This is a genomic window from Peribacillus sp. SRI_006 (genome assembly GCF_057586375.1).
The window spans coordinates 173,015-230,685 of record NZ_JBYCZT010000005.1; the positions used below are offsets into that span (position 1 = coordinate 173,015).

57 protein-coding genes and 1 pseudogene (2 of these 58 running past the window's edge) are annotated in these 57,671 nt (G+C 40.6%); 38 read left to right on the forward strand and 20 right to left on the reverse strand.

What is annotated here, in order from left to right; genetic code table 11:
* Positions 1–360 carry the beginning of an acyltransferase family protein gene (locus AC2YHV_RS08770; RefSeq protein WP_063596374.1) on the reverse strand. 666 nt of this gene lie to the left of the window's left edge, so the window shows 360 of its 1,026 coding nt (coding positions 1–360); it begins with the start codon at positions 358–360; its stop codon lies beyond the left edge, outside the window.
* A 277-nt stretch (positions 361–637) separates the two neighbouring features.
* Between AC2YHV_RS08770 and AC2YHV_RS08775 the strand changes: the two genes are divergently transcribed.
* Positions 638–2,797 (forward strand): PAS domain-containing sensor histidine kinase, encoded by a 2,160-nt coding sequence (locus AC2YHV_RS08775; protein ID WP_186442091.1) that lies wholly within the window; start codon positions 638–640, stop codon positions 2,795–2,797.
* Between the two features lie 467 nt (positions 2,798–3,264).
* Complete coding sequence (locus AC2YHV_RS08780) at positions 3,265–3,507, forward strand: aspartyl-phosphate phosphatase Spo0E family protein (RefSeq protein ID WP_034314155.1); 243 nt, start codon at positions 3,265–3,267, stop codon at positions 3,505–3,507.
* Between the two features lie 294 nt (positions 3,508–3,801).
* Here AC2YHV_RS08780 and AC2YHV_RS08785 read toward each other — a convergent pair whose 3' ends face one another.
* The 3 genes from AC2YHV_RS08785 to AC2YHV_RS08795 all read right to left on the reverse strand — a co-directional run bounded on the left by AC2YHV_RS08785 (position 3,802) and on the right by AC2YHV_RS08795 (position 7,511).
* On the reverse strand, positions 3,802–4,533 hold the full coding sequence (locus tag AC2YHV_RS08785) for a ZIP family metal transporter (RefSeq protein WP_057278998.1): 732 nt from the start codon (positions 4,531–4,533) through the stop codon (positions 3,802–3,804).
* Positions 4,534–4,646: 113 nt separating this feature from the next.
* On the reverse strand, positions 4,647–5,870 hold the full coding sequence (locus tag AC2YHV_RS08790) for an MFS transporter (protein WP_487373095.1): 1,224 nt from the start codon (positions 5,868–5,870) through the stop codon (positions 4,647–4,649).
* Positions 5,871–6,014: 144 nt separating this feature from the next.
* Positions 6,015–7,511 carry an ATP-binding protein gene (locus tag AC2YHV_RS08795; protein ID WP_487373053.1) on the reverse strand — a complete coding sequence of 499 codons (1,497 nt, stop codon included), beginning with the start codon at positions 7,509–7,511 and terminating at the stop codon, positions 6,015–6,017.
* 156 nt (positions 7,512–7,667) lie between these two features.
* Here AC2YHV_RS08795 and AC2YHV_RS08800 point away from each other — a divergent pair, with 156 nt between their 5' ends.
* The 3 genes from AC2YHV_RS08800 to AC2YHV_RS08810 all read left to right on the forward strand — a co-directional run bounded on the left by AC2YHV_RS08800 (position 7,668) and on the right by AC2YHV_RS08810 (position 11,447).
* Positions 7,668–8,105: a MarR family winged helix-turn-helix transcriptional regulator gene (locus AC2YHV_RS08800; RefSeq protein ID WP_034314147.1), complete on the forward strand. Its 438-nt coding sequence runs from the start codon at positions 7,668–7,670 to the stop codon at positions 8,103–8,105.
* Between the two features lie 225 nt (positions 8,106–8,330).
* On the forward strand, positions 8,331–10,025 hold the full coding sequence (locus AC2YHV_RS08805; RefSeq protein ID WP_487373054.1) for a M3 family oligoendopeptidase: 1,695 nt from the start codon (positions 8,331–8,333) through the stop codon (positions 10,023–10,025).
* A gap of 381 nt (positions 10,026–10,406) precedes the next feature.
* Positions 10,407–11,447, forward strand: coding sequence for a YkvI family membrane protein (locus AC2YHV_RS08810; protein ID WP_487373055.1), 1,041 nt, complete (start codon positions 10,407–10,409; stop codon positions 11,445–11,447).
* A 52-nt stretch (positions 11,448–11,499) separates the two neighbouring features.
* Here AC2YHV_RS08810 and AC2YHV_RS08815 read toward each other — a convergent pair whose 3' ends face one another.
* Positions 11,500–12,111, reverse strand: a complete 612-nt coding sequence (locus tag AC2YHV_RS08815; protein ID WP_278088832.1) for a hypothetical protein — start codon at positions 12,109–12,111, stop codon at positions 11,500–11,502.
* Positions 12,112–12,304: 193 nt separating this feature from the next.
* A complete protein-coding gene (locus AC2YHV_RS08820; RefSeq protein WP_064505160.1) occupies positions 12,305–12,481 on the reverse strand; it encodes a YkvS family protein in 177 nt (58 codons plus the stop codon).
* A gap of 452 nt (positions 12,482–12,933) precedes the next feature.
* Between AC2YHV_RS08820 and AC2YHV_RS08825 the strand changes: the two genes are divergently transcribed.
* Positions 12,934–13,128, forward strand: coding sequence for a hypothetical protein (locus AC2YHV_RS08825; RefSeq protein ID WP_095389998.1), 195 nt, complete (start codon positions 12,934–12,936; stop codon positions 13,126–13,128).
* A 47-nt stretch (positions 13,129–13,175) separates the two neighbouring features.
* On the opposite strand, the gene AC2YHV_RS08830 is transcribed toward AC2YHV_RS08825, so the two are convergent.
* Positions 13,176–13,670: a sigma-70 family RNA polymerase sigma factor gene (locus tag AC2YHV_RS08830; protein WP_063576960.1), complete on the reverse strand. Its 495-nt coding sequence runs from the start codon at positions 13,668–13,670 to the stop codon at positions 13,176–13,178.
* 1,401 nt (positions 13,671–15,071) lie between these two features.
* Positions 15,072–15,890 carry a thermonuclease family protein gene (locus AC2YHV_RS08835; RefSeq protein WP_487373056.1) on the reverse strand — a complete coding sequence of 273 codons (819 nt, stop codon included), beginning with the start codon at positions 15,888–15,890 and terminating at the stop codon, positions 15,072–15,074.
* A gap of 179 nt (positions 15,891–16,069) precedes the next feature.
* On the opposite strand from AC2YHV_RS08835, the gene AC2YHV_RS08840 reads away from it, so the two are divergent.
* From AC2YHV_RS08840 to AC2YHV_RS08870, 7 genes and pseudogenes are all read left to right on the forward strand, one after another.
* Complete coding sequence (locus AC2YHV_RS08840; RefSeq protein WP_487373096.1) at positions 16,070–16,699, forward strand: ABC transporter ATP-binding protein; 630 nt, start codon at positions 16,070–16,072, stop codon at positions 16,697–16,699.
* Positions 16,699–17,484: an ABC transporter permease gene (locus AC2YHV_RS08845; RefSeq protein WP_057279005.1), complete on the forward strand. Its 786-nt coding sequence runs from the start codon at positions 16,699–16,701 to the stop codon at positions 17,482–17,484. Before AC2YHV_RS08840 ends, AC2YHV_RS08845 begins: the two co-directional genes overlap by 1 nt.
* A 202-nt stretch (positions 17,485–17,686) precedes the next feature.
* A complete protein-coding gene (locus AC2YHV_RS08850; protein ID WP_034314127.1) occupies positions 17,687–17,953 on the forward strand; it encodes a phosphocarrier protein HPr in 267 nt (88 codons plus the stop codon).
* The gene (gene ptsP, locus AC2YHV_RS08855; protein ID WP_487373057.1) at positions 17,953–19,671 is read left to right on the forward strand and encodes a phosphoenolpyruvate--protein phosphotransferase; all 1,719 of its coding nucleotides are present in this window, start codon (positions 17,953–17,955) and stop codon (positions 19,669–19,671) included. Before AC2YHV_RS08850 ends, ptsP begins: the two co-directional genes overlap by 1 nt.
* A 309-nt stretch (positions 19,672–19,980) precedes the next feature.
* Positions 19,981–20,766, forward strand: a complete 786-nt coding sequence (locus AC2YHV_RS08860; protein WP_487373058.1) for an SDR family oxidoreductase — start codon at positions 19,981–19,983, stop codon at positions 20,764–20,766.
* A gap of 22 nt (positions 20,767–20,788) precedes the next feature.
* Positions 20,789–21,676, forward strand: a pseudogene (locus AC2YHV_RS08865) (NAD(P)-dependent oxidoreductase); the annotation flags it as partial.
* Positions 21,677–21,741: 65 nt separating this feature from the next.
* Entirely contained in the window at positions 21,742–22,107 is a 366-nt protein-coding gene (locus AC2YHV_RS08870; protein WP_034314117.1) for a hypothetical protein, read from the forward strand.
* An 87-nt stretch (positions 22,108–22,194) separates the two neighbouring features.
* On the opposite strand, the gene AC2YHV_RS08875 is transcribed toward AC2YHV_RS08870, so the two are convergent.
* A complete protein-coding gene (locus AC2YHV_RS08875; RefSeq protein WP_487373059.1) occupies positions 22,195–23,343 on the reverse strand; it encodes an aminotransferase A in 1,149 nt (382 codons plus the stop codon).
* A 148-nt stretch (positions 23,344–23,491) separates the two neighbouring features.
* Here AC2YHV_RS08875 and corA point away from each other — a divergent pair, with 148 nt between their 5' ends.
* A complete protein-coding gene (corA, locus tag AC2YHV_RS08880; RefSeq protein WP_170946957.1) occupies positions 23,492–24,475 on the forward strand; it encodes a magnesium/cobalt transporter CorA in 984 nt (327 codons plus the stop codon).
* A gap of 548 nt (positions 24,476–25,023) precedes the next feature.
* Positions 25,024–25,929, forward strand: a complete 906-nt coding sequence (locus AC2YHV_RS08885) for a chemotaxis protein (RefSeq protein ID WP_487373060.1) — start codon at positions 25,024–25,026, stop codon at positions 25,927–25,929.
* Positions 25,930–25,984: 55 nt separating this feature from the next.
* Here AC2YHV_RS08885 and AC2YHV_RS08890 read toward each other — a convergent pair whose 3' ends face one another.
* Complete coding sequence (locus AC2YHV_RS08890) at positions 25,985–26,491, reverse strand: YkyB family protein (RefSeq protein WP_052137475.1); 507 nt, start codon at positions 26,489–26,491, stop codon at positions 25,985–25,987.
* 291 nt (positions 26,492–26,782) lie between these two features.
* Positions 26,783–27,094 (reverse strand): hypothetical protein, encoded by a 312-nt coding sequence (locus tag AC2YHV_RS08895; protein ID WP_413000601.1) that lies wholly within the window; start codon positions 27,092–27,094, stop codon positions 26,783–26,785.
* A gap of 162 nt (positions 27,095–27,256) precedes the next feature.
* On the opposite strand from AC2YHV_RS08895, the gene AC2YHV_RS08900 reads away from it, so the two are divergent.
* Positions 27,257–27,637 carry a fluoride efflux transporter FluC gene (locus tag AC2YHV_RS08900; protein ID WP_487373061.1) on the forward strand — a complete coding sequence of 127 codons (381 nt, stop codon included), beginning with the start codon at positions 27,257–27,259 and terminating at the stop codon, positions 27,635–27,637.
* Complete coding sequence (gene crcB, locus AC2YHV_RS08905; protein WP_222620154.1) at positions 27,634–27,996, forward strand: fluoride efflux transporter CrcB; 363 nt, start codon at positions 27,634–27,636, stop codon at positions 27,994–27,996. The genes AC2YHV_RS08900 and crcB overlap by 4 nt, the downstream gene beginning before the upstream one ends.
* A gap of 171 nt (positions 27,997–28,167) precedes the next feature.
* Here crcB and AC2YHV_RS08910 read toward each other — a convergent pair whose 3' ends face one another.
* The gene (locus AC2YHV_RS08910; protein ID WP_057279013.1) at positions 28,168–29,031 is read right to left on the reverse strand and encodes a metallophosphoesterase; all 864 of its coding nucleotides are present in this window, start codon (positions 29,029–29,031) and stop codon (positions 28,168–28,170) included.
* Positions 29,032–29,194: 163 nt separating this feature from the next.
* Here AC2YHV_RS08910 and AC2YHV_RS08915 point away from each other — a divergent pair, with 163 nt between their 5' ends.
* From AC2YHV_RS08915 to AC2YHV_RS08930, 4 genes are all read left to right on the forward strand, one after another.
* Positions 29,195–31,051, forward strand: coding sequence for an SLC13 family permease (locus AC2YHV_RS08915; protein ID WP_063576951.1), 1,857 nt, complete (start codon positions 29,195–29,197; stop codon positions 31,049–31,051).
* A 194-nt stretch (positions 31,052–31,245) separates the two neighbouring features.
* Complete coding sequence (locus AC2YHV_RS08920; protein WP_487373062.1) at positions 31,246–32,451, forward strand: EAL domain-containing protein; 1,206 nt, start codon at positions 31,246–31,248, stop codon at positions 32,449–32,451.
* A 74-nt stretch (positions 32,452–32,525) separates the two neighbouring features.
* Entirely contained in the window at positions 32,526–32,753 is a 228-nt protein-coding gene (locus AC2YHV_RS08925; protein WP_057279016.1) for a hypothetical protein, read from the forward strand.
* Between the two features lie 182 nt (positions 32,754–32,935).
* A complete protein-coding gene (locus AC2YHV_RS08930) occupies positions 32,936–33,415 on the forward strand; it encodes a DUF3993 domain-containing protein (RefSeq protein WP_187050706.1) in 480 nt (159 codons plus the stop codon).
* Positions 33,416–33,482: 67 nt separating this feature from the next.
* Here the strand turns inward: AC2YHV_RS08930 and AC2YHV_RS08935 are convergent, their stop codons facing one another.
* Both AC2YHV_RS08935 and AC2YHV_RS08940 read right to left on the reverse strand, forming a co-directional pair.
* Positions 33,483–33,716: a glutaredoxin family protein gene (locus AC2YHV_RS08935; RefSeq protein WP_034314090.1), complete on the reverse strand. Its 234-nt coding sequence runs from the start codon at positions 33,714–33,716 to the stop codon at positions 33,483–33,485.
* Between the two features lie 89 nt (positions 33,717–33,805).
* Positions 33,806–34,765: an MBL fold metallo-hydrolase gene (locus AC2YHV_RS08940; protein ID WP_098865212.1), complete on the reverse strand. Its 960-nt coding sequence runs from the start codon at positions 34,763–34,765 to the stop codon at positions 33,806–33,808.
* 183 nt (positions 34,766–34,948) lie between these two features.
* On the opposite strand from AC2YHV_RS08940, the gene AC2YHV_RS08945 reads away from it, so the two are divergent.
* From AC2YHV_RS08945 to AC2YHV_RS08980, 8 genes are all read left to right on the forward strand, one after another.
* On the forward strand, positions 34,949–35,188 hold the full coding sequence (locus AC2YHV_RS08945; RefSeq protein WP_034314086.1) for a YkuJ family protein: 240 nt from the start codon (positions 34,949–34,951) through the stop codon (positions 35,186–35,188).
* A 116-nt stretch (positions 35,189–35,304) separates the two neighbouring features.
* Entirely contained in the window at positions 35,305–35,451 is a 147-nt protein-coding gene (locus tag AC2YHV_RS08950) for a hypothetical protein (protein WP_094246583.1), read from the forward strand.
* Positions 35,452–35,571: 120 nt separating this feature from the next.
* The gene (gene cbpB, locus AC2YHV_RS08955) at positions 35,572–36,012 is read left to right on the forward strand and encodes a cyclic-di-AMP-binding protein CbpB (RefSeq protein WP_034314084.1); all 441 of its coding nucleotides are present in this window, start codon (positions 35,572–35,574) and stop codon (positions 36,010–36,012) included.
* A gap of 141 nt (positions 36,013–36,153) precedes the next feature.
* Positions 36,154–37,647 (forward strand): MDR family MFS transporter, encoded by a 1,494-nt coding sequence (locus AC2YHV_RS08960; RefSeq protein WP_487373097.1) that lies wholly within the window; start codon positions 36,154–36,156, stop codon positions 37,645–37,647.
* 844 nt (positions 37,648–38,491) lie between these two features.
* The gene (gene ccpC / locus AC2YHV_RS08965; protein ID WP_034314080.1) at positions 38,492–39,376 is read left to right on the forward strand and encodes a transcriptional regulator CcpC; all 885 of its coding nucleotides are present in this window, start codon (positions 38,492–38,494) and stop codon (positions 39,374–39,376) included.
* Positions 39,377–39,500: 124 nt separating this feature from the next.
* On the forward strand, positions 39,501–40,211 hold the full coding sequence (dapD, locus tag AC2YHV_RS08970; RefSeq protein ID WP_034314078.1) for a 2,3,4,5-tetrahydropyridine-2,6-dicarboxylate N-acetyltransferase: 711 nt from the start codon (positions 39,501–39,503) through the stop codon (positions 40,209–40,211).
* 75 nt (positions 40,212–40,286) lie between these two features.
* A complete protein-coding gene (locus tag AC2YHV_RS08975; protein WP_487373098.1) occupies positions 40,287–41,411 on the forward strand; it encodes an N-acetyldiaminopimelate deacetylase in 1,125 nt (374 codons plus the stop codon).
* 61 nt (positions 41,412–41,472) lie between these two features.
* Positions 41,473–42,132: a potassium channel family protein gene (locus AC2YHV_RS08980; protein ID WP_057279020.1), complete on the forward strand. Its 660-nt coding sequence runs from the start codon at positions 41,473–41,475 to the stop codon at positions 42,130–42,132.
* A 470-nt stretch (positions 42,133–42,602) separates the two neighbouring features.
* On the opposite strand, the gene rnjA is transcribed toward AC2YHV_RS08980, so the two are convergent.
* Together rnjA and AC2YHV_RS08990 are read right to left on the reverse strand one after the other, a co-directional pair.
* Positions 42,603–44,273 carry a ribonuclease J1 gene (gene rnjA / locus AC2YHV_RS08985; protein WP_034314071.1) on the reverse strand — a complete coding sequence of 557 codons (1,671 nt, stop codon included), beginning with the start codon at positions 44,271–44,273 and terminating at the stop codon, positions 42,603–42,605.
* A gap of 3 nt (positions 44,274–44,276) precedes the next feature.
* Positions 44,277–44,486, reverse strand: a complete 210-nt coding sequence (locus AC2YHV_RS08990; RefSeq protein WP_034314070.1) for a DNA-dependent RNA polymerase subunit epsilon — start codon at positions 44,484–44,486, stop codon at positions 44,277–44,279.
* A gap of 882 nt (positions 44,487–45,368) precedes the next feature.
* Here AC2YHV_RS08990 and AC2YHV_RS08995 point away from each other — a divergent pair.
* The gene (locus tag AC2YHV_RS08995) at positions 45,369–46,136 is read left to right on the forward strand and encodes a Cof-type HAD-IIB family hydrolase (protein WP_369315584.1); all 768 of its coding nucleotides are present in this window, start codon (positions 45,369–45,371) and stop codon (positions 46,134–46,136) included.
* A 47-nt stretch (positions 46,137–46,183) separates the two neighbouring features.
* On the opposite strand, the gene def is transcribed toward AC2YHV_RS08995, so the two are convergent.
* Entirely contained in the window at positions 46,184–46,738 is a 555-nt protein-coding gene (gene def / locus AC2YHV_RS09000) for a peptide deformylase (protein WP_053534293.1), read from the reverse strand.
* Positions 46,739–46,976: 238 nt separating this feature from the next.
* Positions 46,977–47,132 carry a YjcZ family sporulation protein gene (locus AC2YHV_RS09005; RefSeq protein WP_063576945.1) on the reverse strand — a complete coding sequence of 52 codons (156 nt, stop codon included), beginning with the start codon at positions 47,130–47,132 and terminating at the stop codon, positions 46,977–46,979.
* 210 nt (positions 47,133–47,342) lie between these two features.
* Between AC2YHV_RS09005 and AC2YHV_RS09010 the strand changes: the two genes are divergently transcribed.
* From AC2YHV_RS09010 to AC2YHV_RS09040, 7 genes are all read left to right on the forward strand, one after another.
* A complete protein-coding gene (locus AC2YHV_RS09010) occupies positions 47,343–48,005 on the forward strand; it encodes a YkyA family protein (protein WP_278088839.1) in 663 nt (220 codons plus the stop codon).
* Positions 48,006–48,649: 644 nt separating this feature from the next.
* Complete coding sequence (gene pdhA / locus AC2YHV_RS09015; protein ID WP_487373063.1) at positions 48,650–49,765, forward strand: pyruvate dehydrogenase (acetyl-transferring) E1 component subunit alpha; 1,116 nt, start codon at positions 48,650–48,652, stop codon at positions 49,763–49,765.
* A gap of 3 nt (positions 49,766–49,768) precedes the next feature.
* Positions 49,769–50,746: an alpha-ketoacid dehydrogenase subunit beta gene (locus tag AC2YHV_RS09020; RefSeq protein WP_034314063.1), complete on the forward strand. Its 978-nt coding sequence runs from the start codon at positions 49,769–49,771 to the stop codon at positions 50,744–50,746.
* Between the two features lie 120 nt (positions 50,747–50,866).
* Positions 50,867–52,225, forward strand: coding sequence for a dihydrolipoamide acetyltransferase family protein (locus AC2YHV_RS09025; protein ID WP_034314061.1), 1,359 nt, complete (start codon positions 50,867–50,869; stop codon positions 52,223–52,225).
* Positions 52,226–52,228: 3 nt separating this feature from the next.
* The gene (gene lpdA / locus AC2YHV_RS09030; RefSeq protein ID WP_057279024.1) at positions 52,229–53,641 is read left to right on the forward strand and encodes a dihydrolipoyl dehydrogenase; all 1,413 of its coding nucleotides are present in this window, start codon (positions 52,229–52,231) and stop codon (positions 53,639–53,641) included.
* A gap of 272 nt (positions 53,642–53,913) precedes the next feature.
* Entirely contained in the window at positions 53,914–54,171 is a 258-nt protein-coding gene (locus tag AC2YHV_RS09035) for a hypothetical protein (protein ID WP_427526033.1), read from the forward strand.
* 44 nt (positions 54,172–54,215) lie between these two features.
* Positions 54,216–55,043 (forward strand): polysaccharide deacetylase family protein, encoded by an 828-nt coding sequence (locus AC2YHV_RS09040; protein ID WP_487373064.1) that lies wholly within the window; start codon positions 54,216–54,218, stop codon positions 55,041–55,043.
* A gap of 26 nt (positions 55,044–55,069) precedes the next feature.
* Here the strand turns inward: AC2YHV_RS09040 and AC2YHV_RS09045 are convergent, their stop codons facing one another.
* Positions 55,070–55,504 carry a DUF1885 family protein gene (locus tag AC2YHV_RS09045; RefSeq protein WP_487373065.1) on the reverse strand — a complete coding sequence of 145 codons (435 nt, stop codon included), beginning with the start codon at positions 55,502–55,504 and terminating at the stop codon, positions 55,070–55,072.
* A 586-nt stretch (positions 55,505–56,090) separates the two neighbouring features.
* On the opposite strand from AC2YHV_RS09045, the gene AC2YHV_RS09050 reads away from it, so the two are divergent.
* Complete coding sequence (locus tag AC2YHV_RS09050; RefSeq protein WP_081108747.1) at positions 56,091–56,216, forward strand: GapA-binding peptide SR1P; 126 nt, start codon at positions 56,091–56,093, stop codon at positions 56,214–56,216.
* Between the two features lie 142 nt (positions 56,217–56,358).
* Here AC2YHV_RS09050 and AC2YHV_RS09055 read toward each other — a convergent pair whose 3' ends face one another.
* A protein-coding gene (locus AC2YHV_RS09055; protein ID WP_487373066.1) for an aminotransferase class I/II-fold pyridoxal phosphate-dependent enzyme crosses the window boundary here: on the reverse strand, positions 56,359–57,671 show its 3' portion. 145 nt of this gene lie beyond the right edge of the window; the window shows 1,313 of its 1,458 coding nt (coding positions 146–1,458); the start codon falls outside the window, past its right edge; the stop codon is at positions 56,359–56,361.

Consider the following 57,671-nt stretch of genomic DNA (forward strand, 5'->3'; position numbering starts at 1 on the left):
GATGTTCCAACAGAATAAACTGATCAAGAACCATAGCGACCATTGGGGGTCAAGCAGGTCTACAGTGATGGCAGAACGTTCATATAAGAAATAATAGTAAACGGTATATATCAATTGGAAAATGATGTAGGGTAAAATCAGCTTTTTAGTAATTTTACCTAAATACCCTTTTTGATAAAAACCTTTCGCAAAGAATCCTGAAACAAGGATAAAGGCAGGCATGTGAAAGGAATAAATGGTTTTATATAAAGCATATATTGTTTCACTGTCATGTATATACGTATTCAGCAAATGACCAAAGACGACAAATGCCATGAGAATGAACTTGGCGTTATCGAAGAAAAAATCACGTTGTTTCATTTATTGCCTCCATTTAATAAATTTTAAGGTAGCTAGAAAGCATTGTTATTTCTTATTCCCTAAATACCTTGTACTAAATCATTATTTATTAAATTTATTATAAAAACCTTAAATTAAGCTTAACGCTAAGTTTTACAGCATTCAATATACTATCATTTGATATATAGGTTAATTTTGGATAAAGGTGTTTGTCCTGATTTTCGAAAAATACCGAGGAAAATCAAGATGGATGTCGAATATGGTTGGGTAGGTATGGGTTTTGATGAGGGGGGTTAATATGAATATCGGTTATGAGAATGAAACGGAATATAAACAGGAAATTTTAAAATTGAATAAACAGATCGAAGGGTTTCTGAATATGTTCGATTCAATGTCAGAGCCTTATATCAGGGTTGATGAGGAACTGCGTCTCACTTATGCCAATGATGCCGCTTGTGCCCTGCTGGAAACACCTAAAGATCAACTGGAGTCCATGAGGATAACTGATTTTCTCGATGTCATCCCTTTAAATAACCAGGAAGTGTCAAGCACCCTAAAAACCTCGAATGAAAGTGAAAGGCAAATTATCCAGCTACATACCGGAGCCCTTAAGCAAATAGAGTTTATACGAATGGGATCACTTTCCGAAGGACAGCAGTTCTATCGTTTGGGGGATGTGACATTGGATGTTTCTTCGTCAAGGGAATCAGGGATGTCAAGACAGATGTTTTTGGACATTTTCGATACAGCCATAGAAAGCATCGTTCTATTCGACAGTTCAGGAATAATAATGGAAGTGAACCATGCCTTTATCCATGCCTTGGGCATTCCGAAAAAAGAGATTGTCGGTAAGAATATGAGGGACCTCATCTCCCCAGATTATCGGGGATATTGGGATGAGAGCATACAAAGAGCCTTTGATGAGTCGAACTATAAAGGGGAGGTAGAGATAAAGGTCGGGGATGAACTGCATCATTTTACTTTTTCGATAAGTTCAACGGTAGGAAATGAACTATATATGTCTGTGCTTGGAAGAATTACAGAATCAAATATAATAGAAAAAAAGTTAGAGACGAGTGAACGGATTTTTGCGGAATTATTCGACCAGTCCATGGATGCAATCATATTCTGGAATGATGACGGGATCATTTTTCGGGTCAATCATTCAGCATGTAAAATATTCGAATCCAGCAGGGAGGATTTGATTGGCAGTTATATCTGGAAATACGTTTACAGCAACAATCACCATTTTAGTCAGATGATGGAAACGTTTGAAAGAGACACCCAGGTGCGGGGTGAGCTGATTTATAAAATGCCTAATAACCAAATTAAATTGCTGGAATTGACTGCAAAAAAACATGAAGGTGACGGATATAACGTAACGATCTTTCGAAATGTCAGTGAGCGCTGGCTGATTGAGAAGGAATTAAGGGATAGTGAGAAGAAGTTCAGGAAGATTTTTGAGGGAACATTAGACGGCCTGATTTTATGGAATCATGAAGGGTTCACGGATATTAATGAAGCGGGTCAGAAAATATTGGAGATTTCGAAGCGCAAACTGCTTTCTTTATCTGTTAAGGGGTTCATCGAAAAAATTCCTGAAAATGCTCCAGAATTGAACTCTCACATTGAAAATGTTTATAAGCATGAGGTATACTCCTCCATCATTCCGATAACATTCGAAGATGGAAGAGTTAAGCATATTGAATTTTTGACGAGGAAAAATTTATATTCGAATCTGAATTTAAGCATTTTCCGTGATGTGAGTAAAAATCTCGAAATGCAGGAACAAATCCGTAAATCGGATACTTTGAATGTCGTTGGTGAATTGGCGGCAGGTATTGCTCACGAAATCAGGAATCCAATGACAGCTTTAAAAGGTTTTATCCAGTTGCTTGAGGATGGTGTTAAAGGGGAGTTTTCCACATATTTTCATGTGATTACATCCGAAATTAAGCGAATCGAAACCATTATCACGGAATTTTTGGTTCTGGCAAAGCCGCAGGCGCTAAAAGTTTTCAAACAGGACGTTCATACCATATTGAGAGAGACACTGGAATTACTGGCCGCTCAGGCACTGTTGGAAAATATTCAATTCGAGACAAACTTTGAAGAAGATGAATGTAAGGTTTTATGTGAAGCGAACCAGTTAAAGCAAGTGTTCATTAATATCATCAAAAATGCATTGGAAGTCATGCCGGATGGCGGATCTGTTCACATTAAAACAAGCCGATTTTCAGAGAAATACGTTTGCATTTCAATTACTGATAAAGGCATGGGGATTTCAACGGAAATGCTAAAAAAATTGGGTGAACCTTTTTATACGACGAAGGATAGGGGAACAGGACTGGGGCTCATGGTCAGCTATAAAATCATTGAAGAACACAATGGCTATATAGAAGTGGAAAGCGAAGTGGGAAAAGGGACGAGCTTTCATATTTATTTGCCATTCGAGTAATGGAGAAGGGGATGCTCTATACCTTTCTTAAGTTAACGGAAAGCATGGATACTTCATTAGGGATCCTTTATCGGATTCCTTTTTTGTTTCATCATCATTATCCTGGGATTTCAAATGAGGGTTGTAATAATGATAAACATTTTTGCTTCACTTAAGGGGCTGTCCTGCTTTTAAATCATTGAGAAATTATTTGCTCGAATTGAATAAGCGAAAACTAATAATAGCATCCAAATAGGGGAATCTTTCAAAGCGATTTTCGGAGCTGTCTTCATATGAAATCTTCCTGATCAATATATGATGCTTATGCTTAGGAATTTCCGTCATATCCTGTCTGCTGATGGACCAAGCCATATCGCAATTTAAGAAGTTTTGTCTTTTTTTGCGAATCTATTTACATATAAGGCATATTTTGTAATACTTCTTTATTATAATGTAACTTTAAAAGGGCAGGAGTAGTGAATGTAGTTATGAATTCTAGGTGTGCAACGGAAATTTGTTCTGAGATTCGAATGAAGCGTTGGGAAATGATGGAGTTGGCGAAAATGTATGGACTTGGCCATGAGTATACCCTTCGCCAAAGCGAGCAGCTTGACAAACTTATAAATGAGTATCTGATCCTTCAACATCATTCATCAGTGGAAGTGAGAAATAAGCGAGATGAAATGGTTGTTATTGTACAGCAGCCCTTTAATGAAGACATTTCCTTTTAGAAGGAACTGAATGCCCATGACTTTTTATATTAGCAGGCAAGAGACAATCAACTTTGTGTGATTTCTGGTGAAATGAAACATATCTGAAAACAAATAAAGAAAGACTTATATAAACAAGAATATATCTTTTGAATTTCCTTTGGATTTGGGGTATATATCGAGGGGAGGTCACCAGAAGGTGTCCTTCGTGCATCGGATTGGTTTAGAAGTCTTAATTTTTCTGAATGGATTACACTGATAAATAAAAAGTAAGAGCTGACTCACTTGATGGAGCCAGCCATGGAAGTACCGCAATTATAAAATTTCCAATAATATGACCATGAACAAAAGGCCGATAATGAAGGAATAGGTGGATGTGCGTTCATTACCATCCCCATGGCTTTCGGGAATCAGTTCCTTATAAACGATGAAAAGCATTGCCCCGGCGGCGAAAGCTAGGCCGTATGGAACCAGGAACCCAATGTAAGAGGTTAAATAATAACCCAGTAAGCCTGTAATTATTTCGATGGTGCCGGTTAAGGTTGCAATCAGGAATGCTGTGAGTTTACCGATTTTTTGATTAATTAAAAACAAGGCGACCAGTAAGCCTTCCGGAGCATTTTGCAGGCCGATGGCAAAAGCGATCAAGTTACCTGTATCAGCTGTATCAGAGGCGTAACTGACCCCGACAGAAAGCCCCTCAGGAATATTATGGAGTGTAATGGCAGTGATGATGAGCAAGGCCTTTTCATCGAACTGAATACCACTTTTCGTATGGCTGAGATCGATATGAGGAATGTTTTGTTCCATGACCGTTAATGTCATTACCCCGAGAAAAACCCCAATTACCAGCTGAATATACCCTCCGGTGGCCAGAGACTCCGGGATCAGGCTCAATAACGAAGCAGCCATCATGATTCCAGCGGTAAATGCCAGTAGCGTGTCTCTGAATCGATGTGTGATTGAACCTTGAATGAACAAGATCGGTAACGCACCAAACCCTGTAGACATAGCAGATAGGATGCTTCCTAATAAAACTCCACTCATAAATTTCTCCTTTGTAAGGTACTTATCGTTACTTCTTTGCGGATTTTTGGGTGAAACAATAATTCATTGTATTTAGACATAAAGAATATGTTCCTGGAAAAAACCATTTTGCATCAATCTTCTGCATACCATTTTTCCAATGTTAGATCAGACGGTAGCAATATGCTGATGATTCCCAGTAATGGCAGGAATCCCACTAGTTTAATCATGGATTCAATTCCAATTATATCTGCAATGGCTCCCAATGAAACGGATCCAATGGCACCCATTCCGAAGGCTAAACCTACGGTCAAGCCTGCCATCGTACCGACTTTTCCCGGGACCAATTCCTGTGCGTATATTACCGTGACGGAAAAACTGCTCATTATAATGAATCCCGCTATCAATAATAAGATAAAAGCGGCTGTAGGAGGTACGAATGGTAAAAGTGCGGTTATTGGCATACTGGCAGCGAAAGAAAAGAAAATGATGTTTTTACGTCCGAATCTATCAGCAAGCGGGCCTCCGAAAAAAGTACCAACAGCACCAGCTGCCAAAAAGGCAAATAGGAAAAATTGAGCGGCTTTTATCGTGAATGAATACTGTTCGATCAAATAAAAACTATAAAAGTTCGTCATGCACGATACATACCAGGAACGGGCAAAGATTATGAATAAAATCAATACCAGGGCTTTGGCCACTTTATGGGACCGCTCTTTATTGATTATTTTTGCAGCAAGCTTTTTAGGCTGGAAGTGAACTAATTTTTGGGAATACCAATTGGCAATATACAGCAATAGGATAACGGCCATCAAGGCAACCAGGGCAAACCAGAGTGCGCCCTTTTGACCAAATGGAACAAGTACGATGGCTGTGATGAGTGGGGCAAGTGCCTGCCCGCTATTCCCGCCGACCTGATAAATGGATTGTGCCAGGCCTCTCTTTGGTCCGCCTGCCATGTAGGCAACCCTGGAGCCTTCCGGATGGAATATGGCCGACCCTAAGCCCATCAGGATGACTGCACCAAGGATAATGGTATAGTTTGGGGCAATTGCGAGAATGATGACCCCGATTAAAGTACTGGTCAACCCAATGGGCAATGCATATGGAAACGGTTTTTTATCCGTATAAAACCCAACTGCCGGTTGCAGGAGCGATGAGACGATATTCAGGCAGAATGCAATCATTCCTAGCTGTGTATATGAAAGCGACATTGATTTTTCGAGGATTGGGAACATGGCCGGTACGACGGCCTGAAGAGAATCATTCATTAAATGGCATATGCCTATGATGATCATGATTTTCAGAGTCATATCTTGTTTTTGCGTTTTTGTTTTAATGGCAGCGATACTTCCCATCTGTATATATCCTTCTTCCTTATTAAGATTTTTACCTATTCCATAAATAGATTCAATAAGCATGCACCGTATGCATGACACCTTTAAATAAATCGGGATCGTTACTAGCCTTCATGAAAAAATCGATAACTCTTCAAAGTATTGCTAAGTGTGGTCTTTTATAAGCGGCAAGCTGATTGTAACGGTTGTACCGACCAGAGGTTTACTTGAAAACTCGATGGTGCCGTTAAAAGATTCAATGATTCGTTTACACACAAATAGCCCTAATCCCGTTCCTTCTTTTTTCGATGTATAGAAGGGATCGAACACTTTCCCTATATCTTTTTCAGTCAGTCCTTGCCCGTTATCGATGATCATGATTTTAGCCGATTCATTTTCATGGTGAATTCGAATCCTTAACTTTTTCCCGACTGCCATGGCCTCGAAACCGTTTTTGGCAATGTTGAGAATGACTTGTTTGAGTTGATCCTTTGTACAATGAACCAGGATTGGCTCCTTTATGATATTCCATTCCACTTCAATATTGAAGTGACGTGCTTCTGATTCTATTATTGGTCTCAATTCAGCAATGATACTGCGAATATCATATAAGGATAAAGTTTGTACCATTGGCTTTCCTAAAATCAAAAATTCGCTGACGATGCTATTGATCCGTTCAATTTCCTTCATGATGACAGAGTAATAGAACTGATCTTGCTCCTCAGGGTGTTTTTCTACCAGTAACTGAACTAGCCCCTTTATGCCGGTAAGTGGGTTTTTTATTTCATGTGCAGTACTTGCAGCCAATGTACCGACAAAATCTATTTTTTGGCTTTCGTTTAGTAATTTTTGGTTTTTGGCATGCCTGCGAACGATCAGTTCCTCCATGATGATATAAATCATGTGAGTAATAAAGAAGGTGAAAAAGACAAGCATTAAAAAAATATTCATGTTATTTGTGTTAATCTTGTCGGGCACTTTGACGGACAGTTTCCAATCGACTTCGGTCAAAGGAACATCCACCCATGTTGAATGTCCATTGAATCCCTCGGCATTTATATCTAAAATTCGGGTTTTGTCCTTTGTTTCCAATATAAAGGTATGACCAGGGCTGAGCATTTTCAATATTTTTTCCATATGATCCAGCCTGATATGTGCCAATAAAAACCCTTGCACTTTTTTATCTTGATCCAGTATGGGAGCAAAAATGGAAAAATAATTAAAATGAGTGTTATAAAGCTCCTTTGTTCCTGCTACAACTGCTTTTTGAGTTTTTACTGCACGTTCTATATCATTTTGTTCGATTAAATGGTAATGATGGAAATTCTTATTCGTACCCGAAATGGAAACACCGTCGCGATTTAGCCAATATACTCCGGCATACCTGGAATCTGTATCTTTGATCCAGTTCATAAGAAGTTCGGTTTTTTTATCATCCATATAAAGCACGGAACTGCTAAGGCTAAGCAGTTCAAGGTTTTCCTTCGTTTCCCTTATAACTTGATCTATGTATTCTTGATAAACCGTTCCCGCCCATTCAGCTTGTTCCTGTCTTTCTTTTTGAAGGGAACGTTCTAAATGCATCCAATAAATGATAGAGAGAAAAATTAATGGTAAAATAACAATAAGTAGGTATGTGGTGAATTTATGCCTCGTTTTCATGTTTGTCACTACTTTAGCTTTTTTTTCAAGTATATCAAAATGATTGATTAAACAATAGTGCATACTAACAGGGCAGATTGACAAAAAATCCTTAATGTCATATAATAACTTTTAATTCAAGATATTTTAATTAAAAATTTTTAAGGTTGTGAAGTTATGGAGAATAATAACATCCAACAGTCTTTGAAACTGTTCATTGTGATGTCTAGAGCTCATCGATCCATTAATGATGTGGTTAATAAACATATAGCTGAAGAGGGTTTGAATCCAACTGAGTTTGCAGTACTGGAATTGCTTTATCATAAAGGGGATCAGCCTCTTCAGCAAATAGGCGGAAAAATCCTGCTAGCCAGCGGCAGCATTACCTATGTCGTGGATAAACTTGAACAGAAGGAATATCTGCAGCGAATAGCATGTAAAGAGGATCGCCGTGTAACCTTTGCAAAGATAACCGATAAAGGAAAGGCCTTTATTGAAGGAGTATTTCCTGAGCATGAAAAAAGAATCGATGATATCATGAGTGTACTTACGCAAGATGAAAAGGCGACCGTGATAGAATTGCTTAAAAAGATTGGGTATTCCGCTCAAAATTAGCTAAAGAACCAGCACCTGGATTTGACTACAGGTGCTGGTTTTTTATGTCTGATAAAACATGAATTTGTTTTAGCGACATAAAAAGGTTTTTAATAAGCTATGGCGAATTAAATTACATTACGACAACCGTGATAATGGTGAATGTTACTTGGAAACGAATTCGATTGGATAACGTCACACTGGTTATACAGAAAAAATGTTTTATATTCGAAAGGGAGTTTACATATGAAATTTAATGAGTATAAATATAAGCGGCCTGAAATGGATGAAATTAAAACCCGGTTCATGAAAGCTTTGGAAAAGTTTACGGATGCTGCAAATGCCGATGCACAAATAAAAGCCATGGAAGAAATAAACGGAATACGAAATTATGTAGGTACGATGTTTAATTTAGTCTATATCCGGCATTCCATAGATACCAATGATGTTTTTTATAAAGCGGAGAATGATTACTTAGATGACTTCTCCCCTGAAATGGAAGAATTGACCTCGAAATTTTACAATGATCTCGTTCGCTCGAAATTCCGTAAGGAGCTTGAGGAGAAATGGGGAACTCAACTATTTGACCTGGCAGAGGCCCAACTCAAAACCTTTTCGCCCGAAATCATACCACAGCTGCAAAAAGAAAATAAATTATCAAGTGAGTATTCACAATTAATTGCCTCTGCAAAAATTCGCTTTGATGGAAAAGAATTAACGCTTGCGCAGCTTCAGCCTTTTATGGAGTCCTCGGACCGTGAGTTAAGGAAAAATGCAAGTGAGGCATATTACGGTTTCTTTGAAGAAAAGCAGGAGGAATTGGATCGTATATTCGATGAACTTGTCAAGGTGAGGAATGGGATTTCGACAGCGCTGGGTTATGGGAATTTCGTGGAACTTGGGTATTATCGAATGACAAGGACTGATTATGATGTTGATATGGTTGCTGCATTCCGCAAGCAGGTGAAAGAGGAAGTGGTACCGCTTGTCACCCGACTGAAGGAACGGCAGCGGGAACGTCTTGGATTGGAGAAGCTGAACTATTATGATGAGAATTTTCATTTCAGAACGGGTAATGCCATTCCAAAAGGCGATGCTGAGTGGATCATCGGAAATGGGAAAAGGATGTACCAGGAACTATCGCCTGAAACGAATCAGTTTTTCAACTATATGATTGATAATGACCTGATGGACCTTGTGGCGAAAAAAGGAAAAGAAAGCGGTGGCTACTGTACTTTTATAGAAGACTATAAAGCTCCATTCATCTTTTCTAATTTCAATGGCACTTCCGGGGATATTGATGTTTTGACACATGAGGCAGGTCATGCATTCCAAGTGTATCGCAGCCGTGATCTTGATATTCCTGAATATTATTGGCCTACATATGAAGCATGTGAAATCCATTCGATGAGCATGGAATTTCTAACTTGGCCATGGATGGAGCTATTTTTCAAGGAAGATACGGAAAAATATAAGTTTTCCCATCTAAGCGGTGCCCTCATATTCCTCCCGTATGGGGTAGCTGTTGATGAATTTCAGCATTTTGTCTATGAAAATCCTAATGCCTCCCCCGTTGAAAGAAAGCAGGCTTGGCGTAAGATCGAGATGGAATATTTGCCGCATCGCGATTATGAAGGAAATGAATTCTTGGAGCATGGCGGGTATTGGCAGCGGCAAAGCCACATTTATCAATCACCCTTTTATTATATCGACTATACATTGGCCCAGATTTGTGCTTTCCAATTCTGGAAAAGGTCGACTGAAAAAGATGAAACGGCTTGGGAGGATTATTTGAATCTGTGCCAACTTGGAGGCAGCAAGTCCTTCCTTGATCTCGTTGAATCTGCGAATCTGAAATCACCGTTTGTTGACGGTACTGTACAGTCCGTTGTGAAGGTGATAGACGAATGGCTCTCCACTGTTGATGATAAGGCATTATGAAATGGTCTAACTCTGAACCATGATTATAAAAGAAGACTTGGTTATCCTTCATGAACACTTTTTTATATAGAAAGAAATTTGCCACACTCCTGCCGAGGTGCTTGCAATGATGCGGCATGAAAGACAGTCGGCGGAAAGGGAGTGAATTTCTGGAATCAACTGGTACGTTTATTAATTAGTATTCAGTCTGAACGCTTGGAGATTATTCCAAGCGTTTTTTTTAATATTCATGCATTCGGAATGATGCTTCAAACATAGGGGGGTTCAGACTGCACTGTGAGAGAATGAAACCGAGGAAAAAAACAGCCGACGAAAGGAATATCGCCCGGCTTGTCTTAAATATCTCTTCCTAACATATAAATGTAGGGAGGAGGGGAGAGTATGCTGTCAAGATGGTCAGGGAGTTTTCAGATTGCAGCGGTTTATGTAGGCACAGTCGTCGGTGCAGGATTTGCAACTGGAAAAGAGATTGTCGAGTTTTTTACCCGTTATGGTTTTTATGGCTTTATCGGGATTTTAATAGCAGGTTATATTTTCATATTCACCGGGACGAAAATCATGCTCATTTCCGCAAGGATCAGAGCATCTTCGTATGAGGAGTTCAATCAATTTCTTTTTGGGAGGAAAATAGCGGGAATCATCAACTTCTTTTTCCTGATCATGCTGTTAGGGGTGACGGCTGTCATGATATCGGGTTCTGGAGCCGTTTTTGAAGAACAACTTGGCGTGCCTAAAAGTATAGGAAGTTGGTCTACGATCATCCTGGCATCCTTGGTCCTGATGATGGGCATGCGCGGTGTTTTCACTGTGAACTCGTTTGTTGTACCAATCATGATCTGCTTTAGCGTGATTCTTTTTTGCTCGACTTTAGGTAATGGGGATTTCTTTAAGACCCTTACAAAAGTTCCGGATGAAGTGATCACCGTGAAAATGATTTTGTCCCCCTTTGCCTACACAGCCTTTAATCTTGCTTTGGCACAGGCTGTGCTGGTTCCGGTTGCGTATGAAGTTCGAGATGAGAAGGTCATTAAGCATGGAGCAATTCTTGGAGGGATATTCCTGACCATCATTTTATTGACGGGGCATTTTTCACTTATGACACTTCCTGACGTGAATCGTTATGAAATCCCTTCAGCAGTTATTATGAGAACTGCGGCCGGTCAGTTGTATTGGATGTTCATTTTGGTGATATACGGAGAGATATTCACATCGGTCATCGGAAACATATATGGCTTACAGAGGCAAATCAGCAGTTATATTAAATTGCCAAGCATGCTGATCATAGCGGTGATCTTTTTAATAGCTTTAGTCATTAGTGAATTCGGATATGGAAGGTTACTAGGATATATTTATCCGGTTTTTGGATACATAAGCCTCCTTTTTTTAGTGCTGGTCTGGAAGAGCAAGGCAGGCAAGGAGTAATGGAGAACGGGGGGCCTGCCCCTAGCCCTCCGTACCATGGGGAAATCAATGGTCACCCTTTCATCAGCGTTTTAGCCATCTCTAGAAAAGCATCCCGGTAATCTTTATCTTTTTTCGTGAACATCGTTAAGCGGACGGGGGCTTTTTCATCCTTGAGCAAAATGGAAGTGATGACATCATCCCCACTTTCCACTTCAAATCCTGTGCCGCTCTCGATATCGAGTGAAGGATCCCTAATCGTTTCTGAAATGCTTTTCAGCTGGTCTTGAACATTTTCTTCCACCTCATCCCAACTGACATCGGCCTTCAACAATTCGATTCTCATATAAATGGATTCATCTTCAATCAGGAACACAATATCTTTTCCAGGTTCTTCGGCACTTAACCTGAATTGTTGCAAAACATAGAGGCTGAACGGTTGATTATCGCTTTTTTTTAGGAATGCTGTTTTTTCTTTTGCTTCCCCGTTCATTGTATACTGCAGGTTTTGCTCCATCAGTCTTATTTTATTACGATTGCCTCTTTGAGAAGTGTTGCCTCCGTTCTCCTCTTTTATTGAATCTTCCTGTGGCTCATCTGCATTTTCGTCTGTGGCCGTACCGCAGCCAGTCAGCAGAAAAGCGGCGAATGTGACACAGCCAATATAACGTGTCCAACAAGTCATGTGTTTCCCTCCTCTTTCTGATAGAAATTTCAAACTGGATATTCCTGCATCACATACAGGTGCTTTTCCCTTTAATGAATTAGACGGCATGAAATGGAAATGGTTACAAAAAGCGGGGGAATCGAATGGGGCGATTGCTAAAAAGTGAAAAACGGAATGGTCATCTAGTAACCATCCCGTTTGATAAATTGAATTATCCTATGATTTTATAATTTTTATGGTTTACGACTGTTTTTTGTTCAAGCTCCAAATCACGATAATTTTCCATATACGTGACGTCCACGATTACTGAGTTCTCGTTCACTTTCTCGACGATTCCTTTTAAGCCTTCTCTAAATTCAATGATATTTCCAACTTCCGCTTTCTTCATGGTAATCATCCTTTCCCATTTTGTTTCCAATGATCAAAAAGTAACAATGGAGTAATTGGATTATTCGAACATCTTGCCGTTTAGATTTTGACGTGGGAAGTGCTAGTAAGAGAATTAGTTATCTCTTATGTCGGTACAGTAAGCTAAACTTTTAAAAGGAGGTACGATTCTTGTAATGGAGCGTTGTAAAGATGTGGCATAATTTGGTATATCTTGCAAACGCAGTTATGCGTACCAGTATGTAATTATATGTACAAAAAATGCCAATCATTTTACATTATGATATTTTAATATACAGTTTGCACTATTTTAAAGCATTCGTAAAGAATAATGTAGTAAGTGGGCAACAAAAAATTCCGATTTATATGAAGTGGCAAGTTTATGTTAAAATGAAAGCGGAATTTCTCCTGTCTGAAAATGATGGAACATTCGATAATTAAGGAGGATAATATATGAATGCAGAGGAAGCAAAAGAAGTACTCGATAAATTGGCAAATCGGGAAATGGAAGAGTTCCGGATAACAAAAGAAGAATTTTTAGCTTTTCGTGAGGTTCTTGTTAAAAGGGATGACTTTAAACATTTTCGGGGGAATGCTCAACATAACGGTGTGATAATTTATACGTATTTAGAAGAAGCGAGAAGTTGATGGATGTATAGTTTGGGGTGGCTCATGATTGAGCCGCCCCAAATTATTTATAATGGAAAAATCAATTGTTTCCTTAATTTATTTAAGGCGGACTTTCTCCATGATTTGACGGCTGCAGCAGTAACTTGATATATCTCAGCTATTTCAGTCACGGTTTTATTTTCAAGGTATGTCTGTAAAAGCCAGCGTTGCTGATTCAGTGTCAATCCTTCCGTATAGGTTAATATATTTTCGATCGCAAATGCCTCTTCATGCATTGAAAAAGGATCTTTAATCATCTCTAATAGGAAGGAATCAAAGGGTTCGGTACGGATTTCATATTTATGATGATGCTTTAATTCGTTCAGAATTTTGCCTTTGATTACTGTATAGGCATAGTTGGAGAATTGTCCGTATTCCTCATTGAAATTCCCTAATGACTCCCATAAAGCGATCAAGCCTACTTGAAAATATTCTTCCTTATTTTTATAGATGGAAAGTGAGCGGATAATATGATGGATCATCGGGGTGAATTCTTCCGTTAGCGCTGAGAAATCTTTCATTAAGCAAGTCACCTTTAGAAAGTGCACTTTCCTGTATTCCCGGGTGCTTCTACCATAAATAAATCGATCGGATAAAGCCAAATGGCATAACCGAAAAATGGCGGTAATAACAAGTGGGTTTTAAAGGAGCTAAGAGAACCTTTTTGATGAGAAAAGGATAATTAAGGAAATATTGAGTGTGTGGGACCAAATGAAAAAACACATCCTAAGATTGGATGTGCCGAAACATCATGTTCCGTTTGTCGACAAGGGTAGTTTGGAATGGCCTCATTTAAAACAAGGATATATTTTATAGTTCAACTGTGATTTCCACTTCATCATCTGGGAGCCTCCTCGGCACGCCTGCGGGGGTCCCCCTCAGACCGCTTTTCCTGCAGGAGTCTCGTACACCCGCTCCAATCAACTTTGTTTTAAAACATAGAAATCCTTTTGTCCGCAGGTTTTTTGAGGCGGTGTAAAATTTAGATTTCCACTTCAGGCACTCGCTTTCCGCGGGCGGTCAGGGAGCCTCCTCGGCGCGCCTGCGGGGGTCCCCCTCAGACCGCTTTTCCCGCAGGAGTCTCGAACACCCGCTCCAATCAACTTTGTTTTAAAACATAGAAATCCTTTTGTCCACAGTTTTTTTTGAGGTGGTATAAAATTTAGATTTCCACTTCAGGCACTCGCTTTCCGCGGGCGGTCAGGGAGCCTCCTCGGCGCGCCTGCGGGGTCTCCCTTGCCACGCTTTTCCCGCAGGAGTCTCGAACACCCGCTCCAATCAACTTTGTTTTAAAAGATAGAAATCCTTTTGTCCACAGTTTTTTGAGGCGGTGTAAAATTTAGATTTCCACTTCAGGCACTCGCTTTCCGCGGGTGTTCCGGGAGCCCCTCGGCGCTCTTTAAGCCTGTGGGGTCTCCCTTAGACGCGCTTTTCCGTACCTTCCATTCCAATCAACTTTGTGATATTTAAAAAAACTGCTGGCTCGTCTTATTCCGAACCATGTTTAATTGACTAGTTTATCCTTCATGTTTTTTCTTGTACTCCTTAATGGATGGAAGAAATTTGCGACACTCGTGCCGAATAACTGGCTAGCCGAGACCCCACAGACGCTTGCGTCGAGGAGGCTTGGCAGACAGTCGGCGGAAAGGGAGCGGATTTCTGAAATCAACTGGAATTTTTAAAAGAAAAAACAGCTGGCTCGTCGTCTTATTCCGAAAACCCTATATAAGACTAGTATATCCATCATGTTTTTTTCCTGTACTAATTAATGCATGGAGAAATTTGCTACACTCCAGCCGAATAACTGGCTGGCCGAGACCCCGCAGGCGCTTATACCGAGGAGGCTTGGCAGACAGTCGGCGGAAGGGGAGCGGATTTTTGAAATCAACTCGATCTTTTTTTAAATAAAACCAATGTATTTGTTAACTTTGCGATTTTCTGAATCCAGCATCCTGTGCGTCTTTTTCAGTGCAAAACATTTCTTCTGGTTTAGTTATTTCGTAATATTGGCCCGAAGGAATGTGATAAATTTTATTGCCTTTGGAATTTATATTCCCTTTAATTTGCGGGTTATTGCAAGACCCAGTGGGCTTTTCCGCGGATGCTTCTTTTGACTTCGAATCATCGAACCCTTTTGAAGTTGCATAGTTTTCAATTGACCAAATACCGATTTCGTCTTGTTGGGCTTGTTTTTGAATATTTTCCAATTCATCAAGGTATTTCGTGTTCGGTGCATAAACATAAGCTACCCTCGCCAGTCCTTTTTCCAGCAGGAGTTTATTCACCATTTTACCATCTACATAAAAATAGGCCAGCAGCCGGCCGTATTTATCTCTTTCACCTATGCCGGTTTCTACTTCCACTTTAGAGCCCGAAGGCATGAGTTCCTTGGCGAACTTGCTTGCTTCAGGCCCAAAAGGCTGAACGGGCTTGGATGGGTGCACGGTTTCTGGAGTATCTATCAACAGGAGCCTGACCGTTTCTTGATTTCCATTAGTCATTTTGATTTTTACTGTATCTCCGTCAATAACTTTGATGATCTCGGCTGTGAATGTCTTGCCTTTCTCTTCATTTGAAGAATCCGCACTGGAACGGGTGTCTTCGTTGGAAAGTGAATCTTCCTGTTTGGATTGATTGATCACGTTATTTGAAGCTGCCTGGCAGCCAGACAACGTGATCAGGCAAAGTGCAGTAAGGAGAAAAACATTCAGGTAAGAATGTAAAAAGGAATTTCCGTTCATGATAAGTCCCTCCATTTATTAAGGTGTTTTCCACGTCCGTCATGGATATATTCGGCAGGAATAATACTAACCTATAAAAATGCGAAAGAAAATGAAAATCTTTACATGCATCGCTACCCCATATTAGGATAGTTTCTTATAATGATATCGTGGAGTAAGGGAGGCAGGCGGGTAAAATGATATTCAGGCTAGAAAATATTAAATATAAAGGGATTTTGAATATTGATGATTTGGAAATACCGGCGTGTATGGTTACTTGTTTGACTGGGGAAAGCGGTTCAGGAAAAACCTCACTGCTACGATTATTGAACAGGATGGATGACCCGGATAGCGGTTCGATTTATTATCAGGATCAGTTGCTGGATGAATTCAACCCGATAGAGCTCCGGCGTAAAGTCACAATGCTTTCTCAGGCACCATTCACTTTACCGGGTACGATTGAAGAAAATCTTCAGATTGGCCTGGAATTGACGGAACGGGAAAAAAAGGATAAAGAAGAATTGGTTAAAGCACTTGAAACGGTCCAGTTACAGAAGTCCTTGGACGAGGATGCGGAATATCTTTCTGGCGGGGAGAAACAGAGACTGGCACTGGCGAGGTTACTTTTATTGAACCCCGACGTGTATTTATTGGATGAACCGACTTCAGCTCTTGATGAGGAAGCCGAGCTGACGGTCATGGGGCGTTTTTTAGAAGGAGTGAAGCGGGAAAAAGGAACGGTCATCATGATAACCCATTCAAAACAGCTGGCGGACATGTGTGCTGAACATAGGATCGTTCTGAAAAAGGCGAAGGAGAGTGACTATTAATGGAGTCGAATGGGATAATAGATATTGAGTTCTGGCGTCTTTGTGCGGCCTACGTGTTTGTAGTGATTCTGCTCATAATCGTGAAGTGGCGCGGGATTACACGGGAAAAGCAAATCATGCTGGCCACAGTGCGGATGACTGTCCAACTCATTCTCGCAGGATATGTTTTGACATATATCTTTGAAAATCCCCACCCATTACTTTCTTTAGGATTTTTATGTGCGATGGCCCTATTTTCCATCCATAATATTTTTAAGCAAGTGTCCCATACTCTTAATAAGAAAATCAAAAGGATCGTTATCTTAAGTATGTTGTCAGGTCCCATGGCTGCTTTGTTTTATTTTAATGTGGTCGTGATTCATTTCACGCCATGGTATGAGCCGAGGTACTTCATTCCAATTGCAGGGATGATCGTGGGGAATGCCATGACCGGAGTGACATTGGCGCTTAAGAACCTCCATGAAGGGATAAGCGGTAATCGTGAAAGGGTAGAAGCGATGTTGATGCTTGGAGCGACTCCAGCGAGGGCTGTGAAGAAATATGTGGATGCTGCATTCGACTCGGCTGTGCTCCCGACTTTGAACAATATGCTCGGGATGGGGATTATCTTCCTTCCAGGAATGATGACAGGGCAAATCATTTCGGGGATAAGCCCGCTAATTGCTATTGAGTACCAGATTGCGATTCTGATTGGAATTCTCGGAAGTGTTTCATTAACGGTGGTCCTTTTCATTATGCTGAGTTTCAGGGCTTTTTTTACCAAAAATGCACAGCTGTCCATTTAATCATTGAAGAATCTGAAAAGTAATAGTTGCAGTTCCATCTATATTTTTGTACTATTTTGTAGGTACCAATAGTTTTGGTTTGTTTGTTGGGAATGATAATGCTATCCTGATAAGGAAAAGGGCATTTCTTTTTTCATTTGGATAGAGAACACCCCTTACATAACCTATTTTTGTTAATTTATCTTAAAGGAGATTGATCTATATGGTAGAAAAAACATTTACAGTAACTGCAGAAACAGGAATTCACGCGCGTCCGGCAACATTGCTAGTACAAGCTGCTGGAAAATTTGATTCAGAAATAAACCTTGCATATAAAGAGAAAAAAGTGAACCTTAAGTCCATTATGGGTGTAATGTCCCTAGGTATCGGCAAAGGTGCGGAAATTACGATTTCTGCTGAAGGAAGCGATGAAAATGATGCATTGAACACACTTGCTGAAACGTTGAACAGAGAAGGATTAGCAGAATAATGTCCACTTTGATTAGTGGAATAGCAGCTTCAAACGGAATAGCCATCGCTAAAGCCTATCGACTGACTGAGCCAGATTTATCGATTGTAAAAAGAAGCATAGATGATGTTGGGGCTGAAATATCCCGTTTTAAGGAAGCTATTCAAAAGTCAATAAATGAATTGGAAATAATCAGGGATAAAGCCGAAAAGGATCTAGGGGCCGATAAAGCCGCAATCTTTGACGCTCACCTGCTTGTTTTGGCTGATCCGGAACTTATCACTCCAATTCAGGATAAAATACAATCAGAAAACGTCAACGCAGAGTTTTCCTTAAATGAAACCGCAAGCATGTTCATTACGATGTTTGAACAAATGGATAATGAATACATGAAGGAACGAGCAGCGGATATCCGTGACGTCACGAAACGGGTGCTGTCACATCTTTTAGGTGTTCATATTCCTAACCCTAGCATGATTGCTGAAGAAGTGATCATCATTGCGGAGGATTTGACTCCATCCGATACAGCACAGTTGAATCCGGCATATGTTAAAGGATTCACGACCGATATCGGTGGACGTACATCCCATTCAGCCATAATGGCCCGTTCATTGGAAATTCCAGCAGTCGTTGGAGCGAAGTCAGTGACCTCTTCCATTGAAAATGGTGACTTGGTCATAATTGACGGGTTAAAGGGTGAAGTCCACATCAATCCCACTCCTGAACTCGTGAAGCGCTACGAAGAGGAGCAGGAAGCCTATGCCAGGCAAAAAGCTGAGTGGGCGAAACTTGTTCATGAAAAAACCGTTACGAATGATGGCCACCATGTGGAATTGGCAGCCAATATTGGCACGCCGAAAGATCTGGAGGGCGTACATCAAAATGGCGGTGAAGGCATCGGGTTATATCGTACGGAATTTCTTTATATGGGCAGAAATGACTTTCCAAGTGAAGAAGAACAGTTTGAGGCATACAAAGCTGTGCTGGAAGGGATGTCAGGGAAGCCTGTAGTCGTCAGAACGCTTGATATAGGCGGAGACAAGGAGTTGCCTTATTTAGAGCTTCCTAAGGAAATGAACCCTTTCCTTGGCTACCGTGCGATTCGCCTTTGCTTAAATGAGCAGGAGATTTTCCGGACCCAGCTGCGTGCCCTGCTTCGTGCAAGCATTTACGGGGATTTGAAGATCATGTTCCCGATGATTGCAACACTGGCTGAATTCCGCGAAGCTAAAGCCGTCTTGGCTGAAGTCAGGCAGGAATTGCTTGATAATGGTATTCAAGTTGCCGAAAAGATTGAAGTCGGAATCATGGTTGAAATTCCTTCAACTGCAGTGATGGCGGATATATTTGCTAAGGAAGTCGATTTCTTCAGCATAGGCACTAATGACTTGATTCAGTATACGATGGCCGCTGACCGAATGAATGAGAGAGTATCTTATTTGTATCAACCATACAATCCAGCGATTTTACGCTTGGTTAAAATGGTCATAGATGCAGCTCATAAAGAAGGGAAATGGGCCGGAATGTGCGGGGAAATGGCTGGAGATGAAGTGGCCATCCCGATTTTAATCGGATTGGGCCTTGATGAATTCTCAATGAGTGCCACTTCGATTTTAAAAGCACGTTCTTTAATTAGCCAACTTTCGCTTGAAGAGATGAAAAAATTATCTCAGGAAGTTCTGGGGCTGGACACGAATGATAATGTGAAAGAAGCGGTTGTTAACGCTTTGAAGAAATAATTAAAATCAGGAAAACAGCACCCCATCCATTAGAACCTTCGGATGGGGTGCTGTCCTGTAATTCTTGTTTACTTTAAAGAAAAAATGTTTATTGCACCAAAATAGGGGTAAATAAAAAGCAAGCACAGTTGTTTAGCTCTTTTAGGGCAGCTGACATTCTCATTTCCCCCTTTGAAGCCGGTTGGTTATCCAGCCGGCTATTTTTTTTGCAAATAAAAAATCACAAGAATGATTATTGAGATTTTTCACTTTACGGTTATAACGATATAATGGAATTATATTTTTAAGAAGATGGAGGTTAGATATAATATGGAATTACATTTGGAAAAGAAAAACGCCTTGATTTTAGCTTCAAGTCAAGGTTTGGGGATGGCTATGGCAGCCGAATTGGTTAAAGAAGGAGCAAATGTCATGCTAGCCAGCCGTGATGGGGAAAAGCTAGCCGCCGTACAAAGGGAATTATCACAGCTTGGGACGGGTAAAGTTTCTTATAAGGTAACGGATATAACAAAAGCTGAAGATATTAATAGCCTGGTTGCGCAAACCGCTGAAGAATTCGGCGGTATCGATATTCTTATTAATAATGCCGGAGGTCCTCCAGGAGGTTCTTTTTCAGATTTCAATGATGAAGAATGGCAACAATCTTTTGAACTTAATTTACTAAGCTTCATAAGGACGATTCGTGAGAGCTTGCCACATTTAAAAAAACAAGGCGGGAAAATCGTTAATATTGCTTCTTCATCCATTAAGGAACCGATTCCAGGACTGATATTATCGAATACATTCCGGACGGCAATCGTTGGTTTGTCGAAGACGTTAGCTTCAGAATTAGCACCAGACAGGATTTTGATCAATACAGTCGGTCCAGGAAGAATCGCAACGGATCGTGTTCAGCACCTTGATAAGATGAATGCAGAGAAACAAGGCGTCACTCCTGAGGAGATGACTGAACTGTCCATTAATAAAATCCCTCTTGGGCGTTATGGGGAACCCGAGGAATTTGCAAAGTTCGTTACTTTCCTTGTTTCAGGTGCTAATACATATATAACGGGGCAGTCCTATTTAGTTGACGGAGGTATGATAAAGTCCATTTAAGTTCTGTTTTAAACAAAATGATTGGGAGGAATCTGCATTGATGCAATCGAACAAAGTGATCGGCTTCATTGGTTTAGGAGTTATGGGAAAAAGCATGGCCGCACATCTGCTTAAGGCGGGGTTTGAGGTATTTGTTTATACAAGGACGAAAGATAAGTCAAGTGAACTGCTCTCACAGGGAGCAAAGTGGGCAGCTGCTCCAAAGGAAATTGCGCAAAAAGCTAATGTGATCATTTCCATGGTGGGATACCCTAGTGATGTGGAGGAAATCTATCTTGGGGAAAATGGGCTTATCGAGAACGGGAAACAAGGAACCTATTTAATCGATATGACGACCTCGACTCCAACTTTGGCAGTGAAGATAGCAGAGGAAGCGAAGAAAAGGGGCATGGAATCCTTGGATGCACCGGTTTCCGGAGGAGATATCGGTGCTCGTGATGCAAAGCTCACGATCATGGTCGGCGGGTCTAGTGAGGCATTTGAAGCGGTCCGGCCCATTTTTGAAATCCTTGGCAGCAATGTTGTCCATCAAGGCCCCGCTGGTTCAGGACAGCATACGAAAATGTGCAATCAAATCGCCATTGCATCCAATATGATCGGAGTGACTGAAGCGATTTCCTATGCCAAAAAGGCGGGGTTGGATCCGGACCGGGTATTAAGAAGCATATCATCGGGGTCTGCAGGGAGCTGGTCATTGTCCAATCTCGTACCGCGGATGGTTGAAGGGGATTTTGAACCTGGTTTTTATATCAAGCATTTTATCAAGGATATGAAGATTGCACTCGATGAAGCGGAAAGAATGGGAATGGACGCTCCTGGATTAAGCCTGAGCAAATCCCTGTATGAGGGGCTGGCAGAAGCTGGCGAAGAAAATAGCGGTACACAGGCATTATATAAACATTATAATTAAGTGCTAGCATTTCTTTATCATGAATAAGCTGATAGCGACAGCCTTTACAAAAAGGAGTGAAAGCTATGGGCGAATTCGATGATATCAATATGAAATTCCAGGAATTAGAAGATGGTCGATATATTGTAAGGATTGAAGGTTTTAAACGAGAAAAAACCATTCATCAAACAAAGCCCATTCGTTGGGATCTGAAATTAATGAATGAAAGTCCGCTAATCTTGCCGGTGAAATTCAGTCATATCGAAACGAATGCCGGTTTTCAGATACTGATGCGCGAATTGAAGAGCTTAGGCTTTTCAAAGCCGCGCTCCGCAAAGGAATTTGAAGAAGTGATGGCTGATTTACTTGGGTCCATCGTTGAAGTGAGCCTTACCACGACAAATAAGGAAGAAGGATATCGGGAAATTCGTTTTTTACGAAGATTGTATTAGTTGGCGGCAAGGTGAAAAGCCTTAGGTAGCCTGACATCCTTGAAAATTGGAAAGTGGCCTTCAATTGAAGGCCACTATTTTTTGCGATTACTTTTTAGCTAAAAAAGCTTCAATACGGTCCAAGGCCTTTTCCAGGGTCTCCATGGAATAGGCATAAGATATCCTGAAGTACCCTTCGCCAAGGGGAGAGAAGGCATCTCCAGGGACCACTGCCACTTTTTCCTGTTGAACAAGCTTAAGGCAAAAGTCAAGGGAAGAGTCATAGCCTTCAGGCAGCTTTATAAAGAAGTAAAAGGCACCATTTGGTTTGACTATTTCCAGTTTCATCGCTTGTAAGCGACTGTACACGTATTCCCGTCTCCGTGCATACTCAGTCTTCATGGGGATTGCATCATTTCTGCCTGCCGTCAATGCTTCCAAGGCAGCTCTCTGCGATATGGATGCGGCACATGTCACATTGTATTGGTGAACCTTCAGGAGATGCTGAGAGATGGCTGCAGGCGCAAACAGAAGGCCAATCCTCCACCCGGTCATGGAATGGGACTTGGACAATCCGTTCAAGACGATGGTTTGTTCTTTTAAGAAAGTGGCAATCGAAACATGCTCCTGATCGAATACCAGCTCACTGTATATCTCATCAGCCAATATGAAGATGTCCTTGCCCCTAACAAGTTCGGCAATGTCCAATAATTCTTCGGCAGTTAATGTAACCCCGGTCGGATTCGATGGATAGGGCAGAACGATGCACCGAGTGTTTTCAGTTATGTACTTTTCAAGTATATCTGCCGTCAAACGAAATCCATTTTTTGTTGTATCGGCATAAACAGGTGTTGCGCCGCACATCTTAATGATGGGTTCGTATCCCGGATATACCGGACCCGGTAATATTACTTCGTTCCCTGGGACGAGGATCGTCCGAAAGGCAATGTCTATGCCTTCGCTGGCACCAGAGGTCACGATCACTTCATTCGCGGGATCATAGTCAAGATTGTATTTATCTTTTACATAATTTGAAGCGGCTTCCCTTAATTCCAGATAGCCGGCATTGTGAGTATAAACGGTATAGTCATTATTGATGGCTTGTTTTGCCGCTTCTTTAATATGCGTTGGAGTTGGAAAGTCAGGCTGTCCTATCGTTAAGGAAATGGTGCCTTCGATATCAGCGACCATATTGTAGAATTTGCGGATTCCTGATATTTGTACGTCTTTTACTAGAGGGTTTATTAAATGTTCCATCTATGAATATCCTCCCTTATCTACCTACATGAATTTATGTACTATGTTTGACTCATTCATCCTATTTTATCATTTAGTTTGGAGGGGGAGAAAACTTTTTGAGATTAATGAAATAAAGGTATAATGTATGATAAGAAAATTTTGAGGGTTGATACATTTGATAAGGACTTGCGCAATTACTTCTAATCAAGAAATCAGTTTTGATTTACCGCTAACGGAAATGAATAATCCGGATATCGAGTGGTACTGGGTGGATTTTTCCAATCCCACAAACAAGGAAATCGAACTTTTAACCAATCATTTTCACTTTCATCCGCTGGCAATTGAAGATTGCCTGGATGATTTTAATCAACGTCCCAAAATGGACTTTTATGAAGGCTACCAATTTCTTGTGATTCATGCTTTAAGGGAGAAGGTATTTAAAGCAGTGGAATTGGATATGTTTGTTGGTGAAAAATGGATAGTCAGTTTTCATAAGGAAGATATGCTTGAACTGGAAAAGGTATGGGAAGAAATTGCCGGTAATAAAATGTTGAAGCAAAGTCCCTTTTTCTTGATGCATAGGATAATTGACAGGATCGTCGATGAATTCTTCCCGCCGGTTTATAAAATTGAAAGCGAATTGGCTAGCATTGAGGAAAATACTGAAAATGACACGATTAACGAATTGATGGATCAGCTTTTCGATTTACGTACAGATATGTCCAGGCTCCGTCGGACCATATTGCCGATGCGTGATTTATTGTACAGAATGATTTCATCGGAGCGTCTGAATTACTTGAAAGATCAGCATCTATATTTTAATGATGTGTACGATCATCTTCTTAAATTGACTGAAATGCTTGAATCGTATCGAGATTTTTCGTCCGATATCCGTGATAGCTATTTGTCTGTGAACTCTAATAATATGAATTCAACGATGATGACATTGACTGTCATCACTACCATTTTCATGCCGCTGACCTTCATAGTGGGCGTATATGGGATGAACTTTGAATATATGCCGGAATTAAATTGGCATTATGGCTATTTCCTCATTCTTGGAACGATGGGCGGTATTGCCTTGATGATGTTTTTATTCTTTGTAAAAAAAGGTTGGCTAAATCCAAAGAAAAGGTCGCGAAAGAGATAAGAAACATTTCAGAAATTGGTGAGTATGCATTATTTAGTTTGCGCGTCGGGGGTTTATATCGAAGGGATAGGCTTACGAACGATATGGTGGCGGAATGACAGTGGTGAAAATGAGCTTGGAATAAGGGGGACTCAGATGGGTCCCTTTTTTGTTTGGGCTTTAATAAAGGCTCTTTTCGTAAAGATTGTTGTTTTTAAAACGAAACTATTTAAGGTTGATTGGAGCGGAAGTGCGAGACTCCTGCGGGAGCAGCGGGACTGGTGAGACCCCACAGGCGTTTACGCCGAGGAGGCTCACCGGCCCCGCGGAAAGCGAGCCTCTGGAGGGGAAATCAACCACAACTCACTACCTGGTAAATAGCAACAAAGTCTGTGAAAACAGCCTTAATAAATGATCACTTCTGGATTTTTTTATCCATGCTCTAAACAAAAGAAATATTTAACCGAATTATTAGGTATGAGTTCATTGATGAAACCATGATATTTTTCCTAGCGGTTTAATGATTTATGGAATTTTGAAATGAAAAAGCAGAAGGGCGGGATGAAACAGTGGAAGCAAATAAAGGTATATTACTGGAAAGTGGAACGAATGAGCTTGAGATAGTGGAATTCGGTCTCGGAAAGAATAAATTCGGCATTAACGTAATTAAGGTGAAGGAAATCATCAATCCTGTCCCCATCACGCTTGTCCCTCATTCCCATCCAAATGTGGAGGGGATCATCGAGCTTCGCGGAGAAGTACTGCCAGTTGTGAATGTCGCGGATGCTTTAGGGTTTCCTCCATCTGAAACTCCTGAGCAGGATAAATTCATAGTGGCTGAATTCAATCAGCAAAAAGTGGTTTTCCATGTCCATACCGTAACACAGATCCACCGTATTTCCTGGTCCCAAATCGAAAAGCCTTCGGATATGTATCAGGGCCTTGAAAGTCAGATTATCGGAGTAATAAAATTAAAAAGTGAAATGTTACTGTTACTCGATTTTGAAAAAATAGTGGTCGAAATCAATCCAGAATCAGGAATAAACATCCAACAGGTAAAAAAGCTTGGTATCCGGCAAAATTCTGACAAGAGGATCCTGATTGCTGAAGATTCACCATTACTGAGAAAGCTGCTGTTCGATACATTGTCAGAAGCAGGATTCAAGTACTTGGAGTTTTATGAGAATGGACTTGATGCATTTAATTATCTTGAGAATTTGATTGAATCAGGAAAAGTGGTTGAAGATGAAGTGCAACTGGTGATTACCGATATTGAGATGCCTCAGATGGATGGACATCATTTGACAAGAAGAATAAAGGAAAACAGGGAACTCGCTGGGCTGCCGGTGATTATTTTCTCTTCTTTGATTACTGATCGCCTGCGTCATAAAGGTCAGGTCGTAGGGGCTGACGCGCAAATCAGCAAGCCTGAAATTGCAGAGATTATACAGTTGATAGACAGATTGGTATTATGAATGTGAAAAAGGGCCGATGAGGCGTTACCTCACGGCCCTTTTGATTTATCAATGATCAATACTTGGAACCTTTTCCTAAAAAGGAGGATGGGAATGGATTGTGAAAAGGTTGCTTGACCGACTTGCGCCCGTGAGCCCTTTTCTCGGTATTGGTTGTGTTCGGTTGTTTTTCACCTGCTTGTCCAACGTAAGATTGCAGGATCTGTTTGGCTTTTGATAATGACAACGCGGCTTTAGGGTTCCGTATGGAGGCTGCCCGGCTGCCGAGGTGGGGTAGTTTTTTCAAATCTTCCTTAGTGGGAGGTAAATGAAAAACATATGATCCGCATTCGACAATGACATCGGATTGTTGTGCTGCAAAGCGAGGGTTATCAGAGAAATGAAGTCCAATCTTCTTCGCTTTTCCTTCTTGCATAAGCTTGCTTAATGCGAGCCGTTTTAAATTATATAAATTCTTTGGCTCCAATGCAGTCTTTGCATGTTTATTGACAATAAACACGGCTTGGGCAAGGGAGTTTATCGAAAACTCATCCCTTTCAGAATGTCCTTTCGTTTGGTTCATTAGTGGAAACTCCTTTTCTTAATAAGGTTAGAAGGACGTTACATACAGACTTCCTTCAGGAAAAACCTGTTTTATATATTGGTTGAAATAGGGACGTATGTGCAACTAGGCAGAAAATAGTGAAAAAATTAAGCATGTACATCTCTAGGGTATGACCATCATTTCCCAACACTTTACCATCTATTCATTTTCATATTATACCACTTCAAAATATATAGGGAAGTAAAATTCAATCCGACTCCCTTTTGGTCCAAGAAAAAGAAGGCGTTTATGTCGCCTTCTGTCCAACTCTTATTGAGTGTAGATATTGATATTTTCAGATACCCCAGCCTGTGCGCCGAATTGTTGTTGCTGGTAACCCTGAAAGCCTTGATAGGGAGGGTACGCTGGATAAGCAGGGTAAGGAGGGTAGGCGGGCGGGTATGGAGGAGGATATGGAGGATAGACAGGTGGACGGTTATTGAATAGCAACGGTCCAATTGCCAATCCTGCAACAAAAGCTACAGGAGCCAATAGCGGAAAGAAAGGAAAGAAGCGCTCGTCATTCCAATATCCAGGTCCATATTCATTCCCATATGCATTTCTGTAATCGTTCTGCAGCATTATGGTCTGTGGATAGTGGTAGTAAGTTAAATACTGTGTTTGCATAATTAGCCTCCTTTTCTCAAATTCTTTACATAGTATGGATTTTTTAAAGAAAAGAGCCTGTTTCATCTTAATCTGTTATAATGAAGCTACTTATGATAAAAATTTGGGGTGTCCTGGATGGAAAGGTTTAAAAACATTTTTGCAGTCGGTTTTGGAGGAGCGGCTGGAGCGATATTGCGTTATTGCGTAATCTTGTCTGCCAGCCATTCCTTCTTCCCACTTGGAACCCTCTTAATAAATATAGTAGGCAGCTTTTTACTTGGAATGATAAATGGGTATTTCGCCTCAAAAAAGAAATCGTTTGTTTTTTTTGCCCTGGGCAGCGGGTTTTGCGGCGGTTTTACCACAATGTCCACATTTTCTCAGGAAGTGGTGAATCTCCTGCAGACTTCTCTGCCATTGGCAGGAATGTATCTTGGAGCCACGCTTTTATTTGGTTTGGCCGCTGGTTTCCTTGGACTGGGCCTGTTTGAAAAAAGGAGAGGTGAGACTCTTTGATTGAGGTCCTTTCAGTTTTTATAGGAGGCTTTTTTGGGGCAGCTTCTAGATATGTCTTGCAGATTATTTTTAATAGGCTATTGCCAGCCGTCTCGATACCCGTTAGCATTTTACTGATTAATCTTATAGGATCCTTTGGGCTGGGAATGGTGTTGCCAGAGAAAGAAAGCTGGGCTTTATCTTTGCAGGTTTTTCTGACTATAGGTTTCCTTGGCGCTTTTACGACCTTTTCAACATTCAGTATGGAAACACTTGAACTTATAAGAAAACACCGTTATATAGATTGCCTTATCTATATAACGGTGTCTGTTTTAGGTTGTATCGGCACTTTCCTATGTGGCTATTTAAGTATGGTATAACCTTTATGGTAATTACCATGGGTACTGGTAAAAAAAACCTGGTTTTCTCAGATATACATCTAATGCTATAATTTATAGGAGTCGATTACAAATGATTCAGGGCAACAAGTTGTTTTATCCGCACAGGTTTTGTTAATAAGTGTGGCGGTTTTCCCCTGTGTTCTTTTTCTATCATTTTTCGGCTTGGAATTCGTAAACAGTTAACTCCGGACGTGAAAGAAAACGATAGGGGAGACGGGTAGTGCCAAGGCCTCGATTAACATGTAACGTTAATGAATCGATTTCATATGTGCCTTCCCGGTACTTTTCAGCGTATGGGGGAGTTACCAGGGCACCGGCGAAGGGGATTTGCACTTGACCTCCATGACTGTGACCGCTTATTTGATACTGGATGTCGTAAGTCCTTGATATGTCGGCAAGGTCAGGGGCATGTGAAAGCATGATGGTGAACACTTCTTTCGGGATGCCGAAAAGGGCTTTTTCAAAATCCGGCTTTCCTAGCATGGCATCATCAACACCGGCAATGATTATTTCTTCAGCCGTTAATAAGGTTATCTTAGCTGAGGTATTTTGCAACATGGTAAAATGGGATTTTTCCATGATATCGCTGTAAATTTCTGAGCCATATCCCCCATGATCATGGTTACCGTAGATGCTGAATTTTCCAAGCGGCGCTTTGAGCTGATTCAAAACGAGAGGGATTTTTTGGTGAGCCTTGTATTTATTAGGCTGGTCCATTAAATCTCCAGTAAATAAAATAACATCAGGGTCCAGTTCGTTTATCTTATTGACAATTGCTTGTAAATCCTTAAGCTGAAATTGAAAGCCTAAATGCGTATCGCTGAATTGGACCATTTTCATGCCATGAAAACCTTTTGGGATAAGCGGATTGCTGATGATTTTATGCTTGGTTTCCAACCATTTCGGCTCCAAATTATGGGCATAAAAGTTTCCACCAATACCTAAACCGGTTAAGGTAGCCAAAGTACCAAGACTTTTCTTTAAGAATGTTCTTCTGGAAATGGGTTTATTCAAATTAATCAACCTATCTAATATAAAAATGTTACTTCCTCATACTAACAAACAATATACATAAATTGAAGAAAATATCTTCTATAAGCTTATGAAAAACATGTAAACTGGGGTTTGATGAAACCGTATCCGGTTTGAAATTGAACATCTATACGGAGGTAACATGATGACCGAACCAATGTTTATTACACTGATTATACTTCTATGCGCGATTGCGCTTTTTATACAAGGAAAATTTCGAGCAGATTTAATTGCACTTAGTGCGCTATCCATTCTTGGGTTACTGGGGATTCTTTCATTGGATGAACTAGTGGCCGGTTTTGCGAATCAAGTGGTCATCATGCTGGCTGGGCTATTCATAGTCGGTGCCGGCCTGTTAAATACAGGAATCGTGGAAAAGGCAGGAAACAAGTTGTTGGGTTTATGTGGGGGCAGTGAATGGAAATCGCTGCTTATCGTCATGCTGACAGCAGGAATATTAAGTGCTTTTTTAAGCGGAACTGGAATTGTTTCCATACTGCTGCCGCTCGTCATGAGCATGGCCTTACAACAAAAAACAAGTCCGACAAGGTATTTATTGCCCCTTGCCTATGCAAGCAGTATTGGAGGGCTATTAACACTTACGGGTACTCCCTCCAATATGATCGTCGCTGATGTATTACGGCAAAATGGAATAGGGAATTTATCATTTTTTGACTTTACACCTGTGGGCTTAGTCGCCTTTGCAGCAGGGTTATTCTTCATGTTGACACTCGGACGCCTGTTGCTTCCCGAGAAAACCATTGCAGCGAACAATAGTGTAAAGGGACTGTCGGCAGGGGAGCTTGCCGGCATGTACAAAGTATATGACCGATTGCATTATCTGCATATACCCGCTACTTCCGATATTGTTGGGGAAAGGCTGTCGGACCTCCAGCTTCCTATTCAGTATGAATTGACTTTAATTGAAATCCAGCGGAAGCCAAAGGATAAGCAACTGCCGCTGTTGCAAAGGCAGCAGACGATTTCAGCCAGGGCGGATGAGGTTCTTCACCCTGAAGATATCATTTTGGTGTTTGGAGAAGAAGAGGCAGTTGAGAGATTGGCACTTAACTATGAACTGGAATTTAAACATTTCAATACCGAACAAATAAAGAAACATTTTCTTAGCAGTAGATTTGGATTGACGGAAATATTGATCGTCCCGAACTCGGATTATGAAAATCAAACTTTGATAGATGTCCATTTTCGTGAGAAATACCAATGTAATGTACTGGCAATCAATCGGAATGGCGAATATATTCAAGCGGATGTCGGAACGGAACGCCTGAAACCGGGGGATGCAATCCTGATACATGGAGAATGGGAGAACATTGAAAGGATTTCCTCGGATTTGCAGGATGTCATCGTTATTGGGAGTACATCAGAAGATGGCTCACCGGTGAATTCCAAGGGCAAAGCGTGGATTGCCTTGGGAATCACTGCTTTGATGGTCATTCTTTTATCGATGGAATCCGTCCCTGCTGTACTGTCGGTATTGACGGCTGCATTGTTGATGGTGGTTACTGGCTGTGTCCGTTCGATGGAGGATGCTTACCAAAAGATTAACTGGGAACCTGTGCTATTGATAGCTGCCATGTTCGGAATTACGGCTGCATTGGATAATACGGGTGGAGTGAGAATGATAAGTGATTGGCTTGCCGTTTTATTCAGTAATATCGGAGCACACGGCATATTAGCGGTCTTTTACCTCCTGACACTGATCCTGAGCCAATTCATCCCGTATGGAGCCGCGACGGTTATCATGACGCCCATCGCCCTGACATCTGCGGTTAATCAGGGAATCGATCCACTTCCTGTATTTCTATGCCTTGCCGTTGCTGGCAGTTTGGCGTTATCCACTCCAAGGGTTGCCACTACCAACGCGCTTGTCATGACGGCAGGTGATTACAAGCATAAAGATTTTATCATGATCGGGATATCCATACAGATTTTCATTGGCGTTATCATGGTGATCACGATACCATGGTTCTTCCCTTTTTGATCAGACTGAAGGCATTGTTCCGGACAATGCCTTTTCTATGTATTTCTTTTCAAAACGATAGGATGAATGGGGAATTTTAGTGTATTGAAAAAAGAGTTATGCAGTAGGAATTAAAATTATTTATTATCAATGCAAGAAACTAATGGTATAATTTTGGCATATTGGTGTTTTCGTAATTAGGGGGAAGATGCATCATGGATACAGAAAAGATATTAAAGAATTTAGACAGGGTGACACCATTCTTTCAACCGATTTTCAGTGCAGATCAACATCAGGTAATCGGGTATGAAATTCTAGGGCGCTATGAGGAACAATCTGAATATAAAAGCCTTGGCCCATTTTTTCACGATTCTGCAGTGCCTGAAGAGTATAGGGTGGAAGTGGATAATTACGTACTTGAAATTGCCTTGGAGAGAATAAAGGACTATGGTGAAGATTTTCTTATCTTTATCAACAGAGATCCTAATTTGCTTATGCTGGATCATGGCGAAGAATTCATGGAGATTTTACACCGTCATTTTCAACCGGAGGAAATGCACCGGATCGTTTTGGAATTATCAGACACGATCAGTCCGGAAAACATAGATCCTCTGCAGCATGTGCTTGCTTACTTTAAAACATATGGGATTAAGATAGCTTTAGATCATTTAGGACAAGATACGCAACTGGACCGAATCGCACAGATTTCTCCGAATATTTTAAAAGTTAACCTGGACCAGCTTCGCATCTCAGGTGGGGATGCCTATCAGGTCATCCTGTTTTCTTTAAGCATGCTAGCACGTAAAATCGGCGCCAACTTACTATTTGAGAACATTGAGTCCGAATACCAGCTTCGCTTTGCATGGAAGAATGGGGGACGATATTATCAAGGGTATTTCTTGGCGAAACCGGAAGGCGAATTCATTAATAAAGATTTACTTCGTGAAAAATTCCATCAAGAATGCCAGTCCTTCATTTCTTTAGAGACCAAGAAGCTTGAAGCCGTTTATCAAAAGACTTTGCAATTCAACGAGAATATGCATAACTTCTTAAAACAGCACAAGCGGGCCGGCTCCCATGAAGAGTTTCTCGGAGTTTTGGTGAAAAAATTGGATTCAATATGTTTTCGTCTATATATATGTGATGAAGCGGGGTATCAAAAATCCCCCAATATCCTCCATAAGGACGGACAATGGATGGTCCAACCGAGTTATATGAATAAAAATTGGAGCTGGAGACCTTATTTCCTCGAAAATATTGTAAAGATGCGTAACGAGAAAAAAGGAAGGTTATCCGATTTATACAGTGATATTGAAACGGGGGAAACCATTCGGACCTTTTCCTATCCACTGAATAATAAGGAATATATTTTCTGTGATCTTTCTTATAGTTATTTATATGAAAATGAAGCACTATTATAAAAAACGATTCATGAATATAATCGCTTTAAATGTGTAACGATAAGCAGAAATGATGCGCTTGGAGGAGACATATTTTGAGCACGTACATCTGGATTCTAATCATTATCGTTACAGTCATGGCGTTATATCTGCTCTTTTATACTTATTCTGTAGCAAGGGCACAGAAAGTGAAAGCCGGTTATGATTCGACTATCGATGATTCAGTTAAGGAACATCCTTATTTAAAGAACCCGATATTCGTTTCTCTTTTTATTGGGACGATTTTGGTTGCCGGTTTTATTTTTTACTATGCTTTTCGATAGTTGTAAGAAGAAGATTTCAATATCATGAAATCTTCTTTTTTATTGTGAAAAATGGGCGATGGTTTCAAGGTCTAACGGAGAATGTGATTTTGTAGTTTGGCTTTGACCTGGACGGGTATTGAAAGACATAAGCAAAAAATCCGAATCATTAGGAGAAATTCTATAACGAGGAGATGATTGTAATGAGTAAATATTTAGTTGCATGTCTTGCCAGCGTCCTTTTATTTTTAAGTGGGGGGGTCACTGCTTCAGCGGAGGGCTTACATAGAGAGGAAGTACTATCTTTAATACATGATGCCATGGAGAATCAGGTTTCGATCAGTGAGGAAGTACGTTCTAAGGAAGCGATTGAAGGGAAGTTGGAAAAACATTTCACTGGTGATTTCATCGAGAAGTTCGTCCAAGCGAATGTAGTGAAAGTCGATGGCGGTTATACCGCATTTGGTTCAGATTTCGCTCCGTATTATATCCCTTTCTTCAGTTACGATAAGAATACGGAAATTGTATATGGGAAAAAAGGTGATGTCATTTATGTTCAGGAAGAATTCCAGGACAATGGGGAAGGACCTGTAACGATGGAAAAACATGTAGAAGCAGTTACTTTGAAAAAGGAAAATGGCGCTTGGAAGGTAAAGGATGTAAAGTATGAAAACAGAAAATAGAATGGATTTTAAAGGAAGCTGAAATGAAAAAGTCTAGAGAAGGCCACAGCCTTCTCTAGACTTTTTATTATATATTCAATTCCTTTTTTATTTCGTCCAATTCAAAACCAATAATGGCTTTCCCATCGATGACGACCGTTGGTGTGGAATAAGCCCCATATTTATTGGTTAGTTCTTTACGTGCATGCCCATCTGCTTTAATATCTTTTTCTTTGTATACTATATTATTATCATCAAAGAACATTTTCATGATTTTGCAGGGAGGGCAATCAGGTTGGGTATAGAGTGTAACGTCTTTCATTTCATTCCTCCATATATGCTTTAGTAAGGTACTTTTTCATTATAGAGAATGCCAAGACATTTGAATAGGGATAAACCTCAAGGATCGTTTTACCGATCTTTCTCCTGTTTTACAAGATAGTCTATCAATCCCATGGAACAAACGTTCAAGTCCATGGCAATGATTTCAAAAACTGGATGATCAGCAGTGATTCCTTTTTCGCCTAAATGAACAGCGACTTCCGTGAAAATATTTTTACTGGTTGCTGCCACTTGATCCTCGAAGCTAGCATATTCCCTATATGCCGATTTGGCAGTCTCCACAAATTTAGGCAGCCAGTAATGGAGTTGTTTATATACTTCCTTAGGGTTTTCCGATACGCCGTAATGGCCAAAATATATACGTTCGACGCCAATGCTTTCATACAATCCTGCTGCAGCAAGCATCGCGTCGGGATTAAATTGGTTTGGCGATGTGGACGGTAAGTAAAATTCCAAACCTTCTTCATCGAGTTCACGATAATAGATGCCTACGGTGTCACCTGAAAACATCCCTTTTGAAACCGAATCGTATATGCTTAAATGATGGTTCGCGTGTCCTGGCGTATCATAAAAGGTCAACGTGGAAGTATCACTTGTTTTTAGGGATTCCCTATCTTGTTTAATCAGCATTCTTTCAAAAGGTATAGGTAATATCGGATCGAAAAGCTTGTTGAATTCTTCACCATAGACTGCTTTAGCCCCAGCGATCAAACGCGTTGGATCTTCTAGATGCCTTGCGCCTTTTGGGTGGACGATCACTTTGGCATTCGGACAATGCTGTAAAAAAAGTCCAGCTCCACCTGCATGGTCCAAATGAATATGGGTAAGAATGATATATGTAATATCTTCGAGGGCGATTCCCAAATGTTCGAGCCCCTTCATTAAGTGGGGGATGGAAGGGCTGGCGGAAGTTTCGACTAAGGTGATGTCCTCATCGGCAATTACATATGTTCCTGTACGATTTCTTCTATCCAAATCAAAACCATCAATCAATGAAATTCGAAAACCAAGCTCACTAATGTTTTGCAACAGAATCTACCCCCAGAAAATTTTTCATGTACAAAATCCATTCCTTATTTTATTCTGTTAATAGTGCCATGTAAAGAATGAAGTTTTAAATTATTCTGAATTTATTTCCGCGTGGCTACTGGATAGAAAAGTATGGTATAGTGAAACCTATCGAAAAGGTTTTATTCAGAAAGGAGAGGGAGTATGTCTCAATTACAGGGCATCCTTACCAGATTGAAAAGTCTTCAAGAGCAAGCGAAGGAATCTGAATCTGCTCAACGTTTTTTTGAAATAGATGGTGTGAAAAAGTGCCAGGTTACATATTTCAGCAAAACAGAAATGTTCGAGCTTGAAGTATACAGTGATAAAGGGAAATCATCAAAATATCAATTTGATAATATTGATATGATTACCATTGAAATCTTTGATCTTCTTCAATCTTAAAAAAACACAAAAAGCCGCCTTCCATTGGAAGCGGCTTTTTTATTGTGAAAAACCGGTCAATTTTTACTGAATGAAGTAGTGATTTTTACGACATCTTATTAGTTGGAGGGATGTAAATGAAAAATCCGATGGTAATATGCCCGGAATGCGGTGAGGAAAGGGAAATGGAAAATGTATTAACGGCACAATCCAACCAAAATGTGATTTATCAATGCCCGGAATGCGGTTTTAAACAGGTTAACATCAAAACTAGTAAGGGCTAAGGGTCTCTCACGAATCCCGCCAATTGGGATTTTATTGGTCTAGGAATGAGCCTTTTCTGCTTACATATGTTAAACTATAGAAAGAGCTGTTTATAAAAACATATGGTAAGGGGTTTTAACATGATCGGTACTCATGATGGGGATTTATTGGAATCCAGCGTTAAAGATTTAATGATTTCTTCTGAACGCGTGGCCCACGTGCAGGTAACCAATAACTTAGAACATGCACTATTGGTATTAACAAAGAGCGGTTATACGGCCATTCCTGTGTTAGATCCGATGTATAAACTGCATGGTTTAATTAGCACACCAGTCATTCTCGATTCAATCTTGGGACTGGAACGAATTGAATTTGATAATCTTGAGCATAAAAAAGTTTCCGAAATAATGAATATAGAAATACCTCGCCTGCATATTGAAGATACATTGACCAAGGGTGTGGAATTGTTGATTGATCATCCGTTTGTCTGTGTGGAGAATGACGAACATGTATTTGAAGGCATCTTAACAAGAAGGGCAATCTTGAAAAAAGTATTTAAACAAAATACACCTGATAAATAAGCAAGGCATAAAATGACGGTTAACCCCAAGACTCGCCAGTTGGCGAGTTTTCTTGTTTTTTTACATATTTGATCCAGTTAGTGGTGAAGTCTATTAACAGGTGGGATCTATTAGGAGAGGATGCAAAAATTGGGCCATGCAATGGATAGTGCAAACGTGCAGAATAAAAAATTGAAACGTCCCTTCATATTGGCTGCCATCATGTTAGCGATGTTTATGAATGCTATTGAAGGAACGATCGTTTCGACGGCAATGCCGGCCATTGTAAGTGATTTAGGTGGTTTTTCACTATACAGCTGGGTGTTTTCAGGCTATTTGTTAATGAACGCCGTAACAGTTTTAATCTACGGAAAGCTATCGGACATACTCGGGAGAAAACCCGTCTTATTATTTGGAATCGTTGTCTTTTTAATCGGCTCCATTCTTTGCGGCTTTTCCAATTCAATGACGGAACTCATCATTTATCGCTTTGTACAAGGTTTTGGGGCGGGAGCTGTAGCGCCTGTAGCCTCGACAATTATTGGTGATATCTATAAAAATGAAGAGAGGGCACGCGTTCAAGGGTATCTTTCGAGCGTTTGGGGCATTTCTGCGGTAATGGGACCAGCATTGGGCGGCTTGCTTGTTGAATCCCTGACTTGGAAACTTGTCTTTTGGGTCAATATTCCTTTGGGCGTACTATCTTTTATTGGAATTTGGTTATTCCTTCATGAAAATATCGAAAAGAAAAAACGTGATATCGATTACCTAGGTGCAACGCTATTGACATTGTCCATATCCACTCTTATGGTGCTGCTCGTAGAAGGAGGAGTGAAATGGTCATGGACTTCAGCTCCGGTCATATCCTTGGCATTAGTGGCCATCATCACCTTTATCCTATTCATTCTTCAGGAAAAGAAAGCAGCCGAACCGATGATGCCTTTTGAAATCTGGCAGGAGCGTTCCATTCTGATTGCGAACCTAGTATCCTTGACGACAGGGGTGATGATGATTGGATTATCAAGTTTCCTCCCCACATTCGTTCAGGGCGTGATGGAGCGCTCGCCTACGGTAGCTGGTTTTACATTGACAGCCATGTCAATTGGCTGGCCGATCGCATCTATGGTGTCAGGCAAGTTATTGTTGAAAATAGGATTTAAATCAACCTCCCTTCTTGGAGGGTGCTCATTGATCCTTGGGAGTCTGATCCTAGTATGGATGAAGCCGGAAGCTGGGCCCATTATTGCCGCCATGGGATCCTTTTTTGTCGGTGTAGGCATGGGCTTGACTTCTACTTCATTCATTGTCGTCATTCAAAAAACCGTCAGCTGGGAACGAAGGGGTATTGCGACAGCTTCCAATATGTTTATGCGTAATTTAGGAAATACTGTAGGTGCTGCATTACTTGGAGGAATCATGAATATGAGACTTCACGCTTATCTGAACGAGAATGCGCCGGCCGGATCGGGAGTGACGATAGATACGGCAAATAAATTGTTGAACAGTGAAGAACGCACGTCGCTTCCTGAAAATGTGGTAAATGTTTTACAGGAAGGACTTACATTGTCTTTACAGACGATTTATCTCATTGTTCTAGTCTTCTCTGTAATCAGCTTCCTGTTTCTAACGAGACTAAGAAAGAATAAGGAAGAATAAGAAGGCATAGGAAAAAGGCAGACTCGTTAATGTAGTTTGCCTTTGTTTTAAGGAAATGCAACTCTGATGACCAATTGAATCGATAATGCGTTCGTAACCGAATGTAAAATGAATCTCAACTGTCCAGTGGAGATTTTTTGAGCCACACGCAAGGCCAGCCGTAATCCGATCGGGGAACCGATCGTGCAATAAATGGCAATCCCCCATGCAATGTTACCGCCCATGAAATAGGTAATGAATGCAGCTCTACAGCTAATGATGGTTTGGAATCTAGTAATGGCCAGGGATTGAAGGTAGGTGGCGCCATTTCTTAAAAAGTATACATGAGCATGGTCGCCTGTACCGGTCCGAACATTCCGTCATAGACCTGATTACGAATAGGGATGGATAAACTTTTTTTGGGAGATGCCAATCCGTTTCATCGGAAGGTTGCGGTTTTTTGATGAAATCCATGATCAAAGCGACAGTCAAAAGGCAGATGGCTAACAAATTCATTGCCTTCCCGGGGAATGAATTAGCAAGCAGACCGCAGCATAAGCCACCAAAAAGGGTAAATGGGATTAACTGGAGGGCATCCTTCAATTTTAGCTGCTTTTTCTTGAGTAAAATATAAAAGCTAGAAAAAGAAGAAAACATTGGGGAATTTGACTGATCCAATTACCGCCGCTCCCGGCCAATGTCCCGACAAAGGATGCTGCAAAACTGATGGCAAGCAATAAATTGATCGTCAAAGGATATTCACTCCGTTCCTTTTCTCTTGTATTATAAGCGGACTTTGTTGATAATAAAATTTAAATAAATTAAATCATCATGATAAGATTTAATTATCAAGAGGTTGGTGTGTATGTCATTTTCAGAATTTCATTTATTATCAGTGCTTGCTCAGGAAATGAATATGAGAAAAGCAGCTGAGCGGTTGTTCGTTTCCCAGCCGGCTTTATCCCAGCGTTTACAATCAATAGAAAAGGATTGGGGCTCGAAACTGTTTCTGCGTTCACAAAAAGGGCTGTCACTGACGCCTGCAGGTGAAGCGGTAATTCGTTTGGCCAATGAGGTTATAGAAAAAGAAGAGAAGGTCAGGGAAAGTATTCAAGCCATGGACCATGAAGTATATGGCACTTTGAAAATAGCCTGTGCCTCGATTGTCGGTCAAAATTGGCTGCCGCAAGTATTGAAAAAGTTCGTCCGAAAATATCCGTATGCAAAAATTTCCTTGATCACTGGCTGGAGCAGTGAGATTTTAAAGTCTTTGTATGAAGGGCAAGTGCATATTGGCATCATAAGGGGAGCACCGGATTGGAAAGGCGTAAAACAGCATTTATTCACGGATATGCTGTATTTGGTGGATACTGAAATGAAGGAACTGAATCAAGTGTTCGAAACGGACCGTCCATTCATTCAGTTTAAGAGCGATTCGAATTATTATCAGGAAATTCAAGATTGGTGGCATCGGCAATTTCAAACGACACCAAAAAACACCATAGTCGTTGATCAAATCGAAACATGCAAACAAATGGTGTTTAATGGTATTGGATATGCGATCCTGCCAGCCATCACTTTACATGATAAAGATACGAATGTATTTAAAATCCCTCTACTGGATGGGCATAACCACTCAATCGAACGTGATACATGGCTTTGCGGCTATGAATCTGCCTTCCAGTTAAAGCAAGTCCAGGCATTCACGGAAGTGGTTAAAGAGCATATTCGCGACCAAGGAATGTTATAGGTCCGCCGACGAAAATGTCAATAGGGCAGAATAATATATATGAGTGACATTCAACTTGTCTTGCCGGCTGTTGTCTGGTAAATTTAAAACGAGTAATGATACATATTTAGGAGGTTTACCCGGAATGAATAAAATGGATGCAAACGAAATTATTTCTTTTATCTCGAATAGTAAAAAATCCACACCTGTAAAGGTATATGTCAAAGGCGATTTAGAAGGCCTGGATTTTGGTCCAGCTTCTAAAACTTTCATAACAGGAAATACAGGGGTTGTATTCGGTGAGTGGTCTGAAATCGAAGAAGCGATCAAGGCAGCAGGAACAAAAATCGAGGATTATGTAGTTGAAAATGATCGTCGTAACTCTGCCATTCCTTTATTGGATCTAAAAGGCATCAAAGCCCGTATCGAGCCAGGCGCAATAATCCGTGACCAAGTTTCCATTGGAGATAACGCAGTCATCATGATGGGTGCATCAATCAATATTGGATCTGTCATCGGTGAAGGTACAATGATCGACATGAACGCAATACTGGGCGGACGTGCAACAGTGGGCAAAAACTGTCACGTAGGTGCTGGTGCCGTTTTAGCAGGTGTCATCGAGCCGCCTTCCGCACAGCCGGTCATTTTGGAAGATGATGTATTGATCGGAGCCAATGCGGTCGTACTGGAAGGTGTCAAAATCGGAGAAGGTTCCGTTGTCGCTGCTGGTGCCGTCGTAACGAAAGACGTTCCTCCATACTCCGTGGCTGCTGGTATCCCGGCGAGGGTCATTAAACAAATTGACGAAAAAACAAAATCAAAAACAGAAATCATGCAAGAACTTCGTCAACTTTAATTTCTTTAGTGAATATTGCCTGAAGCGTGGATAACTATATCCACGCTTTCTGTATAGGGAGGGAATAATGTGAAAATAAACCCTTTTGCCAAGATCCGGCGTGATCTGCATCAAATACCGGAGATAGGGTTCAAAGAATTCAAGACGCAGCAATACCTACTGAATTACATAACGAATCTGGCCCAGGAGCGAATGGAAATAGAAACATGGCGAACTGGGATATTCGTGAAAGTGAAGGGAATGAACCCGCGAAAAACCATAGGCTACAGGGCTGATATAGACGGTTTGCCGATAAAAGAGGAAACCGGATTGCCGTTTGCATCCAACCACGAGGAATATATGCATGCCTGCGGTCATGATTTTCATATGAGCATAGGTTTGGGATTATTGACATATTTCACGGAAAATCCGATTGATGATGACTTGCTATTCATCTTCCAGCCTGCAGAAGAGGGTCCTGGCGGAGCTGAACCAATGCTTAAATCGGAAACGATGAAAAAATGGAAGCCTGATATGATCCTTGCTTTACATATTGCTCCGGAGTATCCAGTTGGGACGATTGCGGTTAAAGAAGGGCTTCTATTTGCCAATACATCTGAATTATTCATCGATTTGAGGGGGAAGGGAGGACATGCAGCCTATCCGCACGAAACAAATGATATGGTCATTGCGGCCTGCTCGCTTGTAGGGCAGCTTCAAACAATCGTTTCCAGGAATGTCAATCCGCTAGATTCAGCTGTCATTACAGTTGGGAAGATCACTGGAGGCACCGTTCAAAACATTATTGCGGAGACAGCGCGGTTAGAGGGCACAATACGCACTCTTAACCCCGAATCGATGGTAAAGGTCAAGTCTAGGATAAAAGCGCTTGTGGATGGTATACAAGTAGGATATGAGTGCTTGGCTGAAATCGACTATGGCGCGATGTATCACCAGGTATATAATGAAGAGCGGTTGACCCGGGAATTCATGGAATTCACAGAGAAGTCAACTGCTGTTCATTTGCATGAATGTACTGAAGCAATGACTGGCGAAGATTTTGGTTATATGTTAAAGGAGATTCCAGGATTCATGTTCTGGCTGGGGGTTTCATCGGAATACGGATTGCATCACGCCAAGTTAAACCCGGACGAAAAAGCCATTGAACTCGCGGTCGATCACTTAACGGATTATATAACGTTTAAAGGAAGCGAAGCATAAAAATGATTTTCAGTGCAGAACATGCTCTAAAGAAAGAACGAATGACGTTGGAGGGCTTATTGTGAAAAAAGAATTTGCGGTGATTGGACTTGGCCGTTTTGGCGGCAGCATAGTCAAGACATTAGCTGAAGAAGGATTAGGGGTTCTGGCTATCGATGCCGACGAAGATCGAGTGAATGAATTTGCCAGAATAGCTTCACATGCCGTAGTAGGGGATACGACAGATGAAAATGTACTAAGGAATATAGGGATTCGAAATTTTGATCACGTCATTGTAGCGATTGGCGAGAATATTCAAGCCAGTATATTGACGACTCTCATGCTTAAGGAATTGGGTGTCGGAAATGTTACGGTTAAAGCGCAAAATGATTATCACGAGAAGGTTCTTCGTAAAATCGGGGCCGACTATGTCGTTCACCCCGAACGGGATATGGGGAGAAGGATTGCCCATAATATCGTCTCCAATAATATTCTCGATTATTTGGAGCTTTCTGATGAACACTCCATCGTCGAAATTGTTGCAAGCCAAAAGATGAATGGAAACTCGATAATTGACCTTGATATCCGTGCCCACTATGGACTGAATATAGTCGCAATCAAAAGAGGGAACGAAATTAATGTTTCCCCACAGGCGAGCGATTTAATACATAAAGGTGATATATTGATCGTCATCGGCGCGGATTCGGACATCAATCGCTTTGAAAAAAAAATTGTGGAATAAGTAAGCGTCCTGCTAAAATCGAGCAGCGCTTTTATCAATTAAAAACCAAAAAGGTTTCGGAATGGCCTCATTCCGAAACCTTTTTGGTTTTTAATTGGATCTTAAGGAGTTATAGAGAATAGCTTCATCGACAATTTTTCAATTCCCTTTTTATTTTTGCGTACATGATAAACTCGTGTTTCCGGCACTTCGACAGTGTGGAATCAACAAAATAGGCTTCTTATCAGTTTACTTTCGGAAGCTTTCCATTTTTAAAACAAGAAAGACTGTTGACAAAAGGAGTTCTATCTAACTTTTAAAAGAAAATTGATTGGAGCGGGTATTCGAGATCCTGCGGGAGACGTGTAAGGGAGCCCCACAGGCTTCTAAGGCGCCGGGGAAAGTGAGTGCCTGGAGTGGAATTCAAGGTGGGGGGATTTACAAACCTAAACAAAAAAAGCCCAGCCAAATGATGGCTGGGCTTCTATTATTTATTGCACTTCCATGATGATCGGCAGGATCATCGGACGGCGTTTCGTTTTTTCATATAGGAATGGAGATAGAGTGTCTGTAATTTCATTTTTGATTTCAGACCATTGAGTAGTTTTGCGATCCATCACCTTATTTAAATGCTTTGTGATCAAGGATTGAGCATCGCTGATAAGGTCTCCTGATTCTCTCATATAAACAAATCCGCGTGAGATGATGTCAGGACCGGATGCAATTTTGAATTCCTTCATATTGATGCTGACCACAACAACGACAAGGCCTTCCTCGGAAAGAATCCGACGATCACGGAGAACGATATTACCGATATCCCCAATGCCGCTTCCATCGATATAAACCGAACCTGAAGGGATTTTACCAGCGATTTGAGCTGTGTTCTCACTTAAGGAAAGAACTTCGCCATTATCCATGATAAAACAATTTTCTTCGGGAACGCCGCAATCGACTGCATGGCGGGCATGCAGTTTTTGCATACGGTATTCACCGTGGATTGGCATGAAGAATTTTGGTTTTATCAAACGGAGCATAAGCTTTTGTTCCTGCTGTCCGCCATGTCCTGAAGTATGAATGTCATTCAGAGGACCTGAAATGACGTCTGCTCCTGCACGATATAATTGATTGATCGTTCTGGAAACGCTGATTGTGTTACCTGGGATGGGTGAAGATGAAAATACTACCGTATCACCAGGGATGATTTGAATTTGACGGTGAGTGCCGTTCGCTATGCGCGACAGTGCTGCCATTGGTTCACCTTGGCTGCCTGTACAAAGGATGGTTACTTTATTCGCAGGCATACGATTCAATTGCTGTACATCAATAAATGTATCTTTAGGCGCTACGATATAACCAAGATCTTGTCCGATTGATATGGCTGAATCCATGCTTCGGCCAAAAACGGCTATTTTACGGCCGTTGGCCACGGCTGCTTCCACAACTTGCTGAAGCCGATGGATGTTCGATGCAAACGTTGCAAAAATAATCCGGCCGTCAACCTTGCGGAAAATATCTTGAATGGTATCACCGACACGGCTTTCGGACATAGTAAAGTTCTGCACTTCACTATTTGTGCTATCCGAGAGTAAGCACAATACACCTTCTTTACCGATTTCAGCCATCTTGGTCAGGTTTGCAGGCTCACCCACTGGGGTGAAGTCGAATTTAAAATCACCTGTATGGACAATTTGTCCAGGTGGGGTTTTTACGACGATTCCATATGAGTCAGGGATACTGTGAGTTGTACGGAAGAAAGAGACGGACGTTTTCCGGAACTTGATCACTTCATCTTCACTGATTTCAATCATGGTTGTCTGACGTAAAAGGCCATGTTCTTCCAATTTATTACGAAGCAGTCCAAGTGCAAGCTTCCCGCCGTATACAGGGACATTCACTTTTCTAAGTAAATAAGGAATCCCGCCAATGTGATCTTCATGACCATGGGTAATGAAGACACCTTTGATTTTATCTACATTTTTCTCTAAATAGCTGTAATCTGGAATCACATAGTCAATACCGAGGAGTTCATCTTCAGGAAATTTAATTCCAGCATCAATGATGATGATTTCATCTTGAAACTGAACAGCATATGTGTTCTTACCGATTTCGCCTAAACCGCCCAGGGCGAATACAGCTGTTTGATCGTTTTTTACGAATTTCATAAATTATAGCTCCAATACTTTGTAATCTTCATTTTGTTTTTCATATTCTAAATATGCTCCGGTTACGGGTAGTACGATTTCTACGTTATAAGGTTCTTTTTTTAATTTTAAACGAACGTCACGAACGGATTCACCTTCGACAAACATTGTTTTAGTATTCTCCCTGATGGGAACCTCTGATATGGTTACTTGATAGTATACCTTAAAAACCATTTTAATCTCTCCTCACTTGTTTGCATTGCTTTTTTCATTATATATAAAAACAACAATTTTTTCATGTTTTTCAACATCATGTAAAAATAAACCCAGCTCCGCCATAAAAACGGAAGGGGTTTGATGAATTAAATATACCAATGTCTAAAAGTATATAAAAAAATAGATGGCCGAATCTGGTATCAATCCAATTGTAGCTTCCTCTATCTTATATCCTATCCGTTTTTGCCATGTGTAAAACTTAAATCATGGGATCTTTTTTTAAACGATTTCTTTCTAAATTAATACAGTACCACTGTGTGCAGCGTTTCATGAAAACACAGCGACTGATATTTTGATTGAAATATGTATTCACCAGACCATATAAAAGCCAAGATAGAAAGAATGCCTAACAAGAACTTTACAACAAGGAAGAAGCCCTCCGCAAGTTTTTGAAGGGCTGTCCGAAAAAAATTCGCATATGGATGACGGCCAAGGCAGGAATGAGTGGCAAATCATGCGATAGATTTTTTTCTTAAAAGATCATTCCACTGTTTAACAAGCTTTTTACGAAGCTTTTTTAACATGGCGATCACGCTCCCTTAATTATTATTGTATAGGATTATTCAATAATGTAAATACGTCTTTACAGGTACATGGCCCATTTTTGAAAAAAAAGGCTCTTTCAAACAAACAACTGGGATTTAAGAGGCAGAAGGAAGGGAGAAGTGTAATCTGGAAAGCCTGAGTTGGTTTCTATTAAGAATAGTATATGCCCATTCCTGAAGAAAAAACGTAACTTTGAGTTGGGTCCGGTAGAGTTACTTGACTTATCTTGATGACAATTATTAAATGGTTACATATTAAAAAGGAAAAAATGAATGAATTGGAAGTGAATCGCAAGTGAAAATCGTATTTTTTGATATTGACGGAACATTGCTTGATCATGAAAAAAAGTTACCTGCTTCAACAAAAGAAGCCATTAAGCAACTGCAGGATAGCGGGGTTTTTGTAGCGATTGCCACAGGAAGGGCTCCGTTCATGTTCGAGTCTTTAAGGGAAGAGCTTGGCATCGATACATTCGTAAGTTTCAATGGACAATACGTTGTTTTTGAAGGGAAAGTCGTTTATAAAAACCCTTTGAGCAAACCTGAGATAAAACGCCTTCACGAACATGCTGAAAAAAATGAAATACCGATCGTGTTCATGAATGAGGAGACAATGAAATCGAGTGTTCCGCATCATAGCAGAATTGAAGAAGCATTGAGCAGCCTTAAGTTTCCTCACCCTGAACATATGGCGGATTTTTATGAGGACCATGATATATACCAAGCCTTATTATTCTGTTCGGAAGCTGAAGAAGGGAACTTTGTTGGGAAATATGATGATTTTCACTTCATTAGATGGCATGAGTATTCGACGGATGTACTTCCATTCGGGGGTTCAAAGGCTGAAGGCATTAAAATATTAATGGAAAAAGTCGGGTTTGCTCTTGAGGATGTTTACGCCTTTGGAGATGGCTTAAACGATATAGAGATGTTAAAAGTAGCGGGTTATGGCGTGGCTATGGGGAATGCCGGTCAGCTTGTGAAGCAAGAGGCCGACTTTGTAACGAAGGATGTAGATGATGATGGCATACTTTTTGGTTTGAAGGAACTTGAACTGATATAAAAAATAAACCCCCGTCAAACAAACAGACGGGGGTTTTGCTTATTACGTTACCTTTCCACCGCAATTGAATTTTCCGGAATGGCATAGGGGTCTTCAGGATTGATATGATCATAAAACATGATACCATTAAGGTGGTCGATTTCATGTTGAAAGCAAATGGCTGCGATGCCTTTCAGGCGGAGTTGAACCGATTTCCCTTCCAGGTCCGTACCCGCAACCGTTATTCGGGCATAACGTGGCACATAGCCGGAAACGGGCCGATTTACGGAAAGACAGCCTTCTCCGGATGTCAAGTATGCTTTTTCGACTGAATGGCTAACGAGTTTAGGGTTGAAAAGTGCATAGCTATAAAGTTGATCATCCTTTTCTTTTAAATGAACCGCAATCATCCTTTTTGAAACATTAACCTGTGGTGCAGCCAAGCCAATTCCTGCCCTTAACCCGTATAGAGCAGCAATATCAGGTTTCTGGCTGTTTTGGACATATTCCATCAAGCTGGCTAAAAGTTGCTTATCTTCATTTGATGCCGGAAGCGGAACCTCTACCGCGACTTGCCTTAAGATTGGATCGTCTTCATTAACAAAATCATCCATGGTAAGCATAATCTTTCACCCCATAAAAATTCTTATAATATGTATAGGGTTATTTTAACAAAAAAGAGGCTGAAAGTTAATGAATGGTTTAATGAAAGAAAAATGGAGGGGATGGAATCAAGTCGATGATTTCCTATCCCTGCCATTATTTTATTTGCATGTTGGTCTATTTAAAAAATATTATCATTTTTTGCGAATCAGGGTAAATCGTTAACATTTTCGGGTAAAGGTAATAGTAATTACCTGGTTAGCATAAGCACGCGCCGACGATGATTAACAGAATGAACAGGACAATGATCAGGGCAAAGCCGCTTCCAAAGCCGCAGCCTCCACCATCGCCATATCCATAGCTGGGTGCAGCGGAAACCGGATAACAACATTCTTGGTTGAAACCTCCATACATAATTTCATACCTCCGTTTTTGTATTTATTAAAATGCTGACCATTCAAATTTGAAACGGTCCCTACAGCCTATGCAGTATGGTTTAAAGGGTGTAGGCTAGCGCCCAGTAATGAAAAAAACCTGCTCGGAATATGATTGTAACAAATGTCTGCGGCTTAAGAATGAATTGAGGAACATGAATCTTCAAAGAACTATCAGAAGGAGTTGTCTATGTTGAAACGTTTTGGTCCATTTGTTATCTTACTTCTTTCTTTAGTGACCTTGACTGGTTGTTTTAATGGTTCACCGGAAGAAAGAATCCACAAAATCCTGGAGAAAACTGCAGAAAAGGAAAGTGATTTCACCGAGACTCAAGAGCCGCTTAATGATTTGGAGAAAAAAGAAAAAGAAAAATATGAGAAAATCATTAAACTTGGATTGGATGATTATGAACAGATCGTCGAGCTTTCAGATGAAGCAACCAAGAATATCGACGAAAGGGAAAAAATAATTGAAAAGGAACAAAGCAGTATGCAATCCTCAAAAGAACAATTCAATCAAATAGATGAACAAATCGGGAAAATAGAGGATGAAAAGATAAAAGAAGAAGCGACTGAAATGAAAAAGATCATGAGTGAGCGCTATAGCACCTATGATGATTTATATGATGCCTATCAACAAAGTCTCGCTTATGATCGTGAATTATATGAGCTTTTCAAAAAAGAGGATTTGAAAATGGATGAATTACAAGTGCAAATCGAGAAAATAAATACCTCTTATACAAAAGTTTTGAAAGCGAATGAGGAATTTAATGCATTAACGGAAAAATCAAATCAAAAAAAAGAAAGTTTTTATGATAGTTCCGGCATAGAAATGGCGGATTCAACAAATTAATATAAATAATGATGGGCTGTGATCCTCACTCACAGCCCATATTTTTTTCAATCCAGTTCTTTTGGGAATAAAAAAAATTTAGAATGGTCTTTTTTTTGTGCAACCAGCCTGATTTAAATTTTCATACCTGTACTAAAAAAAAACGATAATTAAAAATCTAACAGCAGACTTAGATGAAAGCGTTTGAATATTTTTTCGGTATATTATTTTACATGCTCAAATGCCTTTAGTTAAAGCGGTTTTGGAATCGATGGGATATGCTGGGGAATTGAAATGTTATCCTTTGCCATCCTTAAATTGATAAATAAGGGAAAGTTAATAGTACAGTTGTAAATTGAAAACTAATACAGAGAAGAAGTATGAGTATTGGAAATTCTATTAAATCAAAATTATTAGGAACTCCAAGTGATTGACTTGATGTTAATTCATCTTGTAAACTTAATCTATAAAAATTCTTGTATCATTTTCCTTGATTTTTTTTATGGTACAGAATAAGATTGAGACATATTAAGCATATCCACGTTTGAGGATTGGTCTTAAGGGAAAAATAAAAGAATGTATTGTTGCAGAAACTAAAAAGCAAACTATTTTTGCTTTATAGAATAATAATAGCAAACCTTTTTAATGAAAGGATGAGGTGCCAAATGGCTCAAAAAACTAAACAAGCTAAAATTAATGTTCAGGATCAGCTTAAGAAAGTAGAAGAACAATTTGAAACTTTTCAAATTTTAAATGAAGAGGGAGAAGTCGTGAATGAAGCGGCTATGCCTGATTTAAGTGATGAACAATTGCAAGAATTAATGCGCCGTATGGTTTATACACGCATCTTGGATCAACGTTCCATATCACTGAACCGTCAAGGCAGATTAGGTTTCTATGCACCGACTGCCGGTCAAGAAGCTTCTCAAATCGCTTCCCAGTATGCTTTGGAAAAAGAAGATTTCATTTTGCCTGGTTATCGTGATGTTCCGCAAATCGTTTGGCATGGCCTGCCGCTTTGGCAAGCATTCTTATTCTCCCGGGGTCATTTTAAGGGAAATCAAATTCCTGAAGACGTCAATGTAATTTCTCCTCAAATCATTATCGGCGCTCAATATATCCAAGCTGCCGGAGTTGCTCTTGGGTTGAAGAAACGCGGGAAAAAAGCTGTTGCCATTACATATACGGGTGACGGTGGAACCTCACAAGGTGACTTCTATGAGGGAATTAACTTTGCAGGTGCCTTTAAAGCGCCAGCTATCTTCATCGTGCAAAATAACCGTTTCGCAATCTCTACACCAGTTGATTTGCAGTCAGCATCGAAAACATTGGCCCAAAAGGGTGTGGCTGCAGGTATTCCTGGAATCCAGGTTGATGGTATGGATGCGTTGGCCGTTTATACAGCCGTTAAAGAAGCTCGTGAACGTGCAATAAATGGTGAAGGCCCTACATTGATTGAAACATTAACTTACCGTTATGGACCACATACGATGGCTGGGGATGACCCGACACGTTACCGTACTTCCGAAATGGATAACGAGTGGGAACTGAAAGATCCATTGGTTCGTTTCCGCAAGTTCTTGGAAAGCAAAAAACTTTGGAATGAAGAATTAGAAAACGAAACGATAGAGAAAGCCAAAGACGATATTAAAGAAGCAATCAAATTGGCTGATGCAGAACCTAAACAAAAGGTTACAGACCTAATTGATAATATGTATGAAGAAATGCCTTATAACTTAAAAGAACAATATGAAATTTATAAAGAGAAGGAGTCGAAGTAAGCCATGGCTCAATTGACGATGATTCAAGCAATTACAGAAGCATTACGTACAGAACTTAAAAATGACGAGAATGTACTCGTTTTTGGGGAAGATGTAGGTCTTAATGGAGGAGTTTTCCGTGCAACGGAAAATCTTCAAAAAGAATTCGGTGAAGATCGTGTATTCGATACACCTCTTGCTGAATCTGGAATCGGTGGATTAGCGGTCGGTCTTTCTTTACAAGGTTTCCGTCCTGTTCCTGAAATTCAATTCTTTGGGTTTGTATATGAAGTAATGGATTCCGTAAGCGGTCAGCTTGCTCGTATGCGCTACCGTTCAGGTGGACGTTACAGTGCACCGGTTACAATTCGCTCACCTTTTGGGGGCGGAGTCCATACTCCGGAAATGCATGCTGATAGCTTAGAAGGTTTAATGGCCCAGCAACCAGGGTTAAAGGTAGTTATCCCTTCCACTCCTTACGATGCAAAAGGCTTATTGATTTCAGCGATTCGTGATAATGACCCTGTCATTTTCCTTGAGCACATGAAATTGTACCGTTCTTTCCGTCAGGAAGTTCCTGAAGAAGAATACACAATTCCATTAGGAAAAGCGGATGTGAAAAGAGAAGGAACGGATTTATCCATTATTACTTATGGTGCGATGGTGCAGGAATCCATCAAGGCAGCTGAGGAATTGGCTAAGGATGGTCATTCCGTCGAAGTGGTCGACTTACGGACTGTATCACCATTGGATATCGATACAATCATTGCTTCTGTAGAAAAAACAGGACGCGCTATCGTTGTTCAAGAAGCACAAAAGCAAGCTGGTATAGCAGCGAATGTCGTAGCGGAAATTAACGAACGTGCCATTTTGAGCTTGGATGCTCCAGTACTGCGCGTGGCGGCAGCTGATACGGTATTCCCGTTTTCACAAGCTGAAACAGTATGGCTCCCTAATTATAAAGACATTATTGAAACGGCGACTAAAGTCTTGAAGTTTTAACAATCTTAAGTAATGGAATGAATGTCCTGCTCGGGAAAGTGATTTTGCATTAACGGTAATGCAAGATAAAGGACTTTATTCAAAGCACTAAGTATGATTTAATATAGGAGGTTGAACTCAGTGGCATTCCAATTTAGACTCCCTGATATCGGAGAAGGTATACACGAAGGTGAAATAGTGAAATGGTTTGTAAAGCCAGGAGATAAGATACAAGAAGATGACGTGCTTTGCGAGGTTCAAAACGATAAGGCCGTTGTTGAAATCCCATCACCGGTGGAAGGTACCGTTGAAGAAATCCTTGTTCAAGAAGGAACGGTTGCCGTTGTTGGCGATGTACTTGTAACATTCGATGCTCCAGGTTATGAAAATCTTCAGTTTAAAGGGGATCATGGAGAAGAAGCGAAGGCAGAAGGCGAGAAGAATACGGAGGCCCAGGTTCAAGCAACTGCTGAAGCTGGACAGGAAGTCAAGAAAGAGGCTGCTCCGGTTCAAGAAAATAGCGGAGTAACGGGCGCGGGAGCACAACCACAGGTTGAGGCAGATCCTTCACGCCGTATTATCGCCATGCCTTCTGTCAGGAAATATGCACGCGAACAAGGGGTAAATATTCGTGAGATCACTGGTTCTGGGGATAACGGCCGCATCATGAAGGAAGACATTGATGCTTTCAAAAACGGCAAAACCGCTCCACAGCAACCAGCAGCTCAAAGTGAAGCTTCACAACAAAATGATACGGAAACAACCGAAAAACAAAAAGTTTCAATTCCAGAAGGGCAATATCCTGAAACTCGTGAGAAAATGAGCGGTATGAGAAAAGCGATCGCAAAAGCAATGGTTAAGTCCAAGCAGACAGCTCCGCATGTTACATTAATGGATGAAGTCGATGTGACGCTATTGGTTGCTCACCGTAAGAAATTCAAGGAAATTGCTGCACAAAAAGGAATCAAGCTTACATTCCTACCTTATGTTGTTAAAGCGTTAACAAGTGCATTGCGTGAATTCCCTATGCTTAACACATCATTTGATGATGAAGCTAGTGAGATTATCCATAAACACTATTACAATATCGGAATTGCGGCAGACACAGACAAAGGACTGCTCGTTCCAGTTGTAAAAGATGCAGATCGTAAATCAACTTTCGCTATTTCACAAGAAATTAACGAATTAGCGACGAAAGCCCGTGACGGCAAATTGGCTCCTAACGAAATGAAAGGTGCTTCTTGCTCCATTACGAATATCGGTTCCGCAGGCGGTCAATGGTTCACACCTGTTATCAATCATCCAGAAGTTGCCATTCTAGGGATTGGACGCATTGCCGAAAAAGCAATTGTACGCGACGGGGAAATTATCGCCGCTCCAGTTCTGGCATTATCACTGAGCTTTGATCACCGCATGATTGATGGAGCAACAGCTCAACATGCATTGAATCATATCAAAAAGTTATTGAACGACCCAGAATTATTGTTAATGGAGGCGTAAACAATGGTAGTAGGAGATTTTCCAATCGAAACAGATACTTTAGTAATCGGTTCAGGCCCAGGGGGATATGTTGCCGCAATTCGCGCAGCACAGCTTGGACAGAAAGTAACGGTCGTTGAAAAAGGAACAATCGGCGGAGTTTGTTTGAATGTAGGCTGTATTCCATCGAAAGCTTTAATTTCGGCTGGACACCGTTTCCATGAAGCTCAGCATTCAGAAGATATGGGTATCTTTGCAGAAAAAGTTACTGTTGATTTTTCTAAAGTACAAGCTTGGAAAGGTACTGTTGTAAAAAAATTAACTGGCGGTGTAAGCAGCCTGTTAAAAGGCAATAATGTTGATGTTGTAACTGGCGAAGCTTATTTCGTTGATGAAAACAGCATCCGTGTTATGAATGAAGACTCTGCCCAAACATATACTTTTAAAAACGCAATCATCGCTACTGGTTCATCGCCAATCGAGATTCCGTCATTTAAATATACGAAACGCGTACTTAATTCAACTGGCGCTCTTGCTTTGGAAGAAGTTCCAAGTTCGATCGTGGTAATCGGCGGAGGTTACATCGGAACTGAGCTTGGCGGAGCATTCGCTAGCTTTGGCACTAAAGTGACGATCCTTGAAGGTACCGAAGAAATCCTTTCTGCAGGCTTTGAAAAACAAATGGCAGCACTTGTTAAGCGTAACCTTAAAAACAAAGGTGCTGAAATTGTTACTAAAGCAAATGCTAAAGGCGTGGAAGAAACTGATACAGGTGTAACCGTTACTTATGAAGTAAAAGGCGAAGAGAAAAAAGTTGAAGCCGATTACGTTTTAGTAACAGTTGGACGTCGTCCAAACACTGCTGAAATCGGCCTGGAACAAGTCGGAATCAAAATGACTGACCGCGGTTTGATCGAAACGGATAAACAATGCCGTACTAGCGTGAAAAACATCTACGCAATCGGTGATATCGTTTCTGGACCTCAGTTAGCTCATAAAGCTTCTTATGAAGGTAAAATTGCAGCTGAAGCCATTGCTGGACATTCATCTGAAATCGACTATCTTGCTATTCCGGCTGTTGTATTCTCTGAACCGGAACTTGCTTCTGTCGGTTATAATGAAAAAGAAGCGAAGGAAGCTGGAATCGAAGCGCTTGCTTCTAAATTCCCATTCGCTGCAAATGGACGTGCTCTTTCATTAAATAATACGGACGGATTTGTGAAGCTTATCACTCGCAAAGAAGACGGATTGGTTATTGGAGCACAAATTGCAGGACCAAACGCTTCTGATATGATTGCAGAACTAGGTTTGGCTATCGAAGCAGGAATGACTGCCGAAGATATTGCGATGACAATCCATGCACATCCAACTTTAGGGGAAATCACAATGGAAGCTGCTGAAGTTGCCCTTGGAACTCCTATCCACATCATTAAGTAATTGAGATTTATAAAAGCGTACTGCTGAATGCAGTACGCTTTTTTTATTGGCCGGATTAAAAAAATGAAGGATGACTCCCCATTCATGAATTTCTTCTCACTAGTTAAATGAAATGGACAAAAAGGGCATAAGCTATAAAAAGGACTTCTTACTTTTTTCCTTGAAAGGGTTTGAAAAAGGCCATAAAGGATAAAAAATAAGATGAGCGATTTGTTAAAGAATATTTTTTGCCAATAAAAAGATCATGGCTGATATATTCATATTAAAATGGGGTGGATCACTTGAAAAATTATCTGGTAATCCTCTTTCAACTAATCGTTTGGAGCGGGTATACATTAGTTGAATGGCTGTCTGTTAACGATCGATTCGTTTTCAAAGTATTCATGTTTCTGGTCTTTTCTTATCTAGCCATTTACATTGGTAAAATGATTTTAAAATCCAATAGACGAACCATGCTTGTTACCGTGATAAGTCTATTATGTTACGGGGTTTTGCAAATCCTTTTGGAAACGCTGGTACCCGTATATTGAATTTTTACGTAAGCTTCGATGACATATAAAACCACGGAGGTATCATGTTTAACAAAGTAGTGGCATTATTTACATTAGTATCATTTTTATTGATGGCTTGTAATGACCCGAGTTCCGATCAAACTGAAAATGAGAGTGAAAAAAGTGTCGAAACGACGACAACGGTCCAAGATGAAAGTCAGCAAGAGAAAGATTTGGAAACAGAAACGTCACAAACGATTGGCGAAAGGAATGTAAAGGCAGAATATCGGGTGGATAAAGAGAATTGGTCATTTAAACCGATTGGGGATGCAAATCCGAAAGTTGTGTTGTTGACATTTGATGATGCACCTGATAAATATTCCCTGGCAATCGCCCAAATCCTGAAGCGACTAGAAGTACCTGCGATATTTTTCGTGAACGGTCACTTTCTTGAAAATGATGAAAATAAAGCGATGCTGAAAGATATTCATGAAATGGGTTTTTCCATAGGAAATCATACGTATTCCCATGTAAATTTAAAAGAGTTGAACGAAAAGGAACAAGAGCGGGAAATCGTAAAATTGAACAATTTGGTTGAGGGAATAATAGGGGTACGCCCTAAGTACTTCAGGGCGCCATTTGGTTCGAATACCGAGCATTCAAAAAAAGTCGCTGAGAAAGAAAAAATGTTGGTCATGAATTGGACTTACGGCTATGACTGGGAAAAAGAGTATCAAGATAAAAAAGCTTTAACGGAAATCATGTTGAACAGCCCTTATTTGGGAAATGGGGCGAACTTACTGATGCATGACCGGAAATGGACGAGTGAAGCGATAGAGGATATCGTGAAAGGTTTTCAAAAGAAAGGCTATGAGTTCCTTGATCCAAAATTAATTGAAACGCCTGCATGAGCCAATTTCGGCATTCGCAGGTTTTTTTATTTCCTCGGATAATAATACATCACCCGTTTATTGAAGAGATGCAGCTGCGCCCGTAATTTCTTTGCAAGGAATTTGCACAATTCATTAGCTTTTCCCTTATCACCGAAAGTTGCTGTGTCAGGGAGGGTGAATTGGATATAGGATTGGATCCGATCTGATCCATCTTCATCCTTTACTACTTCTTGGTCAACTCCTATCAATATCATGTGATATCGATCTTCTTTGGCTTGGAGATATATGGCCTTATCCTTCATTCTTTCCGGTACTTTCATTTCATAAGGAAATGCTTTCTTATCATAGTCCCAATCCAATTGCTTTCCGGTTTTCGCTGTAATCATTTGATAATAGTTCAGCAATTCTTTCACGTCTTCGATGGTTACAGTTCCTTTCACGGATTCGGGAACGAGTTTGATATAGGCATTTTCAGACATGTGGATCCCCCTTCATTCGATAAGATGTAAGAATATTTTAACATTTTATGGATGTATTATATACCTATCTATATGTAAATGAAAAGGCGAAATTCCTTTTTCACCTTGCCATCCCAAAGCAAGGAGTGTGATGCACTGAGTCCAGGGCCCTTTATAAATAAATTCCCGTGTTTTAAAAAAGGTTGTTTTCGCATACTTTATTGCTATTTATCAAGTAGTGCGGTGTGGTTGATTTCCCCTCCAGATGCTCGCTTTCCTTGGTGCGGGCGGTGAGCCTCCTCGGCGTAAACGCCTGTGGGGTCTCATCTGTCCCGCTGCTCCCGCAGGAGTCTCGCACTTCCGCTCCAATCAACCTTAAATAGTTTCGTTTTAAAAACAACAATCTTTATGAAAAGAGCCTAAAAAAAAGAATCAGTCTAACGAACGATTGGAATCCAATTCTTTCAACATGATCGTTCATTAAGTGAGAAAAAGTATATATGTTATACTTTTTAGCTTGAAATAATAAATGTGTTATATTATAATTCATTTGAAGCGGTTACATTATATCAATGATGCATACAATATAGGGGAAGGGGTTGTAAAAATGGGAACTATCGTATGTCAAACTTGCAATAGCACGATTGAACATTTTGAAGATGAGAAAGTAAGTGTATTATACACACACAATCACAACTGCCAATGCTGTGATACAGCTGCCTCTGAAAAATAAATGGAAAAAAGATTTCAAGATTAATAGAATGTAAGGGTGTTTCAGGGTTGTAACCTGGAGCACCCTTTTTATAGAAGCCAGTGCTTAATAATAAAAGGTTAAAAAAACCAGAGCAGTACTCTGCTCTGGTTTGATGGGAGAATCAATTTTTTATGATGCGTAAATGTTTTATTTCTGGGTCCTCAGGGCCTTGAACCGGAAGTCCGGCCTCGATGTTTTTCCGGATGTAATTGATATTATCTTCAGTAATCAATTCTCCTGGAATGAAGATCGGAATTCCAGGCGGGTAAACCATGATGAATTCAGCGCTGATTTTGCCGACAGATTCCTCAATGGGAACCACTTCGGTTTCTGCATAAAATGCCTCCCTGGGTGATAAAGCCAGCGGTGGTGTATCAGGAAGCAGGACTTCGATCTTTTCATGTTCAGCCGCCATTTCCTTAAACTCATCCGCTAAGTCTCTAAGGGCAGCGATCAGCAGGTCCGCTTCTGTTTTTGTGTCTCCAGGTGTTATCAGGCAAAGGATATTGTACAAGTCGGAAAGTTCCACTTCGATATTATGCTTTTCACGAAGCCATTTCTCAACGTCGTATCCGGTAATATTCAATTCCTTGATGGATATGATCAATTTTGTCGGATCATAACTAAAGGCTGCCTCGCTCTCGAGAATTTCGCTGCCGACACAGTAAAGATAAGGAATCTCATTAACGGCCTCACGGATATACCCTGCGAGATTGATCGCTTCATCGATCATTTCCCTGCCTACTGTCGCAAGTTGTCTTCTAGCCGTATCCAGGGAAGCCAGAAGGATATAGGAGGTTGAGGTGGTTGTGAGCATGCTCAATATGGCTTGAACACGATTTGCGGAAACCAATCCAGTCTTAACATTCAATATGGAACTTCCCGTTAGTGAACCGCCCAGTTTATGAACACTAGTAGCAGCCATATCCGCTCCAGCCTGCATGGCTGACATCGGCAAGTCTTCATGGAAGTGTATATGGACACCATGTGCTTCATCTACGAGTACTGGGATTTGGTGGGAATGGGCAACTTCCACTATTTTTTGCAAATCAGCCGAAATGCCGAAATAGGTGGGATTGATGACAAGCAACCCTTTTGCATCGCTATGTTCCCTTAAAGTTTTTTCAACGGCATCAACGGTGATTCCGTGTGAAATGCCCAAATCCTTATCTATTTCAGGATTGATGAAAATGGGAACAGCTCCGGAAAATACAATGGCAGACATTACGGATTTATGTACATTCCTTGGGACGATGATTTTGTCCCCAGGTCCGCAGACTGTCATGACCATCGTCATGATTGCTCCACTTGTTCCTTGAACGGAAAAGAATGTGTGATCTGCCCCAAAAGCTTCAGCGGCAAGATCCTGAGCTTGTTTGATGATCCCCTTTGGCTGATGGAGATCATCGAGTGGAGCGATATTGATTAAATCTA

Coding starts and splice junctions, on each gene's coding strand:
- AC2YHV_RS08875 (WP_487373059.1), bottom strand. CDS start 23,343: ATGGAACATTTAATAAACCCTCTAGTAAAAGACGTACAAATATCAGGA.
- AC2YHV_RS08920 (WP_487373062.1), top strand. CDS start 31,246: ATGGATACAGAAAAGATATTAAAGAATTTAGACAGGGTGACACCATTC.
- AC2YHV_RS08860 (WP_487373058.1), top strand. CDS start 19,981: ATGGAATTACATTTGGAAAAGAAAAACGCCTTGATTTTAGCTTCAAGT.
- AC2YHV_RS09045 (WP_487373065.1), bottom strand. CDS start 55,504: ATGTCTGAAAATGCCTATATCAAACTCGTTCCCGAATCCGTGAAAGGA.
- cbpB (WP_034314084.1), top strand. CDS start 35,572: ATGATCGGTACTCATGATGGGGATTTATTGGAATCCAGCGTTAAAGAT.
- AC2YHV_RS08895 (WP_413000601.1), bottom strand. CDS start 27,094: ATGCTGCAGAACGATTACAGAAATGCATATGGGAATGAATATGGACCT.
- AC2YHV_RS08945 (WP_034314086.1), top strand. CDS start 34,949: ATGTCTCAATTACAGGGCATCCTTACCAGATTGAAAAGTCTTCAAGAG.
- AC2YHV_RS08845 (WP_057279005.1), top strand. CDS start 16,699: ATGGAGTCGAATGGGATAATAGATATTGAGTTCTGGCGTCTTTGTGCG.
- AC2YHV_RS08810 (WP_487373055.1), top strand. CDS start 10,407: ATGCTGTCAAGATGGTCAGGGAGTTTTCAGATTGCAGCGGTTTATGTA.
- AC2YHV_RS08950 (WP_094246583.1), top strand. CDS start 35,305: ATGAAAAATCCGATGGTAATATGCCCGGAATGCGGTGAGGAAAGGGAA.
- AC2YHV_RS08930 (WP_187050706.1), top strand. CDS start 32,936: ATGAGTAAATATTTAGTTGCATGTCTTGCCAGCGTCCTTTTATTTTTA.
- AC2YHV_RS08990 (WP_034314070.1), bottom strand. CDS start 44,486: ATGGTTTTTAAGGTATACTATCAAGTAACCATATCAGAGGTTCCCATC.
- pdhA (WP_487373063.1), top strand. CDS start 48,650: ATGGCTCAAAAAACTAAACAAGCTAAAATTAATGTTCAGGATCAGCTT.
- AC2YHV_RS08795 (WP_487373053.1), bottom strand. CDS start 7,511: ATGAAAACGAGGCATAAATTCACCACATACCTACTTATTGTTATTTTA.
- AC2YHV_RS08890 (WP_052137475.1), bottom strand. CDS start 26,491: ATGAACCAAACGAAAGGACATTCTGAAAGGGATGAGTTTTCGATAAAC.
- AC2YHV_RS08785 (WP_057278998.1), bottom strand. CDS start 4,533: ATGAGTGGAGTTTTATTAGGAAGCATCCTATCTGCTATGTCTACAGGG.
- AC2YHV_RS08775 (WP_186442091.1), top strand. CDS start 638: ATGAATATCGGTTATGAGAATGAAACGGAATATAAACAGGAAATTTTA.
- AC2YHV_RS09005 (WP_063576945.1), bottom strand. CDS start 47,132: ATGTATGGAGGTTTCAACCAAGAATGTTGTTATCCGGTTTCCGCTGCA.
- AC2YHV_RS08935 (WP_034314090.1), bottom strand. CDS start 33,716: ATGAAAGACGTTACACTCTATACCCAACCTGATTGCCCTCCCTGCAAA.
- AC2YHV_RS08815 (WP_278088832.1), bottom strand. CDS start 12,111: ATGACTTGTTGGACACGTTATATTGGCTGTGTCACATTCGCCGCTTTT.
- AC2YHV_RS08800 (WP_034314147.1), top strand. CDS start 7,668: ATGGAGAATAATAACATCCAACAGTCTTTGAAACTGTTCATTGTGATG.
- ptsP (WP_487373057.1), top strand. CDS start 17,953: ATGTCCACTTTGATTAGTGGAATAGCAGCTTCAAACGGAATAGCCATC.
- ccpC (WP_034314080.1), top strand. CDS start 38,492: ATGTCATTTTCAGAATTTCATTTATTATCAGTGCTTGCTCAGGAAATG.
- AC2YHV_RS09010 (WP_278088839.1), top strand. CDS start 47,343: ATGTTGAAACGTTTTGGTCCATTTGTTATCTTACTTCTTTCTTTAGTG.
- lpdA (WP_057279024.1), top strand. CDS start 52,229: ATGGTAGTAGGAGATTTTCCAATCGAAACAGATACTTTAGTAATCGGT.
- AC2YHV_RS08830 (WP_063576960.1), bottom strand. CDS start 13,670: ATGAAAGATTTCTCAGCGCTAACGGAAGAATTCACCCCGATGATCCAT.
- dapD (WP_034314078.1), top strand. CDS start 39,501: ATGAATAAAATGGATGCAAACGAAATTATTTCTTTTATCTCGAATAGT.
- AC2YHV_RS09050 (WP_081108747.1), top strand. CDS start 56,091: ATGGGAACTATCGTATGTCAAACTTGCAATAGCACGATTGAACATTTT.
- AC2YHV_RS08835 (WP_487373056.1), bottom strand. CDS start 15,890: ATGAACGGAAATTCCTTTTTACATTCTTACCTGAATGTTTTTCTCCTT.
- AC2YHV_RS08915 (WP_063576951.1), top strand. CDS start 29,195: ATGACCGAACCAATGTTTATTACACTGATTATACTTCTATGCGCGATT.
- AC2YHV_RS08900 (WP_487373061.1), top strand. CDS start 27,257: ATGGAAAGGTTTAAAAACATTTTTGCAGTCGGTTTTGGAGGAGCGGCT.
- AC2YHV_RS08850 (WP_034314127.1), top strand. CDS start 17,687: ATGGTAGAAAAAACATTTACAGTAACTGCAGAAACAGGAATTCACGCG.
- AC2YHV_RS09040 (WP_487373064.1), top strand. CDS start 54,216: ATGTTTAACAAAGTAGTGGCATTATTTACATTAGTATCATTTTTATTG.
- AC2YHV_RS08780 (WP_034314155.1), top strand. CDS start 3,265: ATGAATTCTAGGTGTGCAACGGAAATTTGTTCTGAGATTCGAATGAAG.
- AC2YHV_RS08960 (WP_487373097.1), top strand. CDS start 36,154: ATGGATAGTGCAAACGTGCAGAATAAAAAATTGAAACGTCCCTTCATA.
- AC2YHV_RS09020 (WP_034314063.1), top strand. CDS start 49,769: ATGGCTCAATTGACGATGATTCAAGCAATTACAGAAGCATTACGTACA.
- def (WP_053534293.1), bottom strand. CDS start 46,738: ATGCTTACCATGGATGATTTTGTTAATGAAGACGATCCAATCTTAAGG.
- AC2YHV_RS08790 (WP_487373095.1), bottom strand. CDS start 5,870: ATGGGAAGTATCGCTGCCATTAAAACAAAAACGCAAAAACAAGATATG.
- AC2YHV_RS08825 (WP_095389998.1), top strand. CDS start 12,934: ATGAATGCAGAGGAAGCAAAAGAAGTACTCGATAAATTGGCAAATCGG.
- AC2YHV_RS08870 (WP_034314117.1), top strand. CDS start 21,742: ATGGGCGAATTCGATGATATCAATATGAAATTCCAGGAATTAGAAGAT.
- rnjA (WP_034314071.1), bottom strand. CDS start 44,273: ATGAAATTCGTAAAAAACGATCAAACAGCTGTATTCGCCCTGGGCGGT.
- AC2YHV_RS08805 (WP_487373054.1), top strand. CDS start 8,331: ATGAAATTTAATGAGTATAAATATAAGCGGCCTGAAATGGATGAAATT.
- AC2YHV_RS08820 (WP_064505160.1), bottom strand. CDS start 12,481: ATGAAGAAAGCGGAAGTTGGAAATATCATTGAATTTAGAGAAGGCTTA.